Origin of the sequence: Pseudomonas sp. 7SR1 (genome assembly GCF_900156465.1) — a bacterium.
GTDB lineage: Bacteria > Pseudomonadota > Gammaproteobacteria > Pseudomonadales > Pseudomonadaceae > Aquipseudomonas.
Map to the genome: position 1 here is coordinate 3,818,979 of NZ_LT707064.1, position 56,222 is coordinate 3,875,200.

The following is a 56,222-nucleotide window of genomic DNA, read 5'->3' on the forward strand; positions in this document are numbered from 1 at the left end:
TCCTTCCACCTGGGACAGAAAGAACCGCTCGGCGATCAACTCGCCTGCTACCGCCAGCACCTGGGGCAAACGACACACTGCCTGCACCGTCTCATTGTCATCCAGCATCGAATAACGCCAGCCCGTGCCACGCGGTACCGGCCATTGATCCGCCGGCCTCACGCCGGCATCGAAAGCCTTGCGCAGCGCCTCCAGCCACCCGGCCGGGATCGCCCGACGAAGCAGCGCGTAGCCATCGCGATGAAGTCGCTCGCGATCCGTCATGTCTTTCCTCGACTTGCGTACAAGGGCATCCGCAAGGCTAGCCGTCAAACCCAACCCAGACCACCCCGCATGGCAAATCGAAGGCGATCACCGGGACAATATCCCGCGCCACCGTTATCATCACGCCACCATCCAGAAAAGGACTTCACCGATGAAGCGTCTGTTCGCCTGTACCTTCCTGGCGCTGGCTGTTGCCGGCTTTGCCAACGCCGAAGAAAGCACCTTCGAAGAAACCAACCAATGCACGCAAGACATCGACTGCCAAGGTGACTTGATCTGCAAGAACGGCCTGTGCGATCTGCCCCAGCCGCAACAAAGCCCCGTGGCAAAAACCACCACCACCCAAAAAGCCGCACCGTCGGCACCGCCCGGCGTAGCCTACCAGGCGCTGCCCATCAATACGGAGCGTGCAGGCCCCTTCACGACCCAGCCCCAGGGCACGGGAACCGCGCTGAACTACCGATCCCGTGCCGGTGTGATCAACGTCATGGAATCGGTCGTCGAACAGGCCGAATACACCGGCTATGTGACCATCGAAAGGGCCTTCACATTTGGCCCGAGCCGGTACGTGGTGGTCGTGTCCACCGGCGAGGGCGGCAATGCCTGCCCGGCGTCCACCTATGTCTTGAGCTTCGACACCGAGGCCGAGCGGGTCGATGGCAAGCAAGAGGTCAAGGGTTGCTCGGAACGGGTGGAGGTTGAGGCGCAGGGGAATAAGTTGCTGGTGAAGAAGGAGGACGGTGAGGTGACGGTTTATAACGGGGTTGTGCAATAGGCACGGACTCGTCCACACAATCATGCAGGCAGGGCCCGATCCCGCTGTAACCCCAACGGAATTTCTCAACATGCATTTGCGTTCAAGCCTGTTTTGCCTGTGTCTTTTCAGTGGCCTGACCCAGGCAGCCGTCGACTGTTCAGCCCTGGCGGAAAAGCTATCGGGGACGGTGCCGGAATTTCATCCGCCGCTACAAGGCAAGGTCATTGGCAGCGGCCGCCTGCATTTCCACGAAGCTCCGGACGAGGCCTGCGCCAACAAGAAAATCTTCGTCATACCCGGCGACTCCCTCACCCTCTACTCCAGCCTTGAAGACGAGTCATGGCTGGAAGTGAACTTCATCGCCAAGAGCGGCGATGACTTTACCGGTTGGGTGAGGGCGGATCGGGTGGAGATCGGCGAGTCTTATGGAGCACCATCGGGTGAGGCTGGGGATTCGGCGGAGGGGGATGACCAGTAAGCGTTGGGTAGCGATGAATACGCTCAGTTGAGGTGTGCTTACAGTTTGGGGAGGTGGTGAGTGAGTCTTGATCTGCGCATAGAGGCTGACCTGTATGTTCCGACGATGATGGCAGTCTTTTACTTCTCCAGAGAGCCAGGCTGTGCAATTTCTGTCAATGTCATTCCGACCTCAGGTGCGGCCTTCCATTGAAATAACTTGCAACCCTTGAGTGATTGAGAAACCGCACGCGCCTCTCTAAATTTTTTCTCACAACGCCGGGCCCCTCTGACAGCGAATCGCTGCCATGTCGGAGTTGCAGTTTGTACAACTTCGACATCAGAGGAGGGGGCTCATGACTGCCCTGGAAGCGTTCTTTCTTGCCGAGTTTCTCGGCACCGCCAGCTGGTTGTGGCTCGTTTTTGTCAGCATCGTCTTGAGCCTGTTGATCTTTGACCTCGGGGTGCTGCACCGTGAGCATCGAGAAATCGGCGTTCGTGAAAGCCTGTTACTGTCTGCCGGCTATGTCACGGCTGGCTTGCTGTTCGGCCTCTGGGTCTGGCAGGTCAAGGGCGGTGATGCCGGGATGGATTTCTACACCGGCTTTCTTATCGAAAAATCGTTGTCGATGGACAACGTTTTCCTCATGGCGATGATCTTCAGCTTTCTCTCAATTCCGCGTAAGTATCAGCACGAGGTGCTGTTCTGGGGCATTCTCGGTGTCATAGTGCTGCGCGCTATCATGATTGGCCTAGGTGCAGCGCTGATCGCCGAGTTCAGTTGGATTCTCTATGTATTCGGCATCTTCCTGCTGTTGACCGGGGTAAAGATGCTGTTCAGCAAGATCGATGCCCACCCGAACCTTAGCGATAACTTGCTGGTGAAGTTCCTGCGCAAACACATGCGGGTCACCGATCGCTTGCATGAAGAGCGCTTCTTCGTCCGCCAGATGGATGCCAATGGCAAGTCCGTGGTCTGGGCGACGCCGTTGTTCCTGGCCTTGGTGCTGATCGAGTGCGCCGACCTGGTATTCGCTGTGGACAGCGTGCCGGCGATCTTTGCCATCACCCAGGACCCCTTCATCGTCTACACCTCGAACATTTTCGCCATCCTCGGCCTACGTGCGCTGTATTTCGCTCTGGCGGCGATGATCCACCGCTTCGCCTACCTCAAGTACGCCTTGGCGCTGGTGCTGGTGTTCATCGGCGGCAAGATCTTCATGGTCGGCATCATCGGCAAGATTCCGGCAGTCCTTTCTCTGGGGGTAACGGTGGCTTTGCTGTTGGGCGGTGTGCTGCTGTCGCTTTGGAAAACCCGCGACCAAACCTCCGCTGGTCCCCAGGTTTAGATCCAGAAAACTGTCGGCTGCCAAACGAAAACAGTAAACCCGGCGCGAGGGCCGGGTTTGGAAACATATGCCAGTTACGCTTGCAGCGGATATCGTCCCTAGAAGTGGCTGTGAGCCAAGGAAAAAAGGGACAGTGATGACGAAGGGAAATCGAGTACTCCATGCTCTCATTAAGATAGGCGTGGGCTTTCTACAAGTGTTTGAAGTTGGGCTACGCTGACGAACGGCGGTTTCGTTGTGGCAACACGAAGACAGTGTAGAACGCCTACTTAACTCAGTCGTCCTGGACTGGCCAGCCTCTCCTGTTGTCAGATGAATCCGCGTTCTGCCTTGCCTGACTTGACATTAAGCACAACCTGGAGCGCTATCATGTCCGACCAGTCTCATCAGCAATTCAACAAAGACAGCACTGCCATTCATAAGGCCGACGCAAATCTCGATGATCAAACAGGACCGTCAAGCTGGAACTGGGCTGCAGCACTTACCCTGGTCCCTATCATTGCTATCCTCCTTGCAACATGTGTGGCCATCGCTGTGGTGCCCATTCCGAGCCTGGAAACTTTAATTAATCCGACTCTGATCATCGCCGGCCTCGTTGCGATTCTCATGGTTGTCACTCTCGTCGCCCCATCAAACTACGTAAACATTGCTCGTGTTATCTGCTTGGTGGCGATTATCGCCGTAGTCATCATGTGGATGCGCGGACAATTGGCGTAAAGTCGCTGCCGTTTCAATTTGCGCGGAGAATGAAAATAGAGGGGCAGATTTCTTTTCTCGATAATAGGTCTACCCCTTTGCGGTTATGCGATTGTTCCTGCTCAAGTCACCATCAACTTGCTGCAGTGATATCAAGACGCTATACGGTTTCAGCTATCCTGGCGCGCAAGATCAGTTGCACCGATAACAAACTAGAACGCCACCTCAGAACCTCTCTTCGCTGCATAACTGGCAACCAGACCGAGCCGTGTCTATTGTTTTGGGCGACTAATTGCTACGGGAGGCATGGACATGAGTCATAGCACTTCGCCCACCGCTGCGGCTGTGGGAAACACGGGCATGGTAGCCACGGCCTTATGGGGCTCGGACAAGATCGGCGGCATCACGGTCGATCCGGACGGTGCCATCTGGCTTGGCGCCTACAGCCGCCTGGGCCTGGGAGGCGAAGAGGATTCGGGCTTCACCGGCAGCCTGGTCCGGTTCAATGCCGACGGTAGCCTGGACCGCAGCTACAGTGCAGACGGCAAATCCCTCCTGCCTGTGTCGCTCGATATCGAGGACGGCGGTAATGCCGCGGTGCAGCCGGGCGGGGGCTACCTGGTGGCTCAGTACGTGAAAGTCGGCGATGCCTGGGTGTCGGGCGTAAGTCGTACCTTGGCTGACGGCCGCCTCGATACGAGTTTCGGCAACGGCGGAACCGCGACCGTGCCGTTCTACTGGAATGAATCTCTAGGCCAGCAAGCGTCGTTCTCCGTGCAGCGCGACGGCAGCTTTTTCGCGAGCGCTGCGTATCCCACTGGGGAAATCTATATCGCCCGCTTCGACGCGACGGGGGCCCTGGTCTCGTCTTTCGCAGAGGGCGGGGTCCTGCACCTGCCAGCATCCGTCGGCATTCAACCCCGCGGTACGATCGACGTTTCCCTGCAGGAAGACGGAAAAGTACTGGTCACGGGGCAGGACACCCTGACCCGCCTTAACCAGGACGGTACCCTGGATAGCAGCTTTGCCAACGGCGGCAGCCTGGCCCTGGATGTTCATGCAAACGCCCTCGTTATCCAGGAGGACGGCAAAATCCTGCTGGCGGGCGCCTCGGGCGGCGTGGCGACGGTCACGCGGCTCAACGCCGATGGCTCGCTCGACACCGGGTTCGGTGATCAGGGGCAGGTGAGCTGGGGCTCGCAAAGTGCGCCTTTCGCAGTCGCCGACATGGTGGTGCTGGCCGACGGCAGGGTGTTGATTGGGGGAAGCCAGGGGACGAAGGCGGACGGTTATCTGGCCGCCCTGGTTCAGTTGAACCCCGACGGTAGCCTGGATCACAGCTTCGGCAATCCCGACGACGGCTATTACCACCTTGACGGTAGCCAGAATGATGACTTCTTGCTGGGTACCGACTCGTTCGACGATGCCATCGTTGGCGGGGCCGGTAACGATCTGCTCGATGGCCAGCAAGGTCGCGACCTGCTGACGGGCGGCGTCGGGGCCGATACGTTCCGTTACGAGTCAGTCGCAGACAGCTACCGAACCGTAACCACGGCCCATAGCGACCGAATCACCGACTTCGACCCCAACACCGATACGATCGATCTCTCATCCCTGGGCTTCCTCGGGCTGGGCAATGGACATGACGGAACGCTGGCGATACGAGTCAATGAAAGCGGAACGCGGACCTACCTCAAGAGTTTCGATGCCAACGCGGAGGGGGAACGCTTCGAATTGGTCTTCGACGGTGACTTGAGCCAAACGCTGAATGAAACCAATATCCTGTTCCAGCAAGCCAGGTTGACGGGCACCGAAGAGGCCGATCGTCTACAGGGCAACGCCCGAGGCGAAATCATCGAAGGGTTCGCGGGGGATGACCGCCTCTATGGCGCACTGGGAAATGATGTGCTGGTAGGCGCAGAGGGCCGGGACCTGCTGGCAGGTGGCGGTAACAACGATGTGTTCCGCTTCGACGCGCTGAGCGACAGCTACCGTACCGCCACCGAAAACCACACGGATCGGCTGCTTGACTATACGGTGGGTGAAGACACCATCGATTTGTCCGCCCTGGGCTTTACCCGGCTGGGAAATGGCTACAACGGCACGTTGGACGTGGTTGTCAATGAAGCCAAGAACCTGACCTACTTGAAGAGCTACGAAGCCGACGCCAATGGAGCTCGATTCGAGTTGAGCCTGGCAGGGGACCACTCCGGGTACCGTAACCTGGACATCATCTTCGCCGAGCCTGCGGGAGATGAAGTCTTCCAATTGATCGGAGTGACTGACCTCTGGGTGTGAACGCCAACCTGGTCATTCCTTGCCTTGGGCCGATTCCTGAGCGGTCCAAGGCGCTATGCGCGTGGAAGACCTCCATATAGGGCAGCTTTAGGTCGATCGCTGGCCTTGGTCATTGCACCTACCCAGCACTCAACCCCCTCAACACATCCAACACATGTTGCGTAGACCGCTCGACCTCGCCACCCCGGTGGGCAATCCCCAGTTCACGCCACAACAAGGGCTGCAATGGCCTCATGACGATTCGTGTATCGGGCAATGGCGTGGAGGCTTCATGGGGCAGTAACGTTGCGCCATAGCCGGCAGCCACCAGGCTTTTTATCGCATCGTTGTAGTTCAGTTGAATTCGCGGCGTAGGCTGGCGTTCATCATTGGCGAACCATTCCGACGTCAAGCGCGAAAGCCGTGTGGTGCTGTCGTTCAGAATCAAGGGTTGGGCGGCCAGCCAACCGGGTGTCACGATGTCCGGGCAGTCCCAGCGAGCCGGCAAGAAGGCCATGACCGGGTCGCGTCGCCATGGCTCGATCCGCAACCCCTTCACCGGGGGCTGTGGCAGCGCGACCAGGCCGATTTCCAACGAGCCCTCGGCAAGCTTCTTCAACGTCTCCTGGGAGGTAAGCACGGCGACCTGCACATCGATAGCGGGATGGCGTTGGTCTAACGTCTCCAACGCTTGCGGCAGCAACTGGGCGATGGCCCCTGTGGAGGCCCCCAGCCGCACACGCCCGGCCAAGCCCTGTACCTGACGCTCGACGTCCTCAAGCGCCTGTTCCGCATCCGCCAACAGGCGCCGCGCGCGGTCCACCAGTGTTTCGCCAATCGTCGTAGGCTGAATGCGTCCACGGGTACGTGACAACAGCTGACCACCAACCCGCGACTCCAGATCGGTGATATGTAAGCTGACGGTGGGGGGCGCAAGGTGCAAGGCACGAGCGGCCTCGGCAAACGAGCCCAGGTCGACAATGGCTACCAAGGTGCGCAGGCGGTCCAGGCTGATTTCACGCATGGGTCATTCCATATTCAGGAAAACTGAATTCAATCGTTTGGAAATTCAACTTTTACAATCTTAGCCGTTCCCTGAAGATGGAATCTCCTGATTTCCTGTGTCCGGGAGCTTTCCATGGCGATTCCTCACCTGTTCATCGACGGCGACCAAGGCACCACCGGGTTGCAAATCCATCAGCGTTTAAGCGGGCGGACCGATCTGCGGCTTGTCACGCTCAGCTCCGAACATCGCAAGGATCCGCAACGCCGCGCTGAAATCATCAACGACTGCGACATCGCCATTCTTTGCTTGCCCGACCCGGCTGCACGCGACGCGGTAGCGAGCATCAGAAACCCCGCTGTACGGGTGATCGACGCAAGCTCCGCGCACCGTACCCATCCAGACTGGGTCTACGGTTTCGCGCAGATGAACGCGCAGCAGGCCAGACGAATCGCCACGGCGCGGCGGGTCAGCAACCCCGGTTGCTATCCCACGGGAGCGATAGGGCTGCTGCGTCCATTGCTGGAGGCTGGGCTGCTGCCCACGGACTACCCGATGAGCATTCACGCCGTGTCGGGCTATTCCGGAAAAGGGCGCGTCGGCGTACAAGAGTATGAGGGTGAGGGCGCATCGCAGGCTCCCGCGTTCCAGGTCTACGGTCTGGGGTTGGCGCACAAACATATTCCGGAAATACAGCAGCACAGCGGTTTGACGGAGCGGCCGATGTTCGTACCGGCCTACGGGGTTTTTCGCCAGGGCATCGTGCTGACCATCCCGTTGCAACTTCGCTTGCTGGCGCCAGGCGTGGATGCGATGCGGTTGCATGCCTGCCTGATGCAGCACTACGCCGACGCCCCCTCTGTACAGGTCATGTCGATGCAAGAGGCTAAGGAGCTGACATACCTTGACCCCCAGGCCCTCAACGGGACTGACGGTTTGCGTTTAGTGGTGTGTGAAAATGACGAGACGGGACAGGTTCTGTTGGCGGCGGTATTCGACAATCTCGGGAAGGGGGCCGCTGGCGCGGCGGTGGAGAATCTGGATTTGATGATAGCGTGAGGATTTTTTCATCAGCATCGTGATCGCTAGGAGGGAGCTTGGCACCGAAAGCTATTCTGTTCGATCTGGACAACACGCTGACCCATCGTGCGCTCAGCATTGACCGCTACGTTGAGCGATTTCTGGATGAGTTCAAGGGTGAAATCTCGGGAGTGGACCCCCGTCGGATCTCCCATCTGATCGCACGCACCGATAACGGTGGGTATCTGCGACCGGAGTCTGAATACTCTTCCATCCGTGAGGCGGTTGGGTACACGTTGGCTCAGGAGTTGAAGTGGCGCGGGCCAATCGATCCCAAGCGATTGATCACCCATTGGATCAATCACTTTCCGAGCGCTGCGGTTGAAATGCCAGGCGCTGGCGCGATGATTCAAGCGCTTCGTCGCAAGGGAATTGCCATCGGTGTCATCTCCAATGGCGCCGAGCATTCGCGACGGCAGACCCTGAAGGCACTGCCCTTCGGGGATGCCATTGAGACGATGATTTGCTCTGAAACGTGGGGTGTTTCGAAACCGGCGCCTGAAATATTCCATCAGGGAGCGAAGGCATTGGGGGCCCGTCCCGAGCATTGCTGGTTTGTGGGGGATCACCCGCAGAATGATTACCTGGGTGCCACAGCCGCCGGAATGCTTGCCGTCTGGTTGAGTGGATTCCATCCGTGGCCCGCGAACATAGCACCAGCGGAGCGCTCCATTGAAACATTGAAAGAGCTCTTGGACATGCTTACAACCTGATAGCGGTACCTGACGATCAATTGGCATATCACCGTCTAATCGACGTAGGTCTGCTGGATCAGATCGTGCACTGCTCGCCCTTTCTGACCAGACTTTGACCGAGTGGCTGCCCTCAGGGCTTGCTCCCCATCCGACCTTGGGTCGCCCCGTTTTTACACCCATCAAGGGGACGGATGCCGCAAGTTCTGACTAATTGAAAGTCATTATCATTTGATATACTCTCGCGATTCTTCCTTGCTAGAGTCGCATGCGTGTCCTGGCCATCCGATCCTCATTCCGCCGACGGCCAGTTCGAGAGCCATTCGAACGAACTGCTGCGCTTTCTCACACGTCAGGTGAAGTGTGAAGAGCTGGCGGCCGACCTGCGCCAGGAAACCTGGTTGCGCTTTCGTCGGCGCGAGTCCGGGACGGAAATCGGCAATCTTCGCGCGTTTCTCTACCGCATCGCGCGCAACCTGATCATCGACTACCGCCGCCAGCAAAAATCCCGCCCGGTCGAGGAGCAGATATCCATCGAATTGGTCAGTGCCCAGCCGGGTCCGGAGCGAGCGGCAAGCGACGCCCAGCGCCTGGAGCGATTGCAGCGCGTGGTCGAGGGTTTGCCCCCGCACCTGCGCCAGGCGTTGTTGTGGAATCGCCTGGACGGGCTGACCCAGCGTGAGATCGGCGAGCGCCTGGGTGTCTCGGAAAGTATGGCCGGACGCTATATCCTGAAGGCCCTCGAACACTGCCAGCAGCAGATGGACCCGCAGCCGTGAATCATCCTTCGCTTCTCGACCAGGCCCGACAGTGGCAGGTGCTGCTGCACTCCGGCCGCGCCACCGCTGCCGATCGCGCTGCCGCGCAGGCCTGGCGCCAGGCGGCGCCCGAGCACGAGCAGGCATTGCGGGAGGTGGAAGGGCTGTGGTCGTTGCTCGGCCAGATAGAACGTTCGGCCGAGCAGCCTCAGGTGCGCGTGCTGCGTCGTCGTCGACTGTGGGCGGCTCCGCTGGCCTGCGCCGCGATGCTGTTGCTCGCCCTGTGGCTGCCGCGCGGCACCTGGATTGGCCTGTATGCCGACATCAGCACCCAGCCGGGCGAGGTGCGCGAGGTGCGTCTGGCCGATGGTTCGCTGTTGACCCTCAACGGCGATTCGGCGCTGGACTGGCAGTTTGTCGACGGTCGTCGCGAGGTCAGGCTGTACCGTGGCGAGGCGGATTTCCAGGTCGCCCATGACCCGGCCCGGCCGTTCATGGTCAGTGCCGGCGAGGCGCGCATCCGCGTCACCGGCACGCGCTTCGATGTGCGTCTGGAGGAGGGCGGTGTCGACCTCGCAGTCAGCGAGGGCCGAGTGCTGGCCTCCAGCGCGGGCGGCGAGCCGCGGCCCGTGGTCGGCGGGCAGCAGGTGCAGTGGCGCGGCGGGGCGCTGCAGGCGCCGCAAGCACTGGATGCGCGCCAGCGCCTGGGCTGGCAGCGCGGCAAACTGGTGTTCCGCGACCGGCCCCTGGAGCAAGTGTTCGCCGAACTCGAGCGCAGCCAGTCTGCGCGGGTGCTGTTTGTCGATGACGCCGCTCGCCGCCTACAGGTGACCGGCGTGTTCGCCCTTGACGATCCGCAGGCGGTATTGAGCGCTGTGGAAACCACCTTGCCTGTGCGCCTGGTGCGCCTGCCGGGGTTGATCCTGGTCGCGTCACGTCGCTGAGACCCGCGCCGCGCCTGTACCTTCAAGAAAAAAGAAAATATTTGGGCGGCGATGGTTCAGAAATCATTGCCGCCTTCGTCTTCCGTTCCTGCAAATGCGACTTCTTCGTATTGATAGCCAAGGACATCAGCATGCGGTCGACTTCCTTCCTCGCGGCGCTAGCCGTTCTCCCCCTGGCCATTACTGCCGCACAGGCGCAGGCCGTCGAGCTCGACGTGCCGGCCCAGCGCCTCGACTCGGCGCTCACCGACTTCGCCGAGCAGGCCAATGTACGGCTGCTCTATGACGCCGGCCTGACCCGTGGCAGCGGCATGGTGCCGGCACTCAAGGGCGATTATTCGGTGGTCGACGGTCTGCAGCGGTTGCTGGAGGGCAGCGGCCTGACCTTCCAGGCCGGCGGCGACGGCACCATCACGCTGGTGCCGCTGCCCGAGCAGGGCGTGTTGGAGCTGGGTTCGACCACCATCAATGGAATCACCGAAGGTCGTGTCGACCTGCCGGCCGAGTACGCCGGCGGGGAGGCGGCGCGGGGTGCGCGCATCGGTGTGCTGGGCAACCAGGACATGCAAGATGTGCCCTTCGCTTTCTCCAGCTACACCTCCGAGTTGATCGAGAAGCGCCAGGCGCAGACCCTGGCCGATGTGCTGGCCAGCGATCCGGGCGTGCGTCAGTCGTTCGGTTTCGGCAACTTCTCCCAGGTGTTCGTCGTGCGCGGGTTCCAGCTGTTCAGCGACGACATTGCCTTCAACGGGCTCTACGGCATTCTGCCGCGCCAGATCATCTCCACCGAGTCGGTCGAGCGGGTCGAGGTATTCAAGGGGGCCAACGCCTTCGTCAATGGCGTATCGCCGTCGGGCAGCGGTGTCGGCGGGGCGATCAACGTGGTCTCCAAGCGTGCCCAGGACACCCCCACGCGCAGCGCCACCCTGGACTATGCCAGCGACAGCCGGGTAGGCGGCCACCTCGACCTGGGCCAGCGCTTCGGCGAGGACAACCGCTTCGGCGTGCGGGTGAACCTGGCCCAGCGCGAGGGCGAGACCGCGGTGGACGATGAACACTCGCGCTTCAGCCTGGCCACCCTCGGTCTGGACTACCGCGGTGACCGTCTGCGCCTGTCTGCGGACTTCGGTTACCAGAAGCAGCGGGTCAACGAAGGGCGCTCGGTGGTCTACCTGACCACGACGGGGCCGACCAGCCGGCTCAATGGCAAGACGCCGTCGGCACCGGACTCCGACCACAACTACGCGCAACCCTGGAGCTGGTCGCAGCTCGAAGACACCTATGGCATGTTCAGCGCCGAGTATGACCTCTCGCCCAGTTGGACGGCCTACCTGAGCGCTGGCGGCAAATACACGCGGGAGAACGGTGTCTACGCCTCCAACTACGTCTATGGCGCGAATGGCGACGCCCGTATCGGCCGCCTCTATTCGCCGCTGGACCAGGAAACCCTCAGCGCTGTCACCGGGCTGCGCGGCGAACTCGCCACCGGGCCGGTCAGCCACCGCATCAACCTGGCCGCCAATGGCATCTGGCAAGAGAAACGCAACGCGTTCGAGTCCACCGCGGCGGGCAGTCGTGGCTTCGGCAACCTGTATGAGGGCCAGCCCGTGGCCGAGCCGCCGGCCACCAGCGTCTCCGGCGATATCCACGACCCGGACACCACCGCCAAGGTGCAGAACCGTAGCCTGGCGGTGTCCGACACCCTGGGCTTGCTCGACGATCGCGTGCTGCTGACCCTGGGCGTACGCCGCCAGTCCATCGGCGCCGATGCCTGGAACGCGGCCAGCGGTGCCCGCACCTCCAACTATCAGGAAAGTATCACCACGCCGGCCTATGGCCTGGTGATCAAACCCACCGAGTACCTGTCGCTCTATGCCAACCGCGTCGAGTCTCTGCAACAGGGCCCGACTGCGCCTGCCGCCGCACTCAACAACGGCGAGATGTTCGCGCCTTATCGCTCCAAGCAGACCGAGGTGGGCGCCAAGCTCGACTGGGGCACCTTCGGCGGCAGCCTCAGCCTGTTCCGCATCGAGCAGCCGCAAGGCGTGCTCGGCGGCGACGGCTACTACCGGGTGGATGCCGAGCAGCGCAATCGCGGCGTGGAATTGAGCCTGTTCGGCGAACCGCTGGACGGCCTGCGCCTGCTGAGCGGCGCCACCTGGACCAAAGCCGAACTGCGCGGCACCGCTGGCGGGCGCGACGATGGCAACCAGGCGGTGGGGGTGCCCAAATTCCAGTTCAATCTGGGCGCCGACTGGGATGTGCCCGGCTTGCCCGGGGTGAGCCTGAACGGCCTGCTACTGCGCACCGGCGGCCAGTTCGTAGACAGCGCCAACGAATACAGCATCCCCGCCTGGACCCGCGTCGACCTGGGCGCACGCTATCGAACAAAGATGGATGGCCGCGCGCTGACCTTCAACGCGATGCTGGAGAACGTCGCCGACGAGAACTACTGGGCCTCGGCCAATGGTGGTTATCTGACCCAAGGGGCGCCGCGTATGCTGAAGGTGTCGGCTACTGTTGATTTCTGAGGTTGCCGGCGATTAACGAGGCGCCGTCGCAAGTTGTGTGATTATGCGAAAGGCGGTTTTGCCAGACGCTCCGAGAGGCTGCATTTGCGGCCTCTGTCGTCGGCTGGAGTCAGCCAGAAACCGCCACTGCAATCGCGGCATCCGAGCCTATCTTCGTGCACACGGCAGCGCTCCGTAAAAAGGGGCAGTCTGTCGTTTTCCACAAGCCTGCTATTACACGCCACAGGCTCGGCTCAGCCCCGTCAAGCTCGACGAGCACAGGTATTACACGTTCAGTTGAACGGCTACCTCTTTAGCCACTTCGATGAAAACTCGCATCGCTGCGCTCTGAAAGGCATCCTTGCGCCGCATCAGGACGGCGGTGCGTTGCAAGCGCTCGGGCTCCAGTGCGATAGCCACCAGATCATCATGGGCCAACGCGATTTTGGCAGGCAATAAAGTCGATAGATTGGTCCTGCGAACAATTTCGATCACGGCGCCGAGGGCATTGGCCTCCATCTGCACGTGAGGGTGAATCGCGTGTGTGCGGAAGTAGCGGTCGATTTGTTCGCGGGTTGCAAACTCTGGACTGAGCAGAATCAGGGACTCAGCATTCAGGTCCTGCAATCCAATGGACGGCTCCTCGGCCAAGCGGTGTTTGCGACTTACCACCAAGGCAAGGGTTTCGTTCAGCAAGGGGATGGCATCAATGCTCGGTGTATTTATTTCATCGAACGCGATTCCGGCGTCCAACTCGCCTGCCAAAAGCAGCTCCTCAATGCGCTCCTGGGAAATCTCCCTCAGATTGAGGGTGATTCCAGGGTACCGGGAGTGAAATGCTTCGATTACCGGCCCTACCAGATAGGTCGTGAACGTCGGCGTCACGGCCAGGCGCAATGAGCCGCGGGTGAGGTCGCTCACATCATGGATGGCGCTTTTGGCCTCCCGCAGTTGCTGATAAGCACGGCGCGCATACAGAAGATAGACGTCCCCCGCGTCAGTCAGACGGGTGCTGCGTCCTGAGCGGTCGAACAACTGGGCTCCAAGGCTTTCTTCCAACTGCCTCACTTGCTGCGAAAGGGCCGGCTGAGAGACGTGCAGCGCCGCCGCGGCCTTCGTAAAACTGAGATGTTCCGCCACCGCGAGGAAATATTGGACATGTCGAGCAAGCATGGATTTGGCCATAAAGTAATCTGATCAATCTCATAATAAATGAGACTTTTACCTTATGTAATGCGTTGCTTAGTCTTTGTTTCACACCCGCGACATTGAGACAGCAACCATGAAAGCGATCATCGACGGTTTTCTGAAATTCCAAAAAAACGCCTTCCCTGAGCGGGCCAAACTGTTCAAGGACCTGGCCACTCAGCAGAACCCGAGAGCGCTGTTCATCTCCTGTTCTGATAGCCGCTTGGTGCCGGAGCTGGTCACCCAGCGCGAGCCAGGCGATCTGTTTGTCATTCGAAATGCCGGCAATATCGTGCCGTCGTATGGGCCGGAGCCGGGCGGCGTTTCGGCCTCCGTTGAATACGCAGTCGCCGCACTTCAGGTCGCAGACATCGTGGTATGCGGCCACTCAGACTGCGGCGCGATGACCGCCGTGGCCACCTGCAAGTGCCTGGATCACATGCCTGCCGTCGCCGGATGGCTCCGTTACGCCGACTCGGCCAAGGTCGTCAACGAAGCCCGCAAACACCCGGATCTGCCGAGCAAAGTAGCCTCAATGGTGCGCGAAAACGTCATCGCGCAGTTGGCCAACATCCAGACACACCCATCCGTTCGCCTGGCTCTCGAAGAAGGCCGCCTGACCCTGCATGGTTGGGTCTATGACATCGAGAGCGGGCGTATCGACGCCTTCGATGGCCGTACCGGGATCTTCGTGTCCCTCGCCGAGAACCCCGAAGTTCACGCCGTTTCCCAACAAGCCAGGCACGTTGCCTGAAGCCTGTACCTGCACCGTTGCTAACCCAGGAGATACGCCATGATCCAGACTCAAGCCACCCGCACCGCTCGCCAGGAGCTGACTGAAACCATCATTCTGGCCAAGGCTCGCAAAGACCTGTCCTTCGCCGAGATCGTTGACGGCACCGGCTTGTCCGAAGCCTTCGTCACTGCTGCCTTGCTCGGCCAGCATCCGCTGCCTGCCAGCGCCGCCAATGTCGTGGGCAGGAAACTCGACCTCGATGCCGATCAGATCGCCTTGCTGCAATCGATGCCAATTCGCGGCAGCTTTTTTGACGGCGTACCGTCCGACCCGACCATCTACCGTTTCTACGAGATGATCTCGGTATACGGCACCACCCTCAAAGCTCTGGTTCACGAAAAGTTCGGCGACGGCATCATCAGTGCCATCAACTTCAAGCTGGACATCAAGAAAGTCGAAGATCCGGAGGGCGGCCATCGCGCCGTGATCACCCTGGACGGCAAGTACCTGCCTACCAAGCCCTTCTGATGCAAGTCAGCCCGGCGTCTGGCGGCGACCGGGCTACACCCGAAACCTTTATTACGACTGAGCACAAATTGAGTGCTTTGGCCTTCTCACGCCCTCATTACAGATGATTGCTATGAAACGGTTACTCGTCTTATTCCTGGCCTGCCTTGGCTCTGTCGCCATGGCCGATGAACAGGATACTCGGGCTGCGCAAGTTACAGTCGAGCCCTATCAATACGCTCAGAAACTGGATATCGCGCACATTGTGGCGATGACGCCGATACCCAATATCTGCGATGTAGTGCCGGTGCAGATGACTTACGACGACTCCAGAGGCGATCGGCACATCATGGAGTACCAGGTTATAGGGACGGGCTGTACCAATTGACGCCTCTGCCGCCGACTCCCCTGGCGCTCGATCACTCGGCGCCGGGGGAGGGGGCTCAAACATCCGCCGACCCCTGTGCCTTTTGAGAACAATATACTTCGCTACCTGCACCTCGCGCCAAGCTTTGCTGCTTCTATTCGGACGGTATTCTGGAAAAAGAAACAGATTTGTTTTTCTGATAAAAAATCTGTTTCCTTTTTCGCGGGTGAACTCAAAATCGTGGCTTGTCCCAGCTTCACGTTATCCCTTTCGAAAAACGGTTCAGTCGTACGCTGACTTTCAGGAGAGATCCATCAGAGCCTTATCAATAGTTCGACCCAGTGGCGGTCGAATCGCTTCTGGCGAGAAAACACTTGAAGTTCGTCGTTGGCATCCAGATCTAGATCCCGCCGAGGATCTGCTGATTGTCGAAAACAAACGATTTCTCCACGCCGACGGAGACGAAGATGCTGACGGTATCGCTGTCGCAATCGTGCGCGTTAAAGTCGTGCGTCCTTTCCTCCTGGCTGACATGGAAGCAGCCTGTGCAAGCTATTTTGAAGAGGGCTGGTTAGCCTGGGAGCTGAGTCACGTGAGGCCAGTCGCACACCCTGCCATTGTCCGCGCGGCAAGGGGGATATACGAGGTAGATTTTCTTCTTCCAGGCAAGTACTGAAATATGAGCAAGTTGGGCTTGCGCAGACGCGATGCTGGACCACTGCTCAGCGGCAAACGGGCGGCAGTGAATATGTGTCTCATCCAGTCAGCACGCGAAGGAAAAAGAGGACCAAGTAAGCCCCAGTTCTTTAAGGCTCACAGGGATGATGCAATCAGGAAGTAGCCATAACGATGATTTTGGTTGTTGAAGGTATCAGCGCCAGCGGGAAAACCACGTGGTGCACCAAGCATGGGGGGCCGCATGTCATTCCTGAAAACGGCCGTTTTGAAAACGAGCCGGATCGAAAGCTGGATCCGGCGGGAGCAGCCGCTTTTTGGGCAGAGCGAAACGTGGACCGCTGGCAAGCGGCGCTGGCCATGGAAGAGATTTCTTCGTGGGCTTTGTGTGACAGTGATCCTCTCAAGCTCCACTATATCTGGAGCCTTTGGCAGATCGGCGAGGCGAGCGAACAAGACTGGCGAACAGAGTTGGACGCCACAAGAGAAACTATTTCACAAGGCCGTATTGGCTTCGCTGACCATTACATCATTGGCTGCATAGAACCTCAGCTCGCCCGCGAGCGAGCCAAAGCGGACACGACCCGGCGCCGGAGTAGATTCGAGTTACACGTACGCCTGCAACACGCTCTGCTGACTTGGTATTCAGCCATGAGTGAAGTGCTTCCCGGAACCGTGCGATTTGGCTTTCCTTCAGAAATGCCCACCTTGAAAAACGTTGATCGAAGGTGTTCGGTGGAGGCCTTTGATCGAATGATCGCGTCGCTCCCGCAACCGCCTCACTTCTCATAGCGAGACGAAGCTTTATTGAAAGTTAAGCGGATCGACGCACCTGCCAGATTGGATTCATTAATGCGGAGTGGCCCGTGTGGACGCCGCTCTGGCACTTGGGTTAGCTTGCGTATCCGTTTATTTTGGGCTCCACAACCATGACTGATCGTCAGATCATTGTTCCAGATGCCATGAGATTGCTCTGCGAGCAGGCTGGTTATGCACCAGCGGTAAAGGTAGGAAAAACCCTTTACTGCGCTGGTCAGGTAGGCCGGACGCCGGACTTATCAGTTATCGAAGACCCCGAACAGCAGTTTTTGGCTGCATGGGAAAATCTCCGGATCGTCTTGAAAGCCGGCGGTTGCGAATTTGAAGATGTCGTCGAAATGACAACCTATCACGTCGATATGCACCGCCACATGCCGATTTTCAGACGCGTAAAGGATGAGGTCTTTCCCAGGAGCACATGTGCATGGACATGCATAGGTGTCAGTGAACTGGCTCGCCCCGGCCTTCTCGTGGAGATCAAATGTGTCGCTGTAGAGCGATAGCTTTTCTGATAGGCGCCTGATCTTGGATGGAGGTCTATCTATGCGGCAGTAGATCCGGAAAAAATGGGACAGACTTTTCTCTGATAATAAATCTGTCTTCTTTTTTCGTTGTAGATCGAACGTGCTGCTTATGGAGAGTTCGTCCGGCTGTGGAGCCGAGGGGCTTCGAGCAACAGCGACCGGGTCAAGTGTTCTGTGACCATTTCAAACCACACAAACTTACCGGCCAGGCTCCGTTGCGAAGCCTTTACGAGGCAGAAGGCGAAGAAGCTTCGGCTTGATCTTGAGGATTTACACCTTCACTGAGCAGCAGCTACCGACCCATAGCAGGCTTTGGATCCAGCAAAGATTGACCGACCCGATGCAATGATAAGAAAGGCGTTGGATGATGCCGGCGTTGTGCGCACAATCCTAATAATCGGACGTTTTACAATGACGCAGCAGCTACCATCGTATTCATCCGGACAACATTTATGATCAGCGTTTTACCAATGAATGAACTCAATAGGCTGGCGGTGACGGCGGAAGCGGAGGGTTTGGCGCTGAGCGAGATTGTCCCTATTTGTGAAAGGTACTGCGTTGCCCCCACAGACGTCCTGAACGAACTATCCATTGCGGTTGCGGAATGCTATCTGGATGGGTCGCTTACCTACGCATTTTGTGATGTAGTCATGAACGGGATCATAAATGCGATAGTTGACCTGAGCGTCACTGGAGTCATGCCACAGCCCGCCTTTTCGCTTTACCAAGCATTCGATGAAGGTGAGTGGTTACGCAGTGAAGACCCACCGGGGACTGATGCCGGTGCGAAATACACGAAGCCTGTGGTCGTGGAAATAATGCGTGTCCTGAAGGCGAGCTCAGAGGTTGGTTGACCACTTTGTTTAGCTTGGGAAATACGGTACAGACTTATTTTTTTGATAATAAATCTGTCCCGTTTTTCGAAACAAGCCGTCGTTCACTCCTGTGGATAAGGCGCTTCATCTGTCGACTGATGCCAAATAGAGCCATGGGCTCGGCTGAGCTCGACGGAATATCTGTTGCACAACATCTCGATGGCAGATTTATCAAGCGCCTGATCTGAAGAGGAAATCGCCCCACCACAGGTCAGGTACAGGTACAACGCACACAGCGCCTCCAGCCTCGACGAGTCGGACTGCACGGTAAACCTAGAGCCATCTACCTCGCTCGCTTGGATTTCTATGCAAGGGTCATCGCTCTCCCTGTCTTTCACATACAGGCATGTCCAGGAGCGGTTGTTCACAGGGTATGAATTACCCTCTGTGTCTACGTTTCGCCCAGGGCCATATAGCATATCCAGGAAGCACCTGAAGTCGGGTCGTTCGCTAACGACGGTCACTGTGTACATCGATTCTCCTCAGCCTCGTGCGTATCGTCGGCTACAGGTCAACTGTTCGCCAGCCACTCCCTGTCAAATCCAAAACGGGCGCCTTAAGCGCCCATAATCCCTTAACGTCCAACCTGTTCCTGAAGCCGCCGCCCAATCACCTCCAGCAAATCACACCCATCCCGCAACGGAATCACCAAAAGCTGCGCGAAATCCGAAAGCACCACCGTATCGCTTGTAATCTCGGAGCGAAACGCGATGTTTTCCAGTACCTGGGTCACCACACGAATGCGGTAATCGGCTGTCGCGTGTAGGACATCTAGCGGGGCTTCGGTATCGATGAGTAAGGAGGCGGGGGTGCAGTCGATGCCGGTGATGGGGATGTATCTCTGCATGGGATTGCTCCATTTGGTTAGAGGGCTTATCCGATACGCAGGTCGCCAAACCTGATCACCATGGTTGGCGACGGGACTGACTATAGATTTGCGCCCACAAGACGAACAAGGTGAGAGATTCCGACGCCTTCGTAGGAATCATGAGAATTCTCCAAGGAAACCAATCGACGTGATCCATTTCCGTAGGACCAATTGCTCACGCCGGAGAAAACCCCACCCGACCCCTGAGCCCTCCCGACATCGGGTATTCTCCGCCCCCTGAAACACCATCCCGGCCCGAGGCGTTCCGATCGTCTCCCAGCCCCTCGAACGGTCTGCAAAACAACGCACCAGGAGGCATGCATGTTGATAGGACATCGGTTCGAGCGCACCGCGCAGGGTGACTTGCACATCCATTCGCGCAACGTGGTGCAGAGCTTGGTCGTATGGGTGATAGGGGCGTTGGCCTTTATCTTGCCGATGGCGTTTGCCGTGTTCGTGATGGTTGATGGGGCCTCGTCGATGGCTGAGGTGCACCCACTGTCCGCTCTATTGATGGTGCTGCTGTGGCTGCTGATTCCTGCCCTTGGCCTGCTGCTGGTGGTGTACACCGGCGTCCACGAAACGTTGGTGTTGTCGCGGGTCGACGGCGAAGGCAAGCGCCTGACCCGTAACTTTTTCGGGCGCCGCGAGCGTGTGCAATCGGCCTTCCGGATCGACGCTGCCAAATCCCTCGAACTGCGTCGCTCCCCGCAGGTTGAGCGAGCTCGCACCCAGCTGTGGCTGATACTGCGCGATGGCACCGCGCATCGCCTGACCACCGACAACGTTCCGGTGGTGCCGGGCAGTCAGCGCACGGACGTGTGGCTGCGGGAGCTGGCCGACTACCTGGGCGTGGCGTTGCCCAACGAGGTCGTCGAGGGGGCGGCGCCGGTTGTGAAGGTGCCCTACAGGCCAACTCCGGCCCCTAGCAGCGGCAAGGCAGTAAGGGCAGCCCGTCAGCGCCGGGAAAAGGGCGACGCTGCTGCGCCTGAGCCAATCGAGAAACTGGGCTTGCCCGCACGAGCCTTGCTCACGCTGTTGGGCGCCTTCTTTGCGGTGCTGGAACTGACTAACGTCATGACCTTGGTGCCGGCCATTTTTACCGGACGGCTGCGCGTCAGTGGTTTTCGAACGGGCTCGACGACGTTCCACTGGGCTGAGCAGCCGTTCAGTTTTTCCTTGAACCTGCTGGTGGGTCTCGTCGAAGGCGTGGTCATTGGCTTCATTGCCTGGGGTTGCCTGTACATGGCGATCCGCGGCCGGATGCGTTCCAAGCCCTGAGGGTCGTCCACCCGGGGCTTGACCCTCACGCAACGTGAGGCCGCAGCATGGGCGTCGTCTAAGGAAACAGGAGTTGAAACGATGTTGCTTCGAGTAGGTGAACTGGCCAGGCGCACGGGATTGACCGTGCGGACCTTTCATTACTACGACAGCATCGGACTGCTGCGTCCTTCGACCCGCACCGACGCCGGCTACCGCCTCTACAACCGTAACGACATCGCTCGCCTGCACCAGATCCAGGCGCTGCGCGAGCTCGGCATGTCGCTGGCAGAGATCGGCGCGGCAATCGACGATCCGGACCTCGCGCTCGTTCCCACCCTCGAGCGGCAGATCAGCGCCATCGACCGCCTGATCGCGCAGCAGACGCATTTGCGCAATCGGCTGAGCTTGCTCAAGACGCGGCTCGTGGCGGGGGAGGCGCCGGAGCTGGACGACTGGCTGACCACGTTGGAGATGATGTTCATGTACGACCGCTATTTCACCCAAGACCAACTCGACCACCTGCCGTTCTATCAGGCCGATGGCGCCCTGCGCACGCAGTGGCTGGAACTGGCCGCCGAGGCCAATGCGCTTCATGAAGCTGGTACCCCGCCCAGCAGCGAAGCCGCCCAGCAGCTTGCCCGACGCTGGATGTGCACCCTGGAGCGTGACACCGACGCCAATCCCGACTGGCTGCTCAGGCTCAGCAGTATGCACGCCCAGGAGCCTCTGTTTCAGCAGCAATTGGGGGTGTCGCCGCAGGTGGTGGCTTATCTGCTGGAGGCCTTCGCCGAGAGCAAGCTTTGCGTGTTCGCCCGTTACCTCTCGGCCGAGGAGTTCGCTTTCATGCGCCAGCACTATGGACGCCAGATGCAGGGGTGGCCGCCGTTGCTGATGGACTTGCGCAATGCTCTGGACGCCGGCGCCATGCCGGATGGAGAGCAGGGGCGGGCACTGGCTGCGCGCTGGCTCGCCCTGTTCCGGGGTTATGCCGGGGACGATCCGAGCACCCACCAGAAGATCCGCGATGCCATGCAACAGGAGCCCAGCCTCGCCGAAGGCACCTGGCTGGATGAGCGCTGCCTGGGCTTTCTGAAGAAAGCGGTGGCCGGGCTGATGGGGGAGGCGCATTGACCACGAGGGTCATTGCGCTGATGCTTGCGCAGGCTGCGCCATCGAATGGGCGCGGCCTGCCAGGCTCTTGATCGGGCCGGTCCATTCACAGAACCGAGGGAACCTATGCCTGTGACTGTTCGTGTCGCCGTTGCGGACGACGCACAACACCTGCCCGCCATCGAGGCGTCCGCCGCCCTGGCGTTCGGAAGCATTGATGAGTTGAGCTGGGTGGCGCAGTCGCCGCCGATGTCCGTCGAGCGACATCGCCAGCTCATTGCGCTATCGACATGCTGGGTCGCCCTCGATGACGAAAGCGCGCCGCAAGGGTTTCTCAGTGCCGAGCGCTACGGCGAGGCTCTTCATATCCATGAGATATCCGTCGCGCGGCCCTGGCAGGGCCGGGGCGTGGGGCGGCGTCTGATAGAGGTTGCCCAGGAGCATGCCCGCTCCAACGGGCTGCATCTGGTCACCCTCACGACATTCATCGACGTGCCCTGGAATGCCCCGTTTTATGCCCGCATGGGTTTCCAGGCTCAAGCCACCCAAGACCTGCAGCCGCGACTGGCGGCCCTGTTGAGCGCCGAATACCAACGCGGATACGCTCCGGGCAGCCGCTGTGCAATGGTCTGGTCAGTCACCTGAAGACGATTTTTCAAATACCTGCAACGGAGACAAGCATGGAACGCGACAACGACAGCAGCGCCTACATCACCACGACACAAGCGCTGGAAAGCCTCTATGGCGCCGTCGCGACGCCCTCGCTGCTCAAGGAAGTCGACCATATCCATCCGGTCTACCAGCCCTTCATCGAAGCGGCTTGCTTCGTGATCCTCGCTTCCTCGGGGCCCGGCGGGCTGGATGCATCCCCGAGGGGCGACGCGCCGGGATTCGTTCATGTCCATGACAGCAAGACGCTGTATCTGCCCGACCGGCGCGGCAACAACCGTATCGATTCGCTGCGAAATATTGTCGAGGATCCCCGGGTCGCGCTGCTTTTCCTGGTGCCGGGCGTGGGGGAAACCTTGCGGGTGAACGGTACGGCCAGGATATCGGTCGAGCCCGGGCTGCTGGCCCGGTTCGAGGTGAAAGGGCAGCGCCCTCGGACCGTTCTGGAAGTCACCGTTTCCAGCGTCTATTTCCAGTGCAGCAGGGCGGTGGTCAGGGCAGGGTTATGGGATAGGGAACGACAGGTCGAGCGCAGCGCCTTGCCCTCGGCAGGCGAAGTGTTCAAACGCATCTGTCCTGCCAAGGTTGATGGCGATGCTTACGACAAGGCCCTGCCGGAGCGTGTCGCCAATACGCTTTATTGAGCGATTGACAATGCACTCGATACCCGGCTCGATAAGGCCTGGGTAGCGCCTGTTGTTTATTCCTGATGACCTTCGGACACTATGACTGTGTAACGACGATGAACGGTTTATGTCGGGCCGATACTTTTGTGTTGGTTGCCGACCAGGTCATCGTGAAAAACTAAATTGACAGGGTGCTGCCGGGGGATTGACGGGCGTAGAAGGCGATCAACTCATCATGCCCAAAGGAGGCTGAACCGCCTCCTTTGGCACCGCCATTCAGACCCCGGCAACTGCCTGGCGCACGAAATCTTCATAGGTGCGCAGCGGGTGGCCGATAAGGGTCTGGAGTCGTTCCACCGTCCCTTCGGCTGCCCGCATGCCGTCTGCCTGGATTCCCTCCATCATCAAGCGCATGTCATAGGCCAGCCAGGCGGGCCCGTGTGACGCCAGTTGCCCTTCGAAAGCGACCACGTCATCCCCTCCATAAGCGACTTCGCGACCCAGCACGGCGCTCCAGATATTCGCCACGCTAGCACCGGTAAGCGCTTGCGGCCCGATCAACTCCAGCGTGAGCCTATCCAGCGCGGCAGCGGCCTTGTCGCGGCGCAACAGCTCGGCCACGGCGACGTCGGCGATATCCCGCGCATCGATCATGCAGACGCCCGCCGCACCGATGGGCATCGGGTACACCGAATAGTCCTGGATCGTCTGTTGGACCATGCGATCGTTCTGCATGAAATACGCCGGTCGCAGGATGGTGGCGGGGATGTCGAGACGCTCGATCATGCGCTCGACCGTATATTTGCCGGTGAAATGCGGGACATTGCTGAACGTGTCGGCGTGAATCACCGACAGGTAGACGATGCGCTCGATGCCGGCCTCGCGAGCGAGGTTCAGTGTAACGAGGGCCTGGGTGACCTCATCGGGCGTCACGGCATTGAGCAGGAACAGCGTACGCACTGACGACAGCGCGGTGCGCATCGATGCGACATCAGTGAGGTCGGCGACGACTTCGGTGACGCCGGCCGGGAACGCCCGTTTGCCCGCTTGGCGCACGAGGGCCTTGACCTCGACGTTCGCGTTGGCCAGGCCCTGGGTGACGAGTGAACCGATGGTGCCCGTGGCACCGATGACGAGAATGCTCATTTTTGACGCTCCTGTAGTGGGTCAGTGGAGCCGCGTTGACGGCGCTGCTCTGGACGCTTCGAAACAAGTTCGATGTGCAGAAGGTATTCCGTTGCACTTGAAAAACGAAGACGGCAGAATCCAGACACCTCGTTTCAAAAACGGAACACCATGAACCTGAATGCGTTGCTGGATTTCTTTCTGGTCGCCACCCATGAGGGGTTGGGGAAGGCCAGCCGCGCGAGCGGTATCCCCAAGGCCACCCTGTCGCGGCGTATTGCGGAGCTTGAAGAGCAACTGGGGGTGCGGCTGATCGAGCGTAGCGCCCGCGGCCTGAAACTCACCGAAGCCGGCCAGGGCCTTATGGCTCGGGCCGAGGGGCCACTGGGTGAAGTGGCCGAAGCCATGACGGCAGCTCGGGAAGGCGTTTCGACACCTCGTGGCCGCTTGCGGGTCGCGGCCCCCGTGCTGTTCTCCCAGCTCGCGATGGGACACATCGGAGCGCAATTCTGTAGGGCCTACCCGCAGGTCGAGATTGAAGTCGTGGCGGAAGATCGGAAGGTGGATCTGGTGGAGGAGCAATTCGATGTCGCCATCCGGATCAACCCGAGTCCGGACAGCAATCTGGTCGGCCGCTGCTTCGCCAGGGACCGGTTGGTGGTCGTGGCCGCGCCGGGCATACCCAAGCCCATGCCCGGGGACGTCAGGGTGGTTCCCGGCATCGTGACCTCGACCTTCCAGCCCACCCAGTGGGTTCTCGATGGTGGGCAGTTGGTCCTGGAGCCGAACCCGAACATGCGATTCTCCTCCTTCTTGATGGTCCGGGATGCCGCTGTGGCCGGTGGCGGTGCAGCGCTCATTCCACAATCCATCGCCTGGAACCAGCTTGCCCGTGGCGAGTTGGTTCAGTGGGGCACGATGGTGGGCGCCGAACCGGCGCTTTGGGTCTTGCATACCTCCAGGCGTCTTGCGCCCCCCAAGGTTCGCGCATTCGTGGACTTCATCTGCGCCCGATACCCGGACCTTTCCCTGACTTTCGAAGGCACCGAGAAGTCTTCAGCCTGACTGTGGCGAGCCGCCGATTCGAGAAACGTCGCCGTCCGCGACTGCATCGACTTGTCGATCACTTGTCCCGCGACCCGGTTTCATGAGGCTTGCCGAAGCACGATGAGCCGATGCGCAGGCTCGACGGTACGCGGTGACTACCTGGGCTGGGCGTACCGGCGCTGGATGCGCTCCAGCTCGCCCGAGCGGCGCAGTTGCTCCAGGGCGCGGGCCCAGGCGGCGACGACGCTGTCATCCGAGTCGCGGCTGAAGGCGATGTACAGCGAGGATCGATAGAGTTCGACAGGCACCTGCCGCAACAGGCCAGGCGGGATTTTCAACTGACGGCTGTAGTAAGCCATGCCCGCCGGGGTATCGCCGACGATGATCTCCGTTCGCCCGGCCAGGAGCATGCGGTAGAGCTGCAGGCTTCCGGTGGCGCTCTTGTCCAGATTCCTGAAGCCGCGTGATTGCAGCACTTCGGGAATCAGGCCGGCATTGCGTGTGGTGATCTGGGGCGCCTGCAACAGTTGCTCCAGTGTATTGACCGGTTGCTGTGCACTGGCCAGTTGATAGGGGTAAATGGATTCCTCGACGATGGGCCCGACCCACTTGTACAGCGGTTCGCGTTCGGCGGTACGGAACATGGAATACAGGATGGTCTTCGGCCGGGTCTTCAAGACCCGTGAACTGCGCATGCTGGGCAGCACTTCGATGGGGAAGTCGTCTGCGGTCAACGTCATGATGGCCCGGACGATTTCCGTGGTCATGCCCGTCAGTTGATTGTTTTCCAGATAGTTGTACGGCGCCCACTCTTCGGTGACGACCAGGTACGACTCGGCCCTGACCGGCGTGCCGAGCAGTAGGCAGAGCAGCGCAACGGCGAATATGGAATATTTCAAGTGTTCTGCCTGGTGGCCTGGTCGGTATTCAAGAGCGCAGCTGACTGAAGGGACAAACTCAGTATAGACCCTGGAATGTCGCCAGACAGGCGCCCTGCCGCGATGGCGCCTATCCAATCATTCTCCCATCGCCAACCTGGCCGGACTCAGCGCACCCGCTCGCGACTCTGGGCGGCCAGGTCCAATGCCTTTTGCATGTCCAGCCGCGCCGAGCGGCCCACGTCTTTGTCGTTGAGCTGATAACGGCGCTCCGATGGCAGGATGGGCGCGGTGAGATCCTCGCCGTCCATGGCCTCGAAGTCGTGATTATCGCCAATGGTCATGGCGCTGCGGCGCAGCAGCATGCGCAACTGTTCGGGTTGCAGTTGCGGATTGATGGACAGCATCGCCGCCAGCAATCCCGCCACCATGGGGGTGGCATAGGAGGTGCCGCAATGCACCGCGCCTTCCTGGCCGGCCTGGGGCGTCGAGGCGTGGGCGCAGGCGGCGGCTGTGATATCGACACGCATGTCGATGTTGGAGGAGTCGCGCTTGACCGCATAGGCCGGGTCTTGGACGGCGACTCCGGTGCGTTCGCTGCGCTGGTGGCCGCCAACGACCAGCAGTTGCTCAGTGATGAAGGAGGAGGGCAGGCGGTATTCGTCCGTGCCCGAGAACGAAGACCCGTTGCCGGCGGAGTTCACCACCACCACGTCGGGATGAGCCTTGCGTAGCCACAGGAAAAATTCTTCCAACAGTTCCTCGTAGCCTCCCATGGCGATCCCCGAGCGCAGCAGCGAATCCACGTCGTCACCTTTGACATCCTTGGCGCCGACCCGGTGAATGCCCCAACTCCAGTTGAGTACTCGCACGCCGTCTTCCACGAGGTTGACCGAGGCGGCGATGTTGGCGGTGATACCCGCGTCCGAATTGCGTTCGACGATGACCTCGAAACCACCGCTGGTCTTGTCCAGCCCCCTCAGAAAACCGGTATTGCCGCCGTCGTCCCAGCGCGCGGCGAGGATGCCGGCGACGGTGGTGCCATGGTTATCCGGCTTATCGGCATCGCGTGCGTAGACGCACGTGCGCGGCGCCGAGCAGGGACCGAGGTAATCGGCAAAATCCGCGGTGTCGAAGTCCACGTCGCGCTCGATCAGGCCGATGCGCACCGGCTGCGGTCGGATGGGCGCCTGCTGGCCGGGAATGCGCCGCTGGTAATAATTCACCGCATCGAGAAAGCGGTTCGCCGCCCATTCATCGGAGTCCTGGGCCGGTTTCTTCGGTTCTGCCGGGCGGGCGGTAGCCTGCTCGGTTTCTTCTGCGGCGGATTCTTCCACCACCACGGCATCCACGCTGGTCTCGCTGCCCAGGCGCAGCACCAGCGCGTCGCGCTGCACCAGGTCGCTGGCGGGCAAGCGCAGTTGGTACACGTTCAGCGGCGCGATACTGCCGACCACCTTCGCCCCATACTTGCTGGCCAGGCGCTGGGCTTCCGGCAAGCCTTCGCGATCTTCCTCGATCAGCACGCTGACCAGGTTGACGTAGGTGGTCAGGCCGTCCATGTTCTTCGCCACTTCGTCCGCTGTAGCGGCCAGGACGTGACTGTTGCGCAGGGTCAGCCAGGCTGCGTTGCTGGTGCGCGAACCCTCCTGCAGCCAGAGCGGTCCGCTCTGGTAGTCGGCGCTGTCCAGGCTCAACCGGAGGTTGGCCCCGTCGCGCTGGACGGCTTGCGCCGGTATCGCCTTGTCACCCAGCTTCAGTTGTGGGGCGTCCTGGCCCAGGCCGCGCACGGTCAGGCACCAGTCCTGTCGTTGGCTTTGCAGCAGGTCGCCGCAGCGCTTCAGGGCTTCCAGGCGCAGCGGCTCTTGCGCGGCAGCCAGGGTGTGGGTGGCCAGGGTGAGCAAAGCGGCGAGGGCAGCGGATCGTACGGGCATGAACCAGTGTTCTCTGGCAGGGATTTGTTGTTCCGACTGCCGCAGGGTGCGCTTCGTTCAGCGGCGCATCAGCTGGCGTCCTTGAGTCTTTCCGACATCTTCACCAACGTGGCCAACGAATCGGCGCCCATCTTGCGCATCAAGGCGCCGCGTCGCACCTTCACCGTCACTTCGCTCAACCCCAGCCGCCCGGCCACCTGCTTGTTCAGCAGACCGCAGACCACCAGATCCATCACCTCCCGCTCTCCGTCAGTGAGGGTGCGGTGACGACGTTTCAGCTCATCCATCTTTTCTGCGAGCTGACGTCGCTGCCGATCACGACTCAAGCCCAGGCCGATGGCGTCCAGCAGGTCCTGTTCACGAAACGGTTTGGTCAGGAACTCCAGTGCCCCGCCTTTCATGGCCTTCACCGACATGGGAATGTCGCCATGGGCGGTGATGAAGACAACCGGAACCTGGATGTTCAAGCGGGCCATTTCCTGCTGGAAATCCAGGCCGCTCAAGCCCGGCATCCGCACGTCGAGGATCAGGCACGCCGGCGTATCGGCAAGCGTGGCGTCCATGAATTCCCGCGCCGAGCCGAAGGCCATGCTCGGCAGGCCGACGGAAGCCAGGAGGTCCTGCAGCGAGGCGCGCACGGAACTGTCGTCATCGACGATATAGATCATCGATTCGTTGGGGTCATGGGCTGTCATCGGATTCTCGGGTTACGGCCGGCAGGGTGAAGTGGAAGGTGGCGCCTGACTGTGGATCGCTGCTGACCCAGAGGCGACCGTCATGGGCCTCGATGATGGAACGGCTGATGGCCAGGCCCATGCCCATGCCGTCGTGCTTGGTGCTGTAGAACGCGTCGAATACCCGTTCGTGGTCGTTGCCGCTGAGGCCCTTGCCCTGGTCTGACACACAAAAGAGCAAGCGCTGGGCCGATTCCAGTACGACATTGACCTCCAGGCTGCGCTGCTCGACATCGACCTGCCGCATCGCGTCGATCCCGTTCATCGCCAGGTTCAGGATGACCTGCTGGATCTGTACTTCATCCGCCAGCATCGGCGGCAGGCCTTCCTGGACATGCACCCGTAGGCTGATGTTCTGCTCGTTCAGTTCGCCGGCCAGCAGCCGCAGCGCGGCATTCACCGTGTCGGCGACGTTCAGCCACCGCTTGCTGGGGGCCTGGTGCCGGGCCATGCCCCGCAGGCGGGTAATGATTTCGCTGGCCCGATGGGTGTCGGCGATGATGCGTTCCACGGCCTGGCGGGCCTTGGGCAGGTTGGGCGGGTCGTTGGCCATCCAGCGCAGGCACGCGCTGCTGCTGGTGGCCACCGCGGCCAGTGGCTGGTTCACTTCGTGAGCGATGGACGCGGCCAGCTCCCCCAGCATGTTGACGCGAGCGATGTGCGCCAGGTGCGCGCGGGTTTTGTGCACCGTGCCGATGGCGGCGGACAGGCGCAGCGCCAGGTAGGTGGTACCGGCGATGGCGGCGAGGCTGATCAGGACGTTGACCAGCCCGGCCTCCGTATCGCCGAAGCGGGTGAGCCGATAACTGAGGATCGTCAGGAGCATGCAGGCGACCGACAGGCCGGCGACGGCGCGGGTCGGCAGGATTCGTACGGCAATCAGCACCACGACGATCTGGAAGACGCCCACCGCGATTTCAAGGTCGGTGACGGTGTCTATGGCCGCGATGCCGAGGGACAATCCCAGCAACAGCAGCAGGCGAAGGGTCAATTGAGTGCTTCTCACTGGATATTCATCTCGCATCGCGCAAATGGCCGGCCCAGGCACGCAGTGTATATCGCCTCTGTGCCCGTGGCTCAGGAAGGGTTGTCCAGGCTGAACCGGTCGGCCACTTCGTCGTAGGCGAACAGCTCTGCGTAGCGCCCCCATTGCGTGACGCAATCGAGGGTAGTCGCAGCGTCGTGCTCCGACATGAAGTCCTCCAGTTGGTCCCGGAAGCGCCTGGCGGGTGCCGTGCGGGTGGGACGGTCATCCAGCACCTTGCGCACATGGCCCACCAGGGGAACGTGCCTGAGCAGCTGCTGGGCGAACAATTGCTTGCGCTCGTCGACCGTCGATCGGGCATAGCGCCGCCCGGCCGGCAGCAGTGCGAGATGGCCGTCCTGCAGATCGGCCAGGCGCATCAGTTGCAGCACCTCGGCCACCGGGAAGAGATCGCTGGGGCTATAGCGCAAAGTGTCGGCCAGTTCACGCAGGTCCGCCTGACCGTCGTAGGGCTGCTCGTGCACCGCCTCGATCAGGCCGGCCAGGGCGTTCGTTGAAATCGAAGGCAACACCATGCCCACGCCAGTGCCTGCAAATGCACCCGTATGGGCTGAACCGTCCCGGCCACCGCCGGCCATCTGCACATAGATATGCTCCACCAACGCCTGGAACGCCGGGTCGGCGCGATTGCGCGGCTGGCTGAGGTCGACGACGATTTCCTTCATGATCCGCCCCGGATTGGAGGAGAAAATCAGTATCCGGTCGCACATCAGCACGGCTTCTTCGATGTTGTGGGTGACCATCAGGATGGACTTGATCGGCATCCGGCCTTCGCACCACAGATCCAGCAGGTCGGTGCGCAGGGTTTCGGCCGTCAGCACGTCCAGTGCGGAAAAAGGCTCGTCCATCAGCAGCACATCCGGAGCGACCACCAGTGCGCGGGCCAGGCCGACGCGCTGGCGCATGCCACCCGACAGTTCCTTGGGAAAGGCGCTTTCGAAACCGTCGAGGCCGATCATGTCGATGGCGGCCAGGGCCCGTCGGCGCCGCTCGGGCGCCGCCACTTCCAGCGCTTCCAGGCCGACTTCCACGTTCTGCAGCACCGTCAGCCAGGGGAACAGGGCGAAGCTCTGGAAGACCATGCGTACCGAGCTGGCCAGCCCGCGGTCATCGGCAGGGAAGTCGACCACGCCGGCCGTGGGCGCGATCAGGCCAGCGATGGACCGCAGCAAGGTGGACTTGCCCGAGCCCGAACGCCCCAGCAGGCCGACGATCTCGCCATCGTTCAAGCGCATGCAGACGTCGTCCAGTACCAGTCGCTCGGCACCGCCAGCGGTACCGTAGACATGCCGAAGCTGTTGCACATCCACCAGGCAGCGTTTGTCCATGAGTGCTTGCATTGGCTCACCTCCCTCAATCAATTCGAAGCCGACGCTCGGCGAACCCGTACAACGGGCGCCACAGCAGGCGGTTGAAACCCACGACGAAAACCGACATGACCGTCACTCCCAGGGCCACCCGTGGCAGGTCCCCTGCGGTCGTGGCCTGGGCAATGAAAGCGCCCAGCCCGCGGGCGTAGAGATGCTCGTCGCCCCAGGACACGGCCTCGGCGACGATGCTGGCGTTCCAGGAACCGCCGGCGGCAGTGAGGGCGCCAGTGACGTAATACGGAAAGATCCCGGGCAGTGCGACCACGCGCCACCACTGCCAGACGCCCACCCGGAAGTTGCGCGCCGCTTCGCGCAGATCGTTGGGCAGCGCGCTGGCACCTGCGATCACGTTGAACAGGATGTACCACTGGGTGCCCAGCACCATCAGCGGCGACAGCCAGATATCCGGGTCGAGCTTCAGGGTGAAGATGGCGATCACGGCAAAGGGAAACAGCACGTTGGCCGGAAAGGCCGCCAGCAACTGCGCGACGGGCTGCAGGCGTTCGGCCCAGCGCGGGTGCAGGCCGATCCAGACGCCGATGGGCACCCAGACCAGGCTGGCGAGGACGATGAGCACCGCGACCCGCAGCAGGGTGACCAGCCCCAGGCCGAAGGCCTCGATGACATCTTCCTGGCCCAAGGTGCTGGCGATGAAACCTGCCAATTGCAGCAGGCCGGCCAGACAGGCCAGGGCCACCAGGGCGATCCAGGCCCGGTCGGCGACACGATTGAAACCCTCGCTGGCCTTGAAGCGAAACGGGGGGAGCCTGGGCAGCCTGGGCAGGTACAACGCGGCCTTGATGCTGCCCAGCGCGGTCAACGTCAACGGCACCAGGCGGGTCGAGCGCAACAGGTCGTAGATTCTCGACCGGGGGCGTTTCTGGGCGGCGGTCTGTTCGAAGCGGAACTTGTCCGCCCAGGCCACCACGGGCCGGAAGAACAGCAGGTCGTACAGCATGATCACGGCGACCATGGCCAGCACTGCCCACACGGTCGCAGCGACGTTCTTCTGTTCGATGGCCAGTGCCAGCCAGGAACCGATGCCCGGCAGGCTCACGGTCGTATCGCCGACGGTTATCGCCTCGCATGCCACCACGAAGAACCAGCCGCCGGACATCGACATCATCATGTTCCACACCAGGCCCGGCGTGGCGAATGGCAACTCCAGCCGGATGAAACGTTGCCAGGGCGAAAAGCCGAATTGCCGGCTCACTTCGTAGAGGTCGTGGGGCATGGTCCTGAGCGATTGATAGACGCTGAAGGTCATGTTCCAGACCTGGCTGGTGAAGATGGCGAAGATGGCCGCGCATTCCACGCCGGACTGTTTGCCGGGAAAGACGCCCATGAAGAAGACCACGGTGAAGGTGAGAAAACCCAGTACCGGCACGGATTGCAGGATGTCCAGGGCAGGCAGTATCACCAGGGCCGCCTTGCGACTTTTCGCGGCCAGGCTGGCGATCACCAGCGAAAAGACAAAAGACGCCAGCAGCGCGATGAACATGCGCAAGGTGGTGCGCAGTGTGTATCCCGGCAGATGGGCCAGGTCCAGCGACAGCGGCGACGCATCGAGAGCCCCCAGGGGCTGGTCCATTTGTTCGAGGCCATAGGCGATGAACACGGCCAGCGCTATCAACAGGCCCAGCAGGGCGAGATCGGCCCACCAGCAAACCTGTTGGTTGTACTTGAAAGCAAGCCATGCGGGGGTTGGGATTGAAGGGCGCATAGACCACCTCTCTGATGAGCAAGCTGGAGGACCTGGAGGGACTGCGCTGAACGCCCGGCAAGATTAATCGGAGCCCCCGGGCGGGGCCAGAATGACTAGGGACGGGAAAATATACGTTGGTATATCGCTGATCCGCATTTTTCGCCGGCAGGTGCGTCTGTAATGAGCTCGTACCCCTGGCCAAACTACACAGCGGGTCAATGGCGACAGAAACCTGAAATCACCCCCCCGTTGGGAGCGAGCCTGCTTTCGATGGCACACTGGCCGACAGTACAGCGTTGCCTGACACACCATCGCGAGCAGGCTCGCTCCCACAAGGGGCGGGTGGCCTGTTTGAACGCAGCATTCTCGTTCAGGAACAACTCATGACAAAGATGGCGATTTTTCTCGGTGGTTTTCTCGCGCTGACGCTTCTGATCGGCGCTCTTGCGACGATTTCACCGGTGTAGGATCACCTGGGCGATTTCCTGCAAGCCCATGACCCGTTGCGCCGCGTTGAGCTTGATGGCTTCCTTGGGCATGCCGAAGACCACGCAGCTGGCTTCGTCCTGGGCCACGGTGGCGCTGCCGGCGTCGAGCATTTCCTTGAGGCCGCGGGCGCCGTCGTCGCCCATGCCGGTCATGATGATGCCGGTGGCGTTGCGGCCGGCGAACTTGGCCACCGAGCGGAACAGCACATCCACCGAAGGACGGTGGCGGTTGACCAGCGGGCCGTCCACCACCTGCACGTGATAGAACGCCCCGCTGCGGGTCACCATCATGTGCTTGCCGCCGGGGGCGATCAGGGCCAGGCCGGGGTGGATGCGGTCGTTGTTGCGGGCTTCGCGCACTTCGATCTGGCACAGGCTGTTGAGCCGGGCGGCGAACGAGGCGGTGAATTTTTCCGGCATGTGCTGGACGATGACGATACCGGGGCATACCCGCGGCAAGGCGGTCAGCACCGCTTCCAGGGCCTGGGTGCCGCCAGTGGAAGTACCCAGGGCGACGATGCGTTCGGTGGTCTGCGCCATGGCATGGCCGTTGGCGGCGGGCAGCATGGCGTCGGCGCTGAGCTTGGCGGCCGGCACCAACGGGGCCGGGGCAGGGCGCCGGCCCAGGTTGCGCACATTGACCTGGGCGGCGGCCCGGATCGCCGTCACCAGTTCCGACGCCGACTCCAGCAGGAAGTTCTTCAGGCCACTGGTGGGCTTGGTGATGATTTCCACCGCGCCGGCCGCCATGGCCTGTGCGGTGGTTTCCGCGCCCGTTGGCGTCAGGGACGAGCAGATCACCACCGGCGTGGGGCGCTCGCTCATGATTTTCTTGAGGAAGGTGATGCCATCCATGCGTGGCATTTCCACGTCCAGCACGATCACGTCGGGCCACTCGCGGGCCAGTTTGTCCATGGCGAAAATCGGATCGGACGCAGCGCCCATCACATGGATATCCGGTGTCTCGCTGAGAATCGCCAGCATCACCTGGCGCACCACGGCGGAGTCGTCCACCAGCAGAACATTGATCTTTTTTGACATGGTTAATGCCGGGTCCTTATCGGTTGGTGTCTGACCCACACATCGCCGCTGCAAAGGTCGAAAATGATGCTGCGGTAGCCGGTGCTGCCCATGTCCTGGGCGATCAGGTCCAGGCGATAAAGAGAGGCTATTTCCAGCGCCGCGTTGACGTTCTGCCGCGCCACATCGCCGAACGGCACATGGCGTTGCAACTCGGGAAACATCTCGCCGCCGCCGAACAGCTTGAGCTGGTAATCCTCGGGCTCGGTGCGGTGGGCCCGGGCCTGGCGCACGAACAGTTCGATGGCTTCGTCGGCGTACATGCCGTTGAGGGCGGTGGAGCAGCGTACGCGGCTGGGCAGCATGAAGTGGCACATGCCGCCGATCCTGCGCTCGGGATGCCACAGCGTGACCGCCACACAGGAACCCAGGATCGTGCGCAGGCGGGTCGGGCAGGTGGCGAAACGGAATTCCCCCGGCCCCAGGTACACTTCGGCCACTTGCTTGGTTGCGGCGTTCATGGCTTGCGATAGATCGAGGGAGCCACCAGCTTCAACGCATCGCAGACGCCATTGAGGCTTTCCGAATGGCTCACGATGAAATACCCGCCGGGCTTGAGCCGGGGGATCAATCGGGCGACCACTTTGCTTTTGGTGGGCTGGTCGAAATAGATCATCACGTTGCGCAGGAAGATCACATCGAACTCCCCCAGCTCCGGCAAGGTGTCGTTGAGGTTGACCTGGATGAAGTTGACCCGGCTGCGCAGCGACCGGTCGATCAGGAACGTGCCCTGTTGGCTGCCGGTGCCCTTGAGGCAGTATTTCACCAGCAAGGGCTGGGGCAGGGTGCGGGCCCGTTCCATCGGGTAGTGCCCGGAGCGCGCCTTGGCCAGGACCTGGCTGCTGATGTCCGAACCGATCACCTCCCACGGCGTGGTGCCCAGCCCCTCGGCCAGGGTCATGGCCAGGCTGTAGGGTTCTTCCCCCGACGAACTGGCCGCGCTCCACAGGCGAAAGGTCTTCCCTGGCGTTGCATGGGGCAATACATGCTGGCGCAGGAAATCGAAATGCTTGGGCTCGCGGAAGAAATAGGTTTCATTGGTGGTGAGCAGGTCCAGCGCCACCTGCAGTTCATCGCGGCGCTGGCCGTTCATGATCAGCTTGAAGTAATCGCCATAGCTGTCCAGCTCATAGTGCTTGAGACGCTTGAACAAGCGCCCGGCCACCAGGGCTTTCTTGGCCGGCGACAGGTTGATGCCGGCGGCCTGGTACAGCCAGGATTGGAACTGGCCGAATTCCCGGTCGCTGAGCGCCAGCCCGTTCGCCGTGCGTTCCGTGCAGGTCTGAGTGTTCACTGTCCTTCGGACTCCAATGTGGGGCCAGCCTGGGCGATCTGGGACATCTCGTCGATAGACAGCACCCGGTCCACTTCCAGCACGATGACGAACTTGCCGTCGACCTTGGCCATGCCGCTGATGAAATCGGCGCGGATCTTCGCGCCGAAACTCGGCGGCGGTTCGATCTGCGAGGCCGGGATTTCCAGCACCGCCGACACGGTGTCCACCAGCAGGCCGATGTCCTGGGCCTGGCCGTCGGCACTGTTGGCCTCGATGATCACCACGCAGGAACGCCGGGTAATCGACGAGTTCTGCCGGCCGAAACGGGCCGACAGATCCACCACCGGCACCACCGCGCCGCGCAGGTTGATCACCCCGCGTACGAACGACGGCATCATCGGCACCACGGTCAGGTTGCCGTACTCGATGATTTCCTTGATGCACAGGATGCCGATGGCGAACATCTCCGTGCCCAACATGAATGTCAGGTATTGCGCTTCTTCCTCGACCGCCATTGCGGTTTGACGAGTGGTCGCGATGGCGCCCATGCCTTTTTCTCCTTTAGCGAGCCAGTGATGACGGCCGTCAGAACCGAGTGAATTCGGATTCGTCCGGTGCGCTGGCCATGTTGTAGGCGAACGACTTGGGCAACACGGTCACCGTGGCCCGGGCCGGCTTGCGGCTGGACGGACTCGGGGTGTTGTCCACCTTCACCGGCAGGACGGCCGACTTGGCCGGCGTGTCCAGGGTGAAGAAACTCATGGCCTGTTGCAGTTGTTCGGCCTGGCTGCTCATTTCTTCGGCAGTGGCGGCCAGCTCTTCGCTGCTGGACGCGTTCTGCTGGGTCACCTGGTTGAGCTGGGTCATGGCGGTGTTGATCTGCGCCACGCCGGCGGCCTGTTCTTCGGAGGCGGCGCTGATTTCCTGCACCAGGTCCGATGTCTTGTTGATCGACGGCACCATCTCGTTGAGCAGGTTGCCCGCCTTCTCGGCCATGTCGACGCTGCTGGAGGACAGCTCGCCGATTTCCTGGGCGGCGATCTGGCTGCGCTCGGCCAGTTTGCGCACTTCGGCGGCGACGACGGCGAAGCCCTTGCCATGCTCGCCGGCGCGGGCGGCTTCGATGGCGGCGTTGAGGGCCAGCAGGTTGGTCTGGTAGGCGATGTCATCGATGATGCTGATGCGCTGGGCGATTTTCTTCATCGCCACTACGGTCTGCTGCACCGACTCGCCGCCGTCGGTGGCTTCCTTGGCGGCTTTGCTGGCCATGCCGTCGGTGACCTTGGCGTTCTCGGTGTTCTGGTTGATGCTGGCGCTCATCTGTTCGATGGAGGCGCTGGTTTCCTCGACGCTGGCCGCCTGTTCGCTGGTAGCCTGGCTCATGGATTGCGCGGTGGCGCTGACTTCTTCCGACGCGCTGGCCAGGTTGTCCGCTGCGTTACGTACCTCGCCGATGATGTGCGAGAGCTTGCCCACCATGTTCTGCATGGCATTGAGCACCATGCCGGTTTCGTCCTTCGAACCCCCTTCGATCTTCGCGTTCAGGTTGCCTTCGGCCAGTTGCTCGGCCACCAGCGCGGCCTGCTTCAACGGACGGGAGATCACCCGGGAAATGAACAGCGCCAGGCCCAGGCCCACCAGCAGGGCGGCGATGAGTACGGCAATGATGGACAGGCGGGATTTTTCGAACAGCGCGGTGCCATGTTCACTGGCCGCGCCGGCGCCGGCGTCGTTGAATTCAACCATTTTCTGCAGGTCGGCGGTGACCAGGTCGAAGTGACGCTTGGACTCGCCCTTGAGCAGCGCCTGGGCTTCCTGGGTCAGGTTCTGCCGGGACAGCGCGAACAGGTCTTTGCTCACCGCCAGGTAAGCGACCCAGTCTGTGCGGGTTGCATCGAGCAGTTGGCGATCCTCGGCACTGGAGAGCAGTTTTTCATAGGTCGCCAGGCGCGTTTCAAAGGCCTTCCTGGCTTCTTCCGCTTCCTGCTCCAGGGTGGTTCGCTCCTGTTCGGAGTCGGCCGCGATGTGCCGGTTTTCCTTGAGGCGATAGCTGGCCGCGAAGAAGCGCATGCCCGAGGCTGCCCGCATGGATGGCATCCAGTTCTCGCGGATCTCGATGGTGGTGCCGTTTACCTGGCCCAGCTGGATGATCGAGAACACTCCCATGATGGCAGTGAGGGCCAACACCACGAGAAATGAAGTGATCAGTTTGGTGGCGATTCTAAGATCGTAGAACCATTTCATTGGGAAGTACCTCTCCATGGAGTTGCTAAAGCGTCAGCGAGCGTTGGCTTGTGATAATTGTGTGGGGGTGTAGCGGTTTTCTATCTGGGCGATCTGGGTGAGCAATGCCGGGACGTCGACGATCAATGCCACGGCGCCGCTGCCCAGGATGGTCGAGCCGCTGATGCCGCGCAGTGCGCCGAACAGCTTGCCCAGGGGCTTGATCACGGTCTGGAATTCCCCCAGCAGGTCATCCACCACCAGCCCGGCCTTGAGGTCGGCGTAACGCACCACCACCACGTTCTGCCGGCGCGCGGCCGGGCCTTCATGGTTGAAGTGATCGCGCAGGTACACCAGCGGCAGCACTTCGCCACGCAGGTCCAGGTAGCCCTGTTCGCGGCTGGCGACACCGTCTTCTTCGCTCAACTCGATGCATTCCTGGACCATGTCCAGGGGAATGACATAGGTGGACTGGCCGATGCCCACCAGGAAGCCATTGATGATCGCCAGGGTCAGCGGCAGGCGGATACGCACCACGGTGCCATGGCCCGGCTGGCTGTCCAGGTCCACCGTACCGCGCAGCAAGGTGATGTTGCGCTTGACCACGTCCATGCCCACGCCACGTCCCGACAGGTTGGTGACGGACTGGGCCGTGGAAAAGCCGGGCTCGAAGATCAGGTTGTAGATCTCCTGGTCGGTCGGGCTCGCGCCGGGAGCGACCAGGCCGCGTTCCTGGGCTTTTTCCAGGATCCGGTCGCGATTCAGGCCGGCGCCGTCGTCGGCGATTTCCAGGACGATGCTGCCCGAATCGTGATAGGCATTGAGGTGCAGATGCCCCTTGGCCGGCTTGCCGGCGGCCAGCCGCGCTTCGGCAGTTTCGATGCCGTGGTCCATGGCGTTGCGCAGCAGGTGCATGAGCGGGTCGCCGATTTTCTCCACCACGGTCTTGTCCAGCTCGGTTTCCGCGCCGCTGATGATCAGGTCGATGTCCTTGCCCAGCTCCTGGCTGACATCACGCACCACCCGACGGAACCGGTTGAAGGTTTCACCGATGGGAATCATGCGCAGGCGCAGGGCGCCGTCGAGGATCTCCTCCACCAGCCCGGACACCGTGGACGTCGATTCCTGCAACGAATCGTTGTGGCAGGTGCGGGCCAGCAGGCTGGCCCCGGCGCTGGCGATGACCAGCTCGCCCACCAGGTTGATCAACTCGTCGAGCTTGTCGGCGTTGACGCGTACATAGGTGCCGTCCCGGGCCTTGCTGTCGCTGGCGACGGTTTGTCGCTCGGCAACCGCCTGGGTGGGCACGCGTGGCGTCTTGCGCTGGTCGGGCAGCAAATCGCCACTGGCGACCAGTCCGGTGGACTCGGCGCCCTGCGCGGGAGTGCTCGCCACCAGGTCGGTGTTCGTGGGCGCCTGGGTGTCGGGGCGCTGGTCATCGTCAAGGGCAACGATCTCGATCAGGCAGTCTTCCCGGACGAAATCGAAGACTTCATTGATCGCCCCGTGGCTGGCGGCCGAGCGGAATTCGATGTCGAACCCCAGGTAGCAGGATTCGGCGTCCCAGCTGTCGGCCGCCGGCAGGGTGTCCGTCAGGGTGTCGATGTGGACGATCTCGCCCAGGGTCTGCAAGTAGCGCAGGAACGACAGCGGGTCCATGCCATTGCGGAACACGTCCTGGCCGAAGCGCAGGGAAATGTGCCACAGCCTGGTTTCCGAGGGTTCGTCCGTTGCGGTTCGCGCTTCTGGCCGGGACGTATCGGCGGGCACGGGCGCCTGGTATTCCTGGAGGACCTGGCACAGTTCCATTTCCCGCTTCAGGGCCTGCGGCGCCAGGGTGCCGCCCTGGTTGGCCACCACGTTGATCAGTTCCAGCATGTGGTCGCTGGACTTGAGCAGCACGGCGATCAGGCCGGTATCCACCTCGACGCTGCCGTTGCGCAGGCGATCGAGCACGTCTTCGACAATGTGGGTGAAGCTGACGATCGGCTCCAGGCCGAACAGCCCGGCCGAACCCTTTATGGTATGAGCCGCGCGGAAGATGGCACCGATGGCGTCATCGTCGCCCGGGTCGTTTTCCAGTTGCAGCAGGGATTCCTCCATTGCCTGCAACTGTTCCCGTGCCTCGACGATGAACGTCTGTTGTGCCTGGTCGAGATTGATGCTCACGCTCATTTCCTTTGTCGTGTCGGGCCGGTGATGCGGGGCTCAGGCTTTGTATGAAAAATTGCCTTCGCGACTTTTCGTACAAACCCTAGGCCTGCAGGTTGCACAGCTCGAGTGTTTCGGTGACGGCTTTGCTGCGACCGGTCAGGGTCAGTTCGGTGCCGGCCTTCGGTGCTTCGCGCAGCGCCATCAGCAACAGTTGCAGGCCGGCACCGTCCATCTCGGTGATCTGCGACAGGTCCAGGGCCATGCGCGGCGTATTGCCCAGGCTGGGCAGCAACTGCGCGGCCAGCTCGGCGGCGGTGTAGATCGTCAGCTCGCCGTCGATGCGTACCTGGGTGGTGTCATCCTCGGTTTCGAACAGCAACGGCATCACAACCTCCGGCAATCAGGGAAGAATCAGCTTGGACACCGCCGCCAGCATCTGCGCCGGCTGGAACGGCTTGACCACCCAGGCCTTGGCGCCTGCCGCCTGGCCTTCCTGCTTCTTCGCTTCCTGGGATTCGGTGGTCAGCATGATGATCGGCGTGAATTTGTAGCTGGCCAGTTTCTTGACCTCCTTGACGAAGGTGATGCCATCCATGTTCGGCATGTTCACGTCGCTGATGATCAGGTGCACTTTCTGGCCGTTGAGCTTGCCCAGCGCATCCTTGCCATCGCTGGCCTCGATCACGTCGTAGCCGGCACTTTTCAACGCGATGCCGACAACCTGCCGAACGCTCGCGGAGTCGTCGACAACCAATACACTTTTAGCCATGAACGGCTCTCCTAAAAGAAGGTTATTTCCTGTGAAGTCTGCTGCGCGCCGGCGTCGCCGTGGTGATTTCGGCGCTGCTCGTCGGTGGCGTAGGTGGTTTCCATGCGGGCCAGCCATTGGCGGGCATCGATGGGGACAGCCTGGTCGGGCGACTGGGTGGCCTGCTGGATGTGCACATGCAGGTCCTCGATGTTGTCGCGCACGTGGCTGAGGATCTGGCTGACCCGATCCTGGAATTGCAGGCTGACCAGCACTTCGGTGAGCTCGTCGCGGATACCGAAGCTTTCCTGCTGCAGCAGGTCGGCCGATTCGGCGAGTCGTCCGGTCACGCTCTTGAAGCGTTCGAGCACGCGCTGGATGCTGTCCTCGGAAATGGACACCGACTGGCTGTCCTGGTCCGCACCGCTGGACGCGGCCTGGACCAACTGGGTGATGGCGGTATTGATGATGTCGACTTTGGCCGACATTTGCTGGCCGGTCTCGCTGGACTTGCTCGACAGGCTGCGCACGGCATCGGCCACCACCGCGAATCCGCGACCGGCTTCCCCGGCACGGGCGGCTTCGATGGCGGCGTTGAGTGCCAGCAGGTTGGTCTGAGCGGCGATCGCGGCAACATCGGCGGCCATGGTCCGCAGTTCGCCGGTGTAGGCAGTGAGGTTGCGCACCTGGGCCAGGGTTTCGTCGCGGCTGGCCTGGGTAGCCTTCAAGGAGTTGATGACCTGGACCAGTTCGCCTTCGCTCTGGGCCAGTACCTGGACGGCGCCGCCACTGCCGTTGCCGGCCAGCTCACCGGCCGCCAGTTGCGAGGCGTGCACGGTTTCTTCCAGGCGTGACGAGATGCCGGTGAAGCGGCTGGTCAGCGAAACGATCGCGGTTTCGGTCTGCTGCCGGGAGCTTTCCACTTGCCTGGCCCAGATAGGCATGGCACCGAGGATGACTTCGTTGAGCTGCGCGCTGGACGCATGGGCATCGTGTTGGGCCGCCTGCAGTTCGCGTCGGGACGCGTCGGCAGCGATGACGGGGGCGAGCTGACGACCCAGGGCTCGCGCGCTCCACACCCCGGCACCGATACCGAGGACCAGGAGGACCGCGCTCAAGCCAATATTCTGTGCGCCCGCACCGTTGATCAGCAGCACGCCGGCGACTGCGGCGATGGCCACGAGCACGGGGCTCCAGAGGATACGAGGCTGGGTTGGAACAGAGGAATGACCGTGTGGGTACGACGTCATGGTTCGGTCCTTGAACAATATTGCTTGCAGGATGTTGGCGACTAACTGGTTATCTGCGAACTCGGATCCAACTTGAAGACCGGTCGTCCGGTTCCGCAGTCGGCAGCCTGCCAAAGGTGTGGCACTGTGCTACTTCAGATTAGACCCAGTCTGCGAAATGTCGAATCGGACTGACGAAGGTGACCACCGAGGTGAGCGAAACCGCTGGCAAGGGGATTCATCCCCGTTGGGGGCAAAGCTGCCCTCAAGTGCGTCAGGCAGTTTGCAGGGGGGCGCTTCGCGACCCAGCGGGGATGAATCCCCTCGCCACGGTCAGGGATTGAGCTAAATTACCGGCACGGAATTTTTGAACCTGCCATTACGAGCCCCCATGCCTGCCCAGCCACTCTGGAAAACCTACCTGCTGTTCCTGACCCCGATGGTCCTCTCCAATTTCCTGCAATCGATGTCCGGTACGTTCAACAGCATCTACATCGGCCAGATGCTCGGGACCCAGGCATTGGCGGCGGTGTCGGGCATGTTCCCCGTGCTGTTTTTCTTCATCGCGCTGGTGATCGGCCTGGGGGCGGGCGCCGGGGTGTTGATCGGGCAGGCCTATGGCGCCCAGGAAACCGGCAAGGTGAAGGCGATCGCCGGCGCGACGTTGCTGCTGGGGGCGATCATCGGGCTGGTGGCGGCGGTGCTTGGCAGCGTCTTCGCCCGCGATGCCTTGCACGGCCTGGGGACACCGGCGGATGTGCTGGACGATGCCGTGTCCTATGCCCGGGTCATGATGTGGATCCTGCCGATACTGCTGGTGTTCGTGCTGTTCACCCAGCTGTTGCGCGGGGTGAGCGATACGCTGTCGCCCCTGTTGGCCCTGCTGGTATCCACGGGTGTCGGCCTGGTGCTGACACCTGCGCTGATCCGCGGGTGGCTGGGGCTGCCGCAGATGGGAATCCAGAGCGCGGCCATGGCGGGCCTGGTGGGCACGACGGCGGCCATGGCAATGCTGGCCTGGCGCCTGACCCGTCGGCAGAACGTCCTGGCACCCGACCGGGCCCTGTTCGCGGCGATGCGCCTGGACAGGGCCATCCTCGCCAAGGTGTTGCGCATCGGCTTGCCCACCGGGTTACAGATGGTGGTGATCTCGTTGTCCGAGCTGGTGATCCTGGCGCTGGTCAATCGCCACGGGTCCGAGGCCACGGCGGCTTATGGCGCGGTGACGCAGATCGTCAATTACGTGCAGTTTCCGGCATTGTCGATTGCCATCACGGCTTCGATCCTCGGTGCCCAGGCCATTGGCGCCGGACGCCTGGAGCGCCTGGGGCCGATCCTGCGCACGGGTCTGATCATCAACCTCTGGCTGACCGGGGGACTGGTGCTGCTTGGCTACCTGCTGTCTCACTGGCTGCTGGGGCTGTTCATCACCGACCCGACGGCGCGGGTCCAGGCCGAACACCTGTTGCATATCATGCTTTGGAGCCTGCTGGTGTTCGGCTTCCAGGCGATCGTCGGCGGCATCATGCGCGCCGGCGGCACGGTGCTGCTGCCGGTGACGATTTCCATCTTCTGCATCGTGGGTGTGCAGGTGCCGGCGGCTTATCTGCTGGACGCATACTTCGGCCTGCAAGGGGTGTGGATGGCGTTTCCCGTGGCTTACCTGAGCATGCTGTTGTTGCAGACGCTGTATTACAAGCTGGTCTGGCTGCATCAGCCGATTGAGCGGTTGGTGTAATCAACCCGCCACCGGATCCCACAAGGGTTCGGTGCCTGGCGATGTTACAGTGGCCGTTACCCGTACCCGACACTCGACACCGAGGATTCGATGCCTGCCAGTCTTCCCTCCCGCGTTGCCTACCGCGCCTTCCTGTTCGACATGGATGGCACACTGCTCAATTCCATCGCCGCCGCCGAGCGGATCTGGACGCGCTGGGCCATGCGCCATGGCGTGGACGTGACCACGTTCCTGCCCACCATCCATGGCGTGCGCGCGGTCGATACCATTGCCCGCCAGCATTTACCGGGCGTGGATGCCGAGGCCGAGGCCGAGCAGATTACCCGGGAAGAAATCGACGATGTGGAAGGGGTGGTGCAAGTGCCCGGCGCGACGGCGTTCCTTCAGAGCCTGCCGCCAGATCGGTGGGCCATCGTCACCTCGGCGCCCATGGCCCTGGCCTTGCGCCGAATGGCGGCGGCTGGCATCCCGCGTCCTGACGTGATGGTCACCGCCGAGGACGTGAGCGATGGCAAGCCCAACCCTGCCTGCTATCGCCTGGCGGCCGAACGCCTGCAGGTGACGCCTCGGGAGTGCCTGGTGTTCGAAGACGCCGAAGCCGGTATCCGGGCAGGCGACGCCGCCGGGGCTGATGTGATGGTGGTGACGGCAACGCACACGCACCCCGTGGTCACCCTTCATCCGCAGATCAAGGATTACCTCGGGCTAGGCATTGAGGTGGATGAGGCCGGCCTGATGCGACTGCCTTCGATTCTGTGACCGCAGCAGCACTTCTGTGGGAGCGAGCTTGCTCGCGATGGCGGTGGTTCAGCCTGCATCGATGCCGAATGTACCGACGCCTTCGCGAGCCGGCTCGCTCCCACATTGGATCTGTGGTCCTCAGAGAACTCAGGTCACCACGCGGTAGCAGGGCACGTATTGCGCTCCGCCTGGCAGCTTCATCCGATGCTGGGCGACGAATGCCTTGAGCAGGCGGTCGAGGGGTTCCATGATGGCGGCGTCGCCGTGGATTTCGTAGGGCCCGTGTTCTTCGATCAGGCGAATGCCCTTGTCCTTGACGTTGCCGGCCACGATTCCCGAAAACGCGCGGCGTAGGTTGGCGGCCAGTTCATGCGCAGGCAGGTCGCGGCGCAGGCCCAGGCTGGCCATGTTGGCGTGGGTCGGATCGAAGGGGCGCTGGAAGCCTTCGTCGATCTTCAGCAGCCAGTTGAAATGAAAGGCGTCGTTGCGCTCGCGACGGAACTGCTTCACGGCCTTGAGGCCCTGGGTCATCTGCCGGGCCACTTCGGCCGGGTCGTCGATGATGATCTGGTAGTGTTTCTGCGCCGCTTCGCCCAGGGTCGCGCCGACGAATGCATGCAGTTGGTCCAGGTAGGGCGCGGCGCTTTTCGGTCCGGTGAGGACTACCGGGAAGGGCAGGTCCTGGTTGGCCGGATGCATCAGGATGCCCAGCAGGTACAGGAACTCTTCCGCGGTACCGGCGCCGCCCGGGAAGATGATGATGCCGTGGCCCACACGTACGAAGGCTTCCAGGCGTTTCTCGATGTCCGGCAGGATCACCAGCTCATTGACGATCGGGTTCGGCGCCTCGGCGGCGATGATGCCCGGCTCCGTCAGGCCCAGGTAGCGGCCGCCGTGGATGCGCTGCTTGGCATGGGCGATGGTGGCGCCCTTCATCGGACCCTTCATCACACCCGGGCCGCAGCCGGTGCAGATGTCCAGGCTGCGCAGGCCCAGCTCGTGGCCGACCTTCTTGGTGTATTTGTATTCCTCGGTGTTGATCGAGTGACCGCCCCAGCACACGACGATTTTCGGCTCGACGCCGGGACGCAGGGTGCGCGCGTTGCGCAGCAGGTGGAACACGTAGTCGCTGATGCCCTGGGAGGTGCTCAGGTCGATGCGCTGGCTGTCCAGTTCGTTCTCGGTGTAGACGATGTCGCGCAGGGCGCTGAACAGCATTTCCCGGGTGCTGGCGATCATTTCGCCGTCGACGAAGGCGTCGGCCGGGGCGTTCAGCAGTTCCAGGCGCACGCCCCGGTCCTGCTGGTGAATGCGGATCTCGAAGTCCTTGTAGGCTTCCAGGATGGTCTTGGCGTTATCGACATGGGCGCCGGTATTGAGGATGGCCAGGGCGCACTGGCGGAAGAGGGTATAGATACTGCCGGAACCGGCTTCGCTCAGTTGCTGGACTTCGCGCTGGGACAAGGTCTCCAGGCTGCCCTTGGGGCTTACCGAGGCATTGATTACATGTCTTTGAGTCATTCAGCTTTCCTTGAAAACGATGCCATGCACACAACGACGGCATCTTGTAAAAAACGTCCACGCAAGAAGATCGCACGATCCTTGCGCTATCGCCATGGACTTCGATCCGGATCCTTCGGGTCCGTTGCACTGCAAAATGAGCCCCAGCATAGCTAAATCGACCGGGCAGGCGATAATGCGGGACTCTTTTGATGCCGTACAAGGAAATTGCGCCGCGATGTTCGAGATCAAACCGTGGGATGCGGGGCTTTACCGAAAGCAGACCCGCCGCAGCACCCTCATCGTCGCCGTGACGTTCCTGGCGCTGGCGATGTTGCTGTCCAGCCTGGCCGTGATGCTGTTAGGTACCCCCGGGGGGGATAATTTTCGCTTCAATCTCGCAGGGGTGATTGCCGCCGTGCTGGCGATGGCGGCGCTGATGCGCCTGTATTTCTGGTCGCAGCCGTGGATGGCCGCCGCGGTGTATGGCTGGCAGCTCAAGCGCAGCCTGATGAGCGTCACCAACGTGATGCACCAGGTGACGGCCGGTGTGCAGGCCCGGGACCCGGCGGCCATGAAACTGCTGCGGTTCTATCACCTGGGGCTGACCCAGATGCATCGGCTGGACGCCAACTCCAGCGCCCAGGACTCACTGACCCGGGAGGCCGACGAGCATCTGGCGCAGATGCAGGCGCTGGGCCTGGACACCGAACAGTCACGCCTGGACCCGGCCTGGATCGAGGCGGTGAAACGCAGCTACAGCGAGCGCTGATTGACCCGCTGCGACAGCGCCTGTGCCGACTCCTTGCGTTCGGAGTAACGGTCCACCAGGTCCGGGCGATCACGCAGCAGCACGGTGAATCTCACCAGTTCCTCCATCACGTCCACCACCCGGTCATACAGGGCCGAGGGCTTCATGCGGTCCTGTTCGTCGAACTCCAGGAATGCCTTGGGCACCGATGACTGGTTGGGGATGGTGAACATGCGCATCCAGCGTCCCAGCACTCGTAGCTGGTTGACCGTATTGAACGACTGCGAGCCACCGGACACTTGCATTACCGCCAGCGTCTTGCCCTGGGTCGGACGCACGGCGCCCATGGCCAGGGGCACCCAGTCGATCTGCGCCTTGAACACCGCCGACATCGAACCATGCCGCTCCGGGGAGCACCACACCTGGCCTTCGGACCAGGTCATCAGCTCCAGCAGTTCCTGAACCTTGGGATGGCTGGTGGGAGCGTCATCGGGCAACGGCAGCCCCGAGGGATTGAAAATGCGTGTTTCGGCGCCGAAATGCTCCAGCAGGCGTGCCGCTTCCTGCACCAGCAGACGGCTGAACGAGCGGGGACGGGTGGAGCCGTAGAGCAGGAGGATACGAGGCTTGTGAGGGCCATCGCTGGCGCCGGGGATAGGACGGGACAGCGCGGTATCGAGGTTGGGCAGGTGGTCGGTCATGGGAACTCCGGATCAGAAAGGTACCGATGCGAGCCTTCTCGGGCATAGTGAAGAACCCTCATCTGGCGGTCCCGATAGGCTAGAGGGCAGGTCGTGTCGAGTATATATGGATAATCGAATATATGAAGTTTCATATCTTTGGTCCCGTGTAGGACGGCCATGCCAGATGCCACCATTCGTCGGTTGCACAATCAGGAAAATCAAACCCGCGGCACCCAGCGTCTTTCTCATGAACAGTCATGCAAAGGAGAGACGACATGTCAGGACGAATGACGCACGGAACCTGGGCTGTGCTGTGGGCTGCGGCTGTGGGGCTTGTTGGTTGTGCCGGTGGCAACAGCCATTCGCCGGTGGATGTGCCAGGTGCCGCGAAGACACCGACCACCGCGATACTGGAGGCGGGGGCGGACATGCTGCAGGACAAACCTCCACTGCAGGCCCTGAACACCTACCTCGATGGCTTTCATTTCTATAACGGGCGGATGTCCGAGCAGATGGAGGCCCATCACTACTGCTCGGCGTTGAACGAAGAGGTGTTCCAGTGCGCCATCTTCGACGGCAATACGGTCGATGCCAAGCTGATGGGGGTGGAGTACATCATCAGCAAGCGTTTGTTCGAGGGCCTGCCGGCCAGTGAAAAACAGCTGTGGCATAGCCATGTGCACGAGGTGAAATCCGGGCAACTGGTGGCCCCGGGTATTGCTCAGGCAGCGGAGAACCGCCTGATGCAGAACCTGGTGAGTACCTACGGCAAGACCTGGCATACCTGGCATGGCAAGGACCTGCCTTACGGCGTGCCGCAATTGATGATGGGTTTCACCGCGGACGGCCAGATCGATCCGCAGCTCGTGCGCGAGCGTGACAGCCGAATGGGCCTGGACAGCGAGGCGAAAAAGCGCGCCCGGGCGGGCATCGTCGCTCCGGCGATAGACCCCGGCGCGGATGCCTGGCGCAATGGAAAGGTTTGGCAGATCGAGGGTCCCACGGGGGAACATGCCCATTAGATTCCGTAGGGGAAGTGTCGGATGGTCCCTCGGTGACTTTCGTTCAAAATCTGAGCAGTAGGTTCTGCCTGAATATATTCCAGGCAGAACCTGCTACTTATGAATAGAAGGGACAGTGCCCAGAACGCACCAGCGACGAAAGTAATAAAGTTATATCGGAATTGTTAAGAAAACCGGAAGTTGCTCAGGGTTGTTTGAAATGTCCGGGCACGCCATGTTCTTCTTCGGTCGGCCTGGTTCTTTTCTGAACTTGGATATCACTGAGTTCGGCGCTTTTGAGTTCGCTGAAAGAAATCCGCAGCAGCGCTTCGGCTTCGTCGACGCTCAGGGTTTCGGAATCGCCCTCCAGCACCCGGCTGTCGGGTTGGCCGTTGGCGATGAAGCTGACGATGAATCGTTCGTGGTTGCCCATGCTGACCTCGGTAGTCAAGCGCCAGGGCGCAGCAGGACTGCGCCCCAACGGTTTTCCGGGTTACGATTTCCTGCCGCCGCCATGGCTGCGTTCGCCACCTTTCCTACCGGCTTCAGAGGCTTTTTCCCGGTCGTTGGCAAAGTTGCCGCCCGAAGCATGTCCGCCTTTCTTGCCGGCTTCGGATGCTTTCTCACGGTCGTTTGCGAAGTTACCTGGGTTTTTGTTTCCGCTATTAGCCATTTCGAGATTCCTCATTTCGGTTAAGCGAGTAACTGCCTCGCATAATTGGGAAAGGAAAGCGCCGTAGGAAGTTTAAAAAAAACGTTTCGCTGGCGACGAACGGTTATTAAAGTTATACAGCCGTTGCGCTTGGAAGTTGTACAGGATTGATTGTTTTTATATACGTGGCGATAAACATTGGAGATATCAATGTCCTGCGGCGGTTCAGTCATCGCCGCCACTGACTTTCCAATGCTTGGCCTCCACGGGGAATATCACCTGCTCGACCCGGTGCGCAATGCCGAAGGCCAGGGAGTTCTCTGCCGGAATGACTCGCTCCTCGGCGCACAGGCATTTGAAGATATCCAGTTGGGTGGCGGCGCCGGCGGTTTCCTTGACGTAGATTTCCACGTACCGCGCCACGTCGTTATCCAGGCTGGACAGGTATTCGCGCAGGCGCGAATGGTCCACCGATTTCTGACCGAAATACCAGTTCATGGGGTGGATCAGAAAGCGTGAGTGAGGCGTCGTGGTGCGGTCGCTGGCGGCCAGGTACATGACGATGCCCATCGATTCGATATTGCCGGCATTCACGGCGCGCACCGGCACGGGCAGGGACTTGATAAAGGTGTAGAGGGTAAAGCCGAAGTTGGTGCTGCCGCCGACGGTAGACAGGTTGAGCATCAGCGAGTCGGCGCCTTTTTCGATGGCTTCAAGGCAATTGTCCCGGAAGCGTTCCGTGGTTCCCTGATCGATCTGGCAATGAAAATGGACAATGTGTTCGGACATCTCAAACTCCTGTCGACTTCATTCGTTGAAGTGTCGGCGGATCGTGGCGCCGTACAATTGGGAGTCCGCTGGCTGTCGGATGTTCCTCTTTTTGTAGCGGGCCACTCAAGGCCTTTCCAGGGCTTGGCCGCTTCGGTCAGCAGGCGCTGGCGGCTTGCTGCACGCGCTGCAGATACATTGCCAGGGCGGCTTCCTCTTCGCTCAGGCCCTTGCGAGCACGGGGTCTGGGCAAGTCCCTCAAGGCGCCGAGCAGGAAACCTTCCAGCACGGCAGGGTGGATATAGCATTTACGACAGACGGTCGGCGTGTTGCCCAGTTGCCGGGCGACCTGCCTGACCATCTCGGCGACGTGCCGCTTGGCCTCGGTCTCGGTTTCCCAGCTCAGCGCCCGCAACCCGGCCAGCGCCGCCGCGCTGCCGGCCCAGGTGCGGTAGTCCTTGGCGGTGAAATCGGCGCCGGTGAGGGTCTTGAGCCAGGCGTTGATATCGGAAGAGCTGATGGAGTGGCGCTCGCCGTTTTCGTCCAGGTACTGGAACAGGTTCTGGCCCGGCATTTCCTGGCAGCGCTTGATGATCCGCGCCAGGCGACGGTCCTTTACGGTGATCTGGTGTTCGACGCCGCTTTTGCCTCGGAACTGGAAGGCGATGGCGCTGCCGTTGACCTCGACATGCTTGCTGCGCAGGGTGGTCAGGCCATAGGAACGGTTGTCCCGGGCGTACTGGGTGTTGCCGACGCGGATCAGCGTTACGTCCAGCAGGGTAATGACCGTGGCCATGACCTTGTCGCGGCTGAAGCCGGGTGTCGCCAGGATCGCCTCCAGGCGTTTGCGCAGGCGGGGCAGGGTGCGTCCGAACTCCAGCATCCGGGAATATTTGTCCGCATCGCGCACTTCGCGCCAGCGGGCATGGTAGCGGTACTGCTTGCGCCCGCGAGCATCGCGACCGGTCGCCTGGAGATGGCCGCGCGGGTCGGGGCAGATCCACACATCGGTGTAGGCCGGCGGCACCGCCAGGGCATTGAGACGCTGGATCTCGGCGGCGTCCGTGATGCGTTGGCCCTGGGGATCGAAATAACAGAACTTGCCCCGCAGTTTTCGGCGGGTGATGCCCGGCGTGGTGGTGTCGTCGACATAATGCAGGTCGGCCGGCAAAGCGGGTGGCAGGGTGTCGGGCATGAAGGAAATCCTTGGCGAATCCGGTGGCCTGTGAAGTCATTGACCGCAGCCCGTTGCGGTCGTGCCAGAATTCTGATGCCCCCGCCCCGCTGAAATTCCCGGCCTAGGCCAGTACCGCTACCGCCTTGATCTGGGCCCACAGTTGTTGCCCGGGATGCAGCTGCAACTGGTCGCGAGAGTAACGCGTGATGCGCGCCAGCAATGGCGTGCCGGCGGCTTCCAGGCGAATGAGCACATGGGCGGCGTTGTCGGCGGCCAGTTCGCTGACCACTGTGACCGGCAGGCGGTTGAGGATGCTGGTCTGGGTATCGTTGGCCAGGCTGAGGCTCACATCCCGGGCCTGAACCTTGAAGCGCAGCGCCTGGCCCGGGGCCAGCGGCGTGTGGGCCACGCGAACGTCCAGCTGGCTGTCGGGCAGGGTCAGACTGAGCAGTTGATAGTCGGCATCGTAGCCGCTGACTTCGCCCTGGATCACCACGCCGGCGTCATCCCCCAGGGCCAGAGGCAGGTCGAGCCGCGCCAGGGTTTCGCCGATGGGCCCGCTGGCCAGGGCACGACCGGCGTCCAGCAACACGATATGGTCGGCCAGACGCGCGACTTCGTCCTGGGAATGGCTGACATACAGCAGCGGGATGTCCAGTTCGTCATGAAGCCTTTGCAGATAAGGCAGGATCTCGTTCTTGCGCCGGCTATCGAGCGAGGCCAGAGGCTCATCCATCAGCAACAGGCGTGGGCTGGTCAGCAAGGCCCGGGCGATGCCCACCCGCTGGCGTTCGCCTCCGGACAAGTGCTGCGGGCGCCGATCCAGCAGGTGCCCGATGCCCAGCAGTTCGGTCGCCTGGTCCATGCCCACCTTGCGCTGTGCCGGCGCGATCCGCTTGAGGCCGAACGTCAGGTTGGCCCTTACAGACAGATGGGCGAACAGGCTGGCCTCCTGGAACACATACCCCAGCGCCCGTTGATGGGGCGGCACGAACACGCCGCGATCGGTGTCTTGCCAGACCTGGCCATTGACCTCGATAAAGCCCCGTGCCGGCCGCTCCAGCCCTGCGATGCAACGCAGGCAGGTGGTCTTGCCGGAACCGGACTGACCGTACAGCGCCGTCACGCCACGGCCCGGCAACTGCACATCCAGATCGAAGGAAAAGTCCCCGCGGTCGAGCTGAAAACGCGCTTGAATCATCGATCAGCTCCAGCCGGTCCGGGCTCTGCGACTGGAATACAGCGCCAGCAGCACAACGAAAGAGAACACCAGCATCGCCGCCGCCAGCCAGTGAGCCTGGGCGTACTCCAAGGCTTCGACATGGTCGTAGATCTGCACTGACACCACCCGGGTCTTTTCCGGAATGTTGCCGCCGATCATCAGCACCACGCCGAATTCGCCTACAGTGTGGGCGAAACCGAGAATGGCGGCGGTGATGAAGCCCGGCCGGGCCAGGGGCAGGATGACGCTGAAGAAGGTATCCCAGGGGCCGGCGCGCAGGGTGGCGGCGACCTCCAGCGGACGGCTGCCGATGGCGGCGAAGGCATTTTGTAGCGGTTGCACCACGAACGGCATGGAATAGATCACCGAACCGATCACCAGCCCGGTGAAGCTGAAGGTGAAGGTGCCCAGGCCGAGGGCCTGGGTGAGCTGGCCAAGCCAGCCATTCGGCCCCATCGCCAGCAATAGATAGAAGCCGATGACCGTGGGGGGCAGCACCAGCGGCAGGGCCACCACGGCTCCCACCGGTCCGCGTAGCCAGGAACGGGTACGCGATAGCCACAAAGCGATGGGCGTGCCGATGAGCAGCAGGATCACCGTGGTCACTGAGGCCAGTTGGAGGGTCAGCCAGATGGCGGCGTAGTCGGCATTGTCCAGTGGCATTTAGCGTTGATAACCGTAGGCCTGGAGGATGGCGGCGGCTTGCGGCCCCTTGAGATAGTCCATCAAGGCCGTGGCGGCAGGGTTGTCCCGGCCCTTGCCGAGGATGACCGCGTCCTGCTTGATGGGATCATGCAACCGGGCCGGAACGATCCATGCCGAACCGCTGGTGAGCTTGCCGTCCTTGTAGACCTGGGACAAGGCCACGAAGCCGAGCTCGGCGTTGCCGGTGGACACGAACTGATAGGCCTGGGTGATGTTCTGGCCTTCGACGATCTTGTCCTTGACCTGCGTGGCCAGCCCCAGCCTGTCCAGCACCTGGGTCGCAGCCAGGCCGTAGGGCGCGACTTTTGGGTTGGCGATGGACAGGTGCCGGAAAGCGTTGTCCTTGAGGGCCTGGCCGTTGTCATCGACATAGCCGGTCTTGGCCGACCACAGGGCCAGTGTTCCGATGGCGTAGGTGAAGCGCGAGCCCTTGACCGTGTCGCCTTCGGTTTCGAGCCTGGCCGGGGCGCTGTCGTCGGCGGCGAGGAAAACTTCGAACGGTGCGCCGTTCTTGATCTGGGTGTAGAACTGCCCGGTGGCGCCGTAGGCCGCGACCACCTTATGGCCGGTGGCTTTCTCGAAGTCGGCGGCGATGACCTGGAGCGGCGCGGTGAAATTGGACGCCACCGCCACCTGCACCTCGGCCGCCTCGACGTTGGCAACGGTGCAGAGCGTGGTGAGCAGCAGCGCTGCAAGGTGGTTCAGGTGCATGGAGATGGCTCCGTAGGGGCAGGTTCGCTATTTCGCTATATAGCGGAATATATAGCGAACGGCTGGCAAACGGAACGCGGCATTTTGTCGGGATCAGCGGCAGCGAGGATGCAAGGGCTGCCGCTCTCGTGAACAGTCGGCCACCAGCCGCTTCAGGCCCGGCCCCTGGCACTGAGCAACGCTAGTGCTTCCTCGGCCAGGCGCCGGGTCAGTTCGGCGCTTGGCAACTCGCGCCCCATGGGAAACGCCTGGCCGGCCCAGAGGTTGCTGAAGTCTGCTTCATCCTTGGCGCGCAGCGGCATCAACGCGCCGCCCGCCAGGGGAAAGGCCGGTGCCATCGGGCTCATCGGGCCCACTTCGCGCATGACCCGGTTGACGATGCCCCGGGCCGGACGACCGGTGAACAGGTTGGTGACGGCGGTCTGGCTTTCCCTGGCCGTGCGCAGCGCACGGTGATGGGAGGCGCTGATCTTGGCCTCGGGTGTGAACAGGTAGGCGCTGCCCAGTTGCACTGCCGAGGCGCCCAGGGCGAACGCCGCGACGATCCCCCGGGCATCGCCGATACCGCCCGTTGCGATCACCGGTACCTTCACCGCATCCACCACCTGGGGCAACAGGGCGAACAGCCCGACCTGGGTATTGAGATCGTCACTGAGGAACATGCCGCGATGGCCGCCGGCCTCGTAGCCCATGGCGATGATTGCGTCACACCCGTGCTGTTCCAGCCAGATGGCTTCCTCGACGGTGGTCGCCGAAGAGAGGATTTTCGCGCCGGTGGCCTTTACCCGGTCCAGCAGGGATTTTTCCGGCAGGCCGAAGTGGAAGCTGACCACCTTGGGCCGCATTTCTTCCAGCACCCGGCAGGCTGCATCATCGAACGGCGTGCGGTTGGAAACAGGCGTCGGCGCCTCGAAATCGGCGCCCAGTTCCTCGTAGTAAGGCTTGAGTCGCTGCTTCCAGGCCTCGGCCCGCTGCTCATCGAACTGCGGTGGCTGGTGACAGAAAAAATTCACGTTGAACGGCTTGTCGGTCTGTTCGCCGATGGTGGTCAAGGCCTGGCGCAGTTGCTCGACATCCAGCATCGCCGCCGGCATCGAACCCAGCCCACCGGCATTGCAGGTGGCGACCACCATGGCCGGTCCGGTCACGCCGGCCAGCGGCCCCTGGATGATGGGCAGCTCGATACCGAGCAGGTCAAGGATGCGCGTGTCTGGCCATGAGTTCATGTGCGGGGCTCCGGTGGCGGAAGGAAACAGCCTTTTAGCAGGTGCGGCCCGGCCAGGGCCAGTCGAGTTTTTCAATCGAAGACGGCCGCTTGATCCTTGGAGAGGGCGGGTTACCATGCCTGCTTCACCGAAAAGGGAGCCTTAACCATGGACGTAAAACTCAAGGTCGTCGAACCGTTCACCGTGGCCGGTTTGCAGGTGCACACCCGCAACGCCGATGAGGCACGACCCGATACGGCGCGGATCGGCCCGATGTGGCAGCAATTTTTCAACGAGGGGTTGTTCGACAGGATCCCGGCCAGGCTGTCGGAGTCGTTCGTCTATGGGGTGTATTCCAACTACGAGTCAGACGCGACCGGGTATTTCGATGTGACGGCCGGCGTACAGGTCGACGCCACGAGTGCCGGTTTTCCCGCCGTGGCGATCGAGGGCGGTGACTACCTGGTGTTTTCCGCCCAGGGACCCATGCCCGACTGCGTGATCCAGACCTGGGGGCTGATCTGGGCGTACTTCGCGGACAATCCGCAGACGCTGCGTCGTTTCTCCACCGATTTCGAGGTGTATAGCGGCCCCGATTCGGTGGCGATCTACATCGGTGTTCAGTCCCCGGCCGAGCGCTCCAGCGCCAGCAACTGACGCTTGCGTTCCACGCCCCAGCGATAGCCCGACAGGTCGCCGTCGCTGCGCACCACCCGGTGGCAAGGGATCGCCACCGCCAGGCTGTTGGCGCCACAGGCCTGGGCCACGGCGCGTACGGCCTTGGGGTGGCCGATGCGCTGGGCGATCTCGGCGTAGCTGGCGGTACTGCCCACCGGGATGTCCCGCAAGGCTTGCCAGACCCGTTCCTGGAACGCCGTACCGCGCAGGTCCAGCGGCAAGTCCAGGCCCAGGGCCGGGGCTTCGACGAAGCCCACTACCTGCGCGACCAACTGCTCGAACGCCCGGTCGGCACCGATGAGGTTGGCGCGGCGGAACTTGTCCTGCAGATCCCGCACCAGCGCGTCGGGGTCGTCCCCCAACAGGATCGCGCACACGCCACGTTCACTTTGCGCCACCAGGATCGAGCCAAGGGAGCATTGGCCGACGGCGAAACGGATGTCGGTGTTCTGCCCGGCGGCGCGGTAGTCGGTGGGCTTCATGCCCAGGACCTTGTCGGCGGCTTCATAAAAGCGGCTGTTGGAATTGAAACCGGCGTCGTACAGCGCTTCGGTGATACTGCCGCCCTCGGCCAGGCGTTCGCGTACCTTGCGTGAACGGTGAGCGGCGGCATACGCCTTGGGGGTCAGGCCGGTCACGGC

57 protein-coding genes and 1 pseudogene (2 of these 58 cut by a window edge) are annotated in these 56,222 nt (G+C 61.7%); 27 read left to right on the forward strand and 31 right to left on the reverse strand.

Features of this window, described 5'->3' with window-relative positions; all coding sequences use genetic code 11:
* Nucleotides 1-264 carry the start of a phytanoyl-CoA dioxygenase family protein gene (locus tag BW992_RS17540; protein WP_072393033.1) on the reverse strand. It extends 444 nt beyond the left edge of the window, so only the first 264 of its 708 coding nucleotides appear in the window; the start codon lies at nt 262-264; the stop codon falls past the left edge of the window.
* On the opposite strand from BW992_RS17540, the gene BW992_RS17545 reads away from it, so the two are divergent.
* The 5 genes from BW992_RS17545 to BW992_RS17565 all read left to right on the forward strand — a co-directional run bounded on the left by BW992_RS17545 (nt 263) and on the right by BW992_RS17565 (nt 5,820).
* The gene (locus BW992_RS17545) at nt 263-1,039 is read left to right on the forward strand and encodes a hypothetical protein (protein WP_172834637.1); all 777 of its coding nucleotides are present in this window, start codon (nt 263-265) and stop codon (nt 1,037-1,039) included. The two genes, BW992_RS17540 and BW992_RS17545, sit on opposite strands and share 2 nt — an antisense overlap.
* A gap of 70 nt (nt 1,040-1,109) precedes the next feature.
* On the forward strand, nt 1,110-1,499 hold the full coding sequence (locus BW992_RS17550) for a hypothetical protein (protein WP_072393037.1): 390 nt from the start codon (nt 1,110-1,112) through the stop codon (nt 1,497-1,499).
* A gap of 334 nt (nt 1,500-1,833) precedes the next feature.
* Complete coding sequence (locus tag BW992_RS17555; protein ID WP_076406827.1) at nt 1,834-2,826, forward strand: TerC family protein; 993 nt, start codon at nt 1,834-1,836, stop codon at nt 2,824-2,826.
* A gap of 369 nt (nt 2,827-3,195) precedes the next feature.
* A complete protein-coding gene (locus tag BW992_RS17560) occupies nt 3,196-3,543 on the forward strand; it encodes a hypothetical protein (RefSeq protein ID WP_072393051.1) in 348 nt (115 codons plus the stop codon).
* Nucleotides 3,544-3,882: 339 nt separating this feature from the next.
* Nucleotides 3,883-5,820 carry a M10 family metallopeptidase C-terminal domain-containing protein gene (locus BW992_RS17565; protein ID WP_123397834.1) on the forward strand — a complete coding sequence of 646 codons (1,938 nt, stop codon included), beginning with the start codon at nt 3,883-3,885 and terminating at the stop codon, nt 5,818-5,820.
* Between the two features lie 118 nt (nt 5,821-5,938).
* Here the strand turns inward: BW992_RS17565 and BW992_RS17570 are convergent, their stop codons facing one another.
* Nucleotides 5,939-6,823 carry a LysR family transcriptional regulator gene (locus tag BW992_RS17570; RefSeq protein ID WP_076406829.1) on the reverse strand — a complete coding sequence of 295 codons (885 nt, stop codon included), beginning with the start codon at nt 6,821-6,823 and terminating at the stop codon, nt 5,939-5,941.
* A 114-nt stretch (nt 6,824-6,937) separates the two neighbouring features.
* On the opposite strand from BW992_RS17570, the gene argC reads away from it, so the two are divergent.
* The 5 genes from argC (at nt 6,938) to BW992_RS17595 (ending at nt 12,807) form a co-directional block, all read left to right on the forward strand.
* Nucleotides 6,938-7,861, forward strand: coding sequence for an N-acetyl-gamma-glutamyl-phosphate reductase (argC, locus tag BW992_RS17575; RefSeq protein ID WP_072393060.1), 924 nt, complete (start codon nt 6,938-6,940; stop codon nt 7,859-7,861).
* A 38-nt stretch (nt 7,862-7,899) separates the two neighbouring features.
* The gene (locus tag BW992_RS17580; RefSeq protein ID WP_072458361.1) at nt 7,900-8,595 is read left to right on the forward strand and encodes an HAD family hydrolase; all 696 of its coding nucleotides are present in this window, start codon (nt 7,900-7,902) and stop codon (nt 8,593-8,595) included.
* Between the two features lie 251 nt (nt 8,596-8,846).
* The gene (locus BW992_RS17585) at nt 8,847-9,353 is read left to right on the forward strand and encodes an RNA polymerase sigma factor (RefSeq protein WP_072399132.1); all 507 of its coding nucleotides are present in this window, start codon (nt 8,847-8,849) and stop codon (nt 9,351-9,353) included.
* Entirely contained in the window at nt 9,350-10,276 is a 927-nt protein-coding gene (locus BW992_RS17590) for a FecR family protein (protein ID WP_076406830.1), read from the forward strand. Before BW992_RS17585 ends, BW992_RS17590 begins: the two co-directional genes overlap by 4 nt.
* A gap of 131 nt (nt 10,277-10,407) precedes the next feature.
* Nucleotides 10,408-12,807, forward strand: coding sequence for a TonB-dependent receptor (locus BW992_RS17595; protein WP_076407354.1), 2,400 nt, complete (start codon nt 10,408-10,410; stop codon nt 12,805-12,807).
* Nucleotides 12,808-13,071: 264 nt separating this feature from the next.
* On the opposite strand, the gene cynR is transcribed toward BW992_RS17595, so the two are convergent.
* Nucleotides 13,072-13,959 carry a transcriptional regulator CynR gene (cynR, locus tag BW992_RS17600; RefSeq protein WP_076407355.1) on the reverse strand — a complete coding sequence of 296 codons (888 nt, stop codon included), beginning with the start codon at nt 13,957-13,959 and terminating at the stop codon, nt 13,072-13,074.
* 109 nt (nt 13,960-14,068) lie between these two features.
* On the opposite strand from cynR, the gene BW992_RS17605 reads away from it, so the two are divergent.
* The 7 genes from BW992_RS17605 to BW992_RS17635 all read left to right on the forward strand — a co-directional run bounded on the left by BW992_RS17605 (nt 14,069) and on the right by BW992_RS17635 (nt 18,456).
* Nucleotides 14,069-14,728 (forward strand): carbonic anhydrase, encoded by a 660-nt coding sequence (locus BW992_RS17605; RefSeq protein WP_076406831.1) that lies wholly within the window; start codon nt 14,069-14,071, stop codon nt 14,726-14,728.
* A 39-nt stretch (nt 14,729-14,767) separates the two neighbouring features.
* A complete protein-coding gene (cynS, locus tag BW992_RS17610) occupies nt 14,768-15,238 on the forward strand; it encodes a cyanase (protein WP_063320589.1) in 471 nt (156 codons plus the stop codon).
* A gap of 112 nt (nt 15,239-15,350) precedes the next feature.
* On the forward strand, nt 15,351-15,605 hold the full coding sequence (locus BW992_RS17615) for a DUF2790 domain-containing protein (RefSeq protein WP_072399126.1): 255 nt from the start codon (nt 15,351-15,353) through the stop codon (nt 15,603-15,605).
* 205 nt (nt 15,606-15,810) lie between these two features.
* Nucleotides 15,811-16,260, forward strand: coding sequence for an ASCH domain-containing protein (locus BW992_RS17620; RefSeq protein WP_231991135.1), 450 nt, complete (start codon nt 15,811-15,813; stop codon nt 16,258-16,260).
* A gap of 173 nt (nt 16,261-16,433) precedes the next feature.
* Nucleotides 16,434-17,051 carry a hypothetical protein gene (locus tag BW992_RS17625; protein WP_072430610.1) on the forward strand — a complete coding sequence of 206 codons (618 nt, stop codon included), beginning with the start codon at nt 16,434-16,436 and terminating at the stop codon, nt 17,049-17,051.
* 137 nt (nt 17,052-17,188) lie between these two features.
* Nucleotides 17,189-17,581: a RidA family protein gene (locus BW992_RS17630; RefSeq protein WP_072430609.1), complete on the forward strand. Its 393-nt coding sequence runs from the start codon at nt 17,189-17,191 to the stop codon at nt 17,579-17,581.
* A gap of 473 nt (nt 17,582-18,054) precedes the next feature.
* Nucleotides 18,055-18,456, forward strand: coding sequence for a hypothetical protein (locus BW992_RS17635; RefSeq protein WP_076406832.1), 402 nt, complete (start codon nt 18,055-18,057; stop codon nt 18,454-18,456).
* 595 nt (nt 18,457-19,051) lie between these two features.
* Here BW992_RS17635 and BW992_RS17645 read toward each other — a convergent pair.
* On the reverse strand, nt 19,052-19,324 hold the full coding sequence (locus BW992_RS17645; protein ID WP_076406833.1) for a hypothetical protein: 273 nt from the start codon (nt 19,322-19,324) through the stop codon (nt 19,052-19,054).
* A gap of 342 nt (nt 19,325-19,666) precedes the next feature.
* Here BW992_RS17645 and BW992_RS17650 point away from each other — a divergent pair, with 342 nt between their 5' ends.
* The 4 genes from BW992_RS17650 (at nt 19,667) to BW992_RS17665 (ending at nt 23,031) form a co-directional block, all read left to right on the forward strand.
* Nucleotides 19,667-20,626 (forward strand): hypothetical protein, encoded by a 960-nt coding sequence (locus BW992_RS17650; protein ID WP_072399118.1) that lies wholly within the window; start codon nt 19,667-19,669, stop codon nt 20,624-20,626.
* Nucleotides 20,627-20,707: 81 nt separating this feature from the next.
* Nucleotides 20,708-21,739, forward strand: a complete 1,032-nt coding sequence (locus BW992_RS17655) for a MerR family transcriptional regulator (protein ID WP_072399116.1) — start codon at nt 20,708-20,710, stop codon at nt 21,737-21,739.
* 105 nt (nt 21,740-21,844) lie between these two features.
* Entirely contained in the window at nt 21,845-22,363 is a 519-nt protein-coding gene (locus BW992_RS17660) for a GNAT family N-acetyltransferase (RefSeq protein ID WP_072430603.1), read from the forward strand.
* 35 nt (nt 22,364-22,398) lie between these two features.
* Nucleotides 22,399-23,031 (forward strand): pyridoxamine 5'-phosphate oxidase family protein, encoded by a 633-nt coding sequence (locus BW992_RS17665; protein WP_072399113.1) that lies wholly within the window; start codon nt 22,399-22,401, stop codon nt 23,029-23,031.
* A gap of 258 nt (nt 23,032-23,289) precedes the next feature.
* Here BW992_RS17665 and BW992_RS17670 read toward each other — a convergent pair whose 3' ends face one another.
* Nucleotides 23,290-24,159 carry an NmrA family NAD(P)-binding protein gene (locus tag BW992_RS17670; RefSeq protein WP_076406834.1) on the reverse strand — a complete coding sequence of 290 codons (870 nt, stop codon included), beginning with the start codon at nt 24,157-24,159 and terminating at the stop codon, nt 23,290-23,292.
* 150 nt (nt 24,160-24,309) lie between these two features.
* On the opposite strand from BW992_RS17670, the gene BW992_RS17675 reads away from it, so the two are divergent.
* Entirely contained in the window at nt 24,310-25,203 is an 894-nt protein-coding gene (locus BW992_RS17675; RefSeq protein WP_072458382.1) for a LysR family transcriptional regulator, read from the forward strand.
* A 137-nt stretch (nt 25,204-25,340) separates the two neighbouring features.
* On the opposite strand, the gene BW992_RS17680 is transcribed toward BW992_RS17675, so the two are convergent.
* The 15 genes and pseudogenes from BW992_RS17680 to BW992_RS17750 form a co-directional block, all read right to left on the reverse strand.
* Nucleotides 25,341-26,084, reverse strand: a complete 744-nt coding sequence (locus tag BW992_RS17680) for a substrate-binding periplasmic protein (protein ID WP_072399105.1) — start codon at nt 26,082-26,084, stop codon at nt 25,341-25,343.
* A gap of 146 nt (nt 26,085-26,230) precedes the next feature.
* On the reverse strand, nt 26,231-27,997 hold the full coding sequence (locus BW992_RS17685) for a S8/S53 family peptidase (RefSeq protein ID WP_072399103.1): 1,767 nt from the start codon (nt 27,995-27,997) through the stop codon (nt 26,231-26,233).
* A gap of 68 nt (nt 27,998-28,065) precedes the next feature.
* Nucleotides 28,066-28,692 carry a response regulator transcription factor gene (locus BW992_RS17690; RefSeq protein WP_072399101.1) on the reverse strand — a complete coding sequence of 209 codons (627 nt, stop codon included), beginning with the start codon at nt 28,690-28,692 and terminating at the stop codon, nt 28,066-28,068.
* Nucleotides 28,679-29,755 carry a sensor histidine kinase gene (locus tag BW992_RS17695; protein WP_072399099.1) on the reverse strand — a complete coding sequence of 359 codons (1,077 nt, stop codon included), beginning with the start codon at nt 29,753-29,755 and terminating at the stop codon, nt 28,679-28,681. The genes BW992_RS17690 and BW992_RS17695 overlap by 14 nt, the downstream gene beginning before the upstream one ends.
* A gap of 53 nt (nt 29,756-29,808) precedes the next feature.
* Nucleotides 29,809-31,116, reverse strand: coding sequence for an ABC transporter ATP-binding protein (locus BW992_RS17700; protein WP_072399097.1), 1,308 nt, complete (start codon nt 31,114-31,116; stop codon nt 29,809-29,811).
* A 13-nt stretch (nt 31,117-31,129) separates the two neighbouring features.
* Nucleotides 31,130-32,869, reverse strand: a complete 1,740-nt coding sequence (locus tag BW992_RS17705; RefSeq protein WP_076406835.1) for an ABC transporter permease — start codon at nt 32,867-32,869, stop codon at nt 31,130-31,132.
* Nucleotides 32,870-33,306: 437 nt separating this feature from the next.
* Nucleotides 33,307-34,380, reverse strand: coding sequence for a protein-glutamate methylesterase/protein-glutamine glutaminase (locus BW992_RS17710; RefSeq protein ID WP_072399093.1), 1,074 nt, complete (start codon nt 34,378-34,380; stop codon nt 33,307-33,309).
* A gap of 2 nt (nt 34,381-34,382) precedes the next feature.
* Nucleotides 34,383-34,880, reverse strand: a complete 498-nt coding sequence (cheD, locus tag BW992_RS17715) for a chemoreceptor glutamine deamidase CheD (RefSeq protein ID WP_072399091.1) — start codon at nt 34,878-34,880, stop codon at nt 34,383-34,385.
* On the reverse strand, nt 34,877-35,713 hold the full coding sequence (locus BW992_RS17720) for a CheR family methyltransferase (RefSeq protein WP_072399089.1): 837 nt from the start codon (nt 35,711-35,713) through the stop codon (nt 34,877-34,879). Before BW992_RS17720 ends, cheD begins: the two co-directional genes overlap by 4 nt.
* A complete protein-coding gene (locus BW992_RS17725) occupies nt 35,710-36,243 on the reverse strand; it encodes a chemotaxis protein CheW (RefSeq protein ID WP_076406836.1) in 534 nt (177 codons plus the stop codon). Before BW992_RS17725 ends, BW992_RS17720 begins: the two co-directional genes overlap by 4 nt.
* 37 nt (nt 36,244-36,280) lie before the next feature.
* Entirely contained in the window at nt 36,281-37,939 is a 1,659-nt protein-coding gene (locus BW992_RS17730; RefSeq protein WP_072399086.1) for a methyl-accepting chemotaxis protein, read from the reverse strand.
* Nucleotides 37,940-37,972: 33 nt separating this feature from the next.
* Nucleotides 37,973-40,087: a chemotaxis protein CheA gene (locus tag BW992_RS17735; protein WP_072430723.1), complete on the reverse strand. Its 2,115-nt coding sequence runs from the start codon at nt 40,085-40,087 to the stop codon at nt 37,973-37,975.
* 85 nt (nt 40,088-40,172) lie between these two features.
* Complete coding sequence (locus BW992_RS17740; RefSeq protein WP_072399084.1) at nt 40,173-40,457, reverse strand: STAS domain-containing protein; 285 nt, start codon at nt 40,455-40,457, stop codon at nt 40,173-40,175.
* Nucleotides 40,458-40,472: 15 nt separating this feature from the next.
* Nucleotides 40,473-40,841, reverse strand: coding sequence for a response regulator (locus BW992_RS17745; protein WP_072399083.1), 369 nt, complete (start codon nt 40,839-40,841; stop codon nt 40,473-40,475).
* Nucleotides 40,842-40,852: 11 nt separating this feature from the next.
* Nucleotides 40,853-41,803 (reverse strand): annotated as a pseudogene (locus tag BW992_RS17750) (methyl-accepting chemotaxis protein); the annotation flags it as partial.
* Between the two features lie 637 nt (nt 41,804-42,440).
* On the opposite strand from BW992_RS17750, the gene BW992_RS17755 reads away from it, so the two are divergent.
* Both BW992_RS17755 and BW992_RS17760 read left to right on the forward strand, forming a co-directional pair.
* Nucleotides 42,441-43,787, forward strand: a complete 1,347-nt coding sequence (locus BW992_RS17755; protein WP_072399078.1) for an MATE family efflux transporter — start codon at nt 42,441-42,443, stop codon at nt 43,785-43,787.
* Nucleotides 43,788-43,877: 90 nt separating this feature from the next.
* Entirely contained in the window at nt 43,878-44,546 is a 669-nt protein-coding gene (locus tag BW992_RS17760; protein ID WP_072399076.1) for an HAD-IA family hydrolase, read from the forward strand.
* Nucleotides 44,547-44,675: 129 nt separating this feature from the next.
* On the opposite strand, the gene ppnN is transcribed toward BW992_RS17760, so the two are convergent.
* Complete coding sequence (ppnN, locus tag BW992_RS17765) at nt 44,676-46,049, reverse strand: nucleotide 5'-monophosphate nucleosidase PpnN (RefSeq protein WP_076406837.1); 1,374 nt, start codon at nt 46,047-46,049, stop codon at nt 44,676-44,678.
* Between the two features lie 217 nt (nt 46,050-46,266).
* Here ppnN and BW992_RS17770 point away from each other — a divergent pair, with 217 nt between their 5' ends.
* Nucleotides 46,267-46,800, forward strand: coding sequence for a DUF3087 family protein (locus tag BW992_RS17770; RefSeq protein WP_076406838.1), 534 nt, complete (start codon nt 46,267-46,269; stop codon nt 46,798-46,800).
* Here BW992_RS17770 and arsH read toward each other — a convergent pair.
* Complete coding sequence (gene arsH / locus BW992_RS17775; RefSeq protein WP_072399070.1) at nt 46,785-47,480, reverse strand: arsenical resistance protein ArsH; 696 nt, start codon at nt 47,478-47,480, stop codon at nt 46,785-46,787. The two genes, BW992_RS17770 and arsH, sit on opposite strands and share 16 nt — an antisense overlap.
* Before the next feature lie 257 nt (nt 47,481-47,737).
* Here arsH and BW992_RS17780 point away from each other — a divergent pair, with 257 nt between their 5' ends.
* Complete coding sequence (locus tag BW992_RS17780; RefSeq protein ID WP_072399068.1) at nt 47,738-48,484, forward strand: OBAP family protein; 747 nt, start codon at nt 47,738-47,740, stop codon at nt 48,482-48,484.
* 184 nt (nt 48,485-48,668) lie between these two features.
* On the opposite strand, the gene BW992_RS17785 is transcribed toward BW992_RS17780, so the two are convergent.
* The 8 genes from BW992_RS17785 to BW992_RS17820 all read right to left on the reverse strand — a co-directional run bounded on the left by BW992_RS17785 (nt 48,669) and on the right by BW992_RS17820 (nt 54,924).
* On the reverse strand, nt 48,669-48,896 hold the full coding sequence (locus tag BW992_RS17785; protein ID WP_076406839.1) for a hypothetical protein: 228 nt from the start codon (nt 48,894-48,896) through the stop codon (nt 48,669-48,671).
* Between the two features lie 60 nt (nt 48,897-48,956).
* Nucleotides 48,957-49,136 carry a general stress protein gene (locus BW992_RS17790; RefSeq protein ID WP_003182983.1) on the reverse strand — a complete coding sequence of 60 codons (180 nt, stop codon included), beginning with the start codon at nt 49,134-49,136 and terminating at the stop codon, nt 48,957-48,959.
* Between the two features lie 204 nt (nt 49,137-49,340).
* Entirely contained in the window at nt 49,341-49,904 is a 564-nt protein-coding gene (locus BW992_RS17795; protein WP_072399064.1) for an ATP-dependent Clp protease proteolytic subunit, read from the reverse strand.
* 136 nt (nt 49,905-50,040) lie between these two features.
* Complete coding sequence (locus tag BW992_RS17800) at nt 50,041-51,078, reverse strand: DNA topoisomerase IB (protein ID WP_072399062.1); 1,038 nt, start codon at nt 51,076-51,078, stop codon at nt 50,041-50,043.
* 103 nt (nt 51,079-51,181) lie between these two features.
* Nucleotides 51,182-52,261 (reverse strand): molybdenum ABC transporter ATP-binding protein, encoded by a 1,080-nt coding sequence (modC, locus tag BW992_RS17805; RefSeq protein ID WP_076406840.1) that lies wholly within the window; start codon nt 52,259-52,261, stop codon nt 51,182-51,184.
* A gap of 3 nt (nt 52,262-52,264) precedes the next feature.
* A complete protein-coding gene (modB, locus tag BW992_RS17810; protein ID WP_072399059.1) occupies nt 52,265-52,945 on the reverse strand; it encodes a molybdate ABC transporter permease subunit in 681 nt (226 codons plus the stop codon).
* Nucleotides 52,946-53,698, reverse strand: coding sequence for a molybdate ABC transporter substrate-binding protein (gene modA / locus BW992_RS17815; RefSeq protein WP_076406841.1), 753 nt, complete (start codon nt 53,696-53,698; stop codon nt 52,946-52,948).
* Nucleotides 53,699-53,850: 152 nt separating this feature from the next.
* Nucleotides 53,851-54,924, reverse strand: coding sequence for an NAD(P)H-dependent flavin oxidoreductase (locus tag BW992_RS17820; RefSeq protein WP_072458390.1), 1,074 nt, complete (start codon nt 54,922-54,924; stop codon nt 53,851-53,853).
* Nucleotides 54,925-55,071: 147 nt separating this feature from the next.
* Here BW992_RS17820 and BW992_RS17825 point away from each other — a divergent pair, with 147 nt between their 5' ends.
* Entirely contained in the window at nt 55,072-55,560 is a 489-nt protein-coding gene (locus tag BW992_RS17825; RefSeq protein ID WP_076406842.1) for a GyrI-like domain-containing protein, read from the forward strand.
* Here BW992_RS17825 and ada read toward each other — a convergent pair.
* Nucleotides 55,524-56,222, reverse strand: partial view of a bifunctional DNA-binding transcriptional regulator/O6-methylguanine-DNA methyltransferase Ada gene (gene ada, locus BW992_RS17830; protein WP_072430592.1) — the 3' portion only. Its footprint extends 375 nt past the window's final position; the window shows 699 of its 1,074 coding nt (coding positions 376-1,074); its start codon lies off the right edge, out of view; the stop codon is at nt 55,524-55,526. The genes BW992_RS17825 and ada overlap by 37 nt on opposite strands.

Bases quoted from the DNA above. Each gene is read 5' to 3' on its own strand.
- BW992_RS17710 (WP_072399093.1), bottom strand. From the start codon at position 34,380: ATGTCAAAAAAGATCAATGTTCTGCTGGTGGACGACTCCGCCGTGGTG.
- BW992_RS17545 (WP_172834637.1), top strand. From the start codon at position 263: ATGTCTTTCCTCGACTTGCGTACAAGGGCATCCGCAAGGCTAGCCGTC.
- BW992_RS17820 (WP_072458390.1), bottom strand. From the start codon at position 54,924: ATGAACTCATGGCCAGACACGCGCATCCTTGACCTGCTCGGTATCGAG.
- BW992_RS17790 (WP_003182983.1), bottom strand. From the start codon at position 49,136: ATGGCTAATAGCGGAAACAAAAACCCAGGTAACTTCGCAAACGACCGT.
- cynS (WP_063320589.1), top strand. From the start codon at position 14,768: ATGATCCAGACTCAAGCCACCCGCACCGCTCGCCAGGAGCTGACTGAA.
- BW992_RS17565 (WP_123397834.1), top strand. From the start codon at position 3,883: ATGGTAGCCACGGCCTTATGGGGCTCGGACAAGATCGGCGGCATCACG.
- BW992_RS17560 (WP_072393051.1), top strand. From the start codon at position 3,196: ATGTCCGACCAGTCTCATCAGCAATTCAACAAAGACAGCACTGCCATT.
- BW992_RS17780 (WP_072399068.1), top strand. From the start codon at position 47,738: ATGTCAGGACGAATGACGCACGGAACCTGGGCTGTGCTGTGGGCTGCG.
- cheD (WP_072399091.1), bottom strand. From the start codon at position 34,880: ATGAACGCCGCAACCAAGCAAGTGGCCGAAGTGTACCTGGGGCCGGGG.
- BW992_RS17685 (WP_072399103.1), bottom strand. From the start codon at position 27,997: ATGCCCGTACGATCCGCTGCCCTCGCCGCTTTGCTCACCCTGGCCACC.
- ppnN (WP_076406837.1), bottom strand. From the start codon at position 46,049: ATGACTCAAAGACATGTAATCAATGCCTCGGTAAGCCCCAAGGGCAGC.
- BW992_RS17700 (WP_072399097.1), bottom strand. From the start codon at position 31,116: ATGCAAGCACTCATGGACAAACGCTGCCTGGTGGATGTGCAACAGCTT.
- BW992_RS17570 (WP_076406829.1), bottom strand. From the start codon at position 6,823: ATGCGTGAAATCAGCCTGGACCGCCTGCGCACCTTGGTAGCCATTGTC.
- argC (WP_072393060.1), top strand. From the start codon at position 6,938: ATGGCGATTCCTCACCTGTTCATCGACGGCGACCAAGGCACCACCGGG.
- BW992_RS17695 (WP_072399099.1), bottom strand. From the start codon at position 29,755: ATGCGAGATGAATATCCAGTGAGAAGCACTCAATTGACCCTTCGCCTG.
- BW992_RS17595 (WP_076407354.1), top strand. From the start codon at position 10,408: ATGCGGTCGACTTCCTTCCTCGCGGCGCTAGCCGTTCTCCCCCTGGCC.
- BW992_RS17745 (WP_072399083.1), bottom strand. From the start codon at position 40,841: ATGGCTAAAAGTGTATTGGTTGTCGACGACTCCGCGAGCGTTCGGCAG.
- BW992_RS17690 (WP_072399101.1), bottom strand. From the start codon at position 28,692: ATGACAGCCCATGACCCCAACGAATCGATGATCTATATCGTCGATGAC.
- BW992_RS17760 (WP_072399076.1), top strand. From the start codon at position 43,878: ATGCCTGCCAGTCTTCCCTCCCGCGTTGCCTACCGCGCCTTCCTGTTC.
- BW992_RS17645 (WP_076406833.1), bottom strand. From the start codon at position 19,324: ATGCAGAGATACATCCCCATCACCGGCATCGACTGCACCCCCGCCTCC.
- BW992_RS17740 (WP_072399084.1), bottom strand. From the start codon at position 40,457: ATGCCGTTGCTGTTCGAAACCGAGGATGACACCACCCAGGTACGCATC.
- BW992_RS17785 (WP_076406839.1), bottom strand. From the start codon at position 48,896: ATGGGCAACCACGAACGATTCATCGTCAGCTTCATCGCCAACGGCCAA.
- modC (WP_076406840.1), bottom strand. From the start codon at position 52,261: ATGATTCAAGCGCGTTTTCAGCTCGACCGCGGGGACTTTTCCTTCGAT.
- arsH (WP_072399070.1), bottom strand. From the start codon at position 47,480: ATGACCGACCACCTGCCCAACCTCGATACCGCGCTGTCCCGTCCTATC.
- modB (WP_072399059.1), bottom strand. From the start codon at position 52,945: ATGCCACTGGACAATGCCGACTACGCCGCCATCTGGCTGACCCTCCAA.
- BW992_RS17660 (WP_072430603.1), top strand. From the start codon at position 21,845: ATGCCTGTGACTGTTCGTGTCGCCGTTGCGGACGACGCACAACACCTG.
- BW992_RS17800 (WP_072399062.1), bottom strand. From the start codon at position 51,078: ATGCCCGACACCCTGCCACCCGCTTTGCCGGCCGACCTGCATTATGTC.
- cynR (WP_076407355.1), bottom strand. From the start codon at position 13,959: ATGCTTGCTCGACATGTCCAATATTTCCTCGCGGTGGCGGAACATCTC.
- BW992_RS17630 (WP_072430609.1), top strand. From the start codon at position 17,189: ATGACTGATCGTCAGATCATTGTTCCAGATGCCATGAGATTGCTCTGC.
- BW992_RS17635 (WP_076406832.1), top strand. From the start codon at position 18,055: ATGATCAGCGTTTTACCAATGAATGAACTCAATAGGCTGGCGGTGACG.
- BW992_RS17605 (WP_076406831.1), top strand. From the start codon at position 14,069: ATGAAAGCGATCATCGACGGTTTTCTGAAATTCCAAAAAAACGCCTTC.
- BW992_RS17650 (WP_072399118.1), top strand. From the start codon at position 19,667: ATGTTGATAGGACATCGGTTCGAGCGCACCGCGCAGGGTGACTTGCAC.
- BW992_RS17675 (WP_072458382.1), top strand. From the start codon at position 24,310: ATGAACCTGAATGCGTTGCTGGATTTCTTTCTGGTCGCCACCCATGAG.
- BW992_RS17555 (WP_076406827.1), top strand. From the start codon at position 1,834: ATGACTGCCCTGGAAGCGTTCTTTCTTGCCGAGTTTCTCGGCACCGCC.
- BW992_RS17725 (WP_076406836.1), bottom strand. From the start codon at position 36,243: ATGGGCGCCATCGCGACCACTCGTCAAACCGCAATGGCGGTCGAGGAA.
- BW992_RS17795 (WP_072399064.1), bottom strand. From the start codon at position 49,904: ATGTCCGAACACATTGTCCATTTTCATTGCCAGATCGATCAGGGAACC.
- BW992_RS17825 (WP_076406842.1), top strand. From the start codon at position 55,072: ATGGACGTAAAACTCAAGGTCGTCGAACCGTTCACCGTGGCCGGTTTG.
- BW992_RS17655 (WP_072399116.1), top strand. From the start codon at position 20,708: ATGTTGCTTCGAGTAGGTGAACTGGCCAGGCGCACGGGATTGACCGTG.
- BW992_RS17625 (WP_072430610.1), top strand. From the start codon at position 16,434: ATGATTTTGGTTGTTGAAGGTATCAGCGCCAGCGGGAAAACCACGTGG.
- BW992_RS17730 (WP_072399086.1), bottom strand. From the start codon at position 37,939: ATGAAATGGTTCTACGATCTTAGAATCGCCACCAAACTGATCACTTCA.
- BW992_RS17665 (WP_072399113.1), top strand. From the start codon at position 22,399: ATGGAACGCGACAACGACAGCAGCGCCTACATCACCACGACACAAGCG.
- BW992_RS17770 (WP_076406838.1), top strand. From the start codon at position 46,267: ATGTTCGAGATCAAACCGTGGGATGCGGGGCTTTACCGAAAGCAGACC.
- modA (WP_076406841.1), bottom strand. From the start codon at position 53,698: ATGCACCTGAACCACCTTGCAGCGCTGCTGCTCACCACGCTCTGCACC.
- BW992_RS17755 (WP_072399078.1), top strand. From the start codon at position 42,441: ATGCCTGCCCAGCCACTCTGGAAAACCTACCTGCTGTTCCTGACCCCG.
- BW992_RS17670 (WP_076406834.1), bottom strand. From the start codon at position 24,159: ATGAGCATTCTCGTCATCGGTGCCACGGGCACCATCGGTTCACTCGTC.
- BW992_RS17705 (WP_076406835.1), bottom strand. From the start codon at position 32,869: ATGCGCCCTTCAATCCCAACCCCCGCATGGCTTGCTTTCAAGTACAAC.
- BW992_RS17615 (WP_072399126.1), top strand. From the start codon at position 15,351: ATGAAACGGTTACTCGTCTTATTCCTGGCCTGCCTTGGCTCTGTCGCC.
- BW992_RS17550 (WP_072393037.1), top strand. From the start codon at position 1,110: ATGCATTTGCGTTCAAGCCTGTTTTGCCTGTGTCTTTTCAGTGGCCTG.